Genomic DNA, 57,671 nt, shown 5'->3' with positions numbered 1-57,671 from the left:
GAGCACGCCAGCCGGCAAGGCCTATGACGGCGGCGATTGCGATCCCGGCCAGGATTTCGGTGACAGGCCCCAGCCGTTCCGAGACGCTGGCAATCTTGTTGGAGCGCTCTTCGGCTCTCAAGATAACGCCCGATATCTTCTCCGTCAGGACATTCTCCATCGTGAAGGCCTTGATGATGGAGATGCCCTGGACGGATTCCTGCATGGCGCCGAGCAGCCGCGAATTGATTTCCACCGCCTCGCGATTGATCCGCCGCAAGCGGCGCGCTAGGTAGTTCACGGCATAGATCAGCGGCGGCCCGATCAGGAGCGCGATCAGCGAAAGGGCGGGATTGGTACTCACCATCACGGCAACGAGCGCGATCAGCGTTACGATGTCGCGAGTGGTGGCAACCAGCGTGACATTGAGCAGGTCGCGTATGCCGGTGACGTTCTGCGCAATCTGGGCGGCAAGCTGGCCTGAACGCGTTCCCGTGAAGAACCCGATATCGAGCCGCATGAGATGCTCGAACAAACGCCGCTGGTATCGCGCGACAACATTGTTGCCTACTTTCGCAAGCAGGACGCCCTGGCCGTAGCTCGCGAAGCCCCGGATGGCGAAGATGAGGACCACCTCAATGCAAATCCGGATGACCTTCTCCCACTGGTGGCCGTAGAACACGTCGTCGACGAGGGGCTTCATCAGATAGGCCATGTAGCCGGTGGTCGCGGCAATGGCCAACATGCAAAGCGCAGCCATACGATAGTGCGGGAGGAAATCGCGGGCGTTCTCCGCTATCACACGGCGGATGACCGAAACCATTTCTCCGGACGCGAAGCTGCCCAGCAACCTGCCGAAGAAAGATGCGGGTTTGCGCTGCAGTCTGCCCAAGAATGACTTTCCTATGCTGCCGCCGGCTCTGCACACCGGCATTGCTCGCAGCAGCCTATGCCCGATCAAAGGCACATATGCAATCGCAGCAGGGCAAAAGGCGCCGCTGCCCTCAGCGCAAGCGCCAGCGCCGGCCCGCCGTTTCGACGCCGAAGCGCGCTGGCGTTCGGGCATAGGCCGCAAGCCCGTGCAGCGCGGCCAGCGGATGGGTGATGACATAAACCGGCATGGACGCCATCAGTTCATTGTGCGGCGCCTTGTCTTCAAAGGCGGCGCGGAACAGGCTGTTCTTCAGCGCCGGCACGATCTTCTGGGCGATGCCTCCTGTCAGGAACACTCCGCCCCGGCTCATGAACACAAGACCGAGATCACCCGCGACCCTGCCGAGATAGGTCACGAAGAGGTTCAGGGTCTCAACCGCGATCTCATCGGCCTGCGCCAGCCCGGCCGTCGTAATCTCAGCGGGCGAGGAGAAAGCAGCCTCCTTGGCATCCGCCTTTGCGATCGCACGGTAGAGGTTGACGAGACCGCGCCCGCAAAGCACCTGTTCGCCGGAAACCCTCCCCTCGATCCGCTCCAGATGCGGGAAGATCTGCTCGTCGCGCGCTGTCCTTGGTCCAAGATCCATATGGCCGCCCTCGCCCGGAACGGGGATCCAGGTTCGGCGCGCGTGCACCAGGCCAGCCACGCCGAGGCCGGTCCCCGGCCCCAGGACGACGCGGCTCCCGACGGTTTCGGCGACGTTGCCGCCAATCTTTTCCAGATGCTCTTCCCCAAGCGCCACGACAGCCAGCGCCTGCGCCTCGAAATCGTTGAGTACGACGATATCGCTGAAACCCAGATGGGCCATCATCTCGCGCGGCCGGACCACCCAATTTGAATTGGTGAGATCGATTTCGTCTCCGTTCACGGGTCCCGCAACCGCCAGGACGGCGGAGCGCGGAATGAGATGCGTCTGGTCAAGGATCGCCGTCTGGATGGCGTCCTCTATCGTTGCGAAATCGGCCGTCTGTACGACGGGAAATTCCCGCGGCTCGGCATAGGAGTCCACGACAATGGCGAAGCGCGCATTGGTGCCGCCGATGTCACCGATCAAAATCGGGAAATCGAGCACCACGTCATGGTCGGTGGAATACGCCATCGGGCTAGGAGCCTCCTTGCTCAACTATCGGCTCCGGGCCTGCCGCCTCTTCCAAGGCAAGAATATTTTCGGCCGTGGCCCGGTTCAACGCCATTGGAATGTCGTAAACGATTGCAAGCCGCATAAGTGCCTTTACATCCACGTCATGCGGCATCGGCGTCAGCGGATCAACAAAGAAGATGAGAAGATCGATAGCCCGCTCGGCGATCAGGGCGCCGATCTGCTGATCTCCGCCCAGAGGCCCGCTCTTCAGGCGTCTTATCTGGAGATCCGGGCAAGCCTCGGCGATCCGCCCGCCCGTTGTTCCGGTAGCGACCAGGTCGCATTTTGCGAACCATGCCTGGTGATCGTGTGCAAACGCAACCAGATCGTCCTTCTTTTGATCATGCGCGATCAGCGCTACCTGCCTGCGTGCCATCGATCTTTCAAAGGCTTCAGCTCCTAAATCGATTGAAGCTCTATAGGTGAGCGGAGCGATGCTGAAAAGGCGGTTCCATGCGACCGATGCAAATTAGCGATAAGGCCTCGGCGTAGGACGCGGTATATCGGCCGGCTGCAGCGAATGCAGAAGCGAGGCGGGATCTGCCGCTGGTTGCAACGGCTTTGGCGCCGCAGCCGCGTAGGAAGGCGCATCCGCCGCATCCACCAGCGTCACCGCCGCTTCCGATGGAGGAGACGGCGCAGCCAGAACCACGCGGCAAGCCGCCGGCAGCGCCGACATTGTCATCACATCGCGGGCCTTCGGCTCCTGGGGGCCGGTGGCCGGCCTCCAGGGCTCTTCGGTGAACCACCAGGCGAGTGACTTGTCGCAGCCCTCGCTCTGCGGCACCGCGGCTTGGCTCTTGCAGCCGACAGATCCCTTGGGGCAGCCAATGCGGACATGGAAGTGATAATCGTGGCCCCAGAAAGGGCGGATTTTCCTGAGCCAACTCCGGTCGCCTTGCACGGTATCGCACAGCTTCTTTTTGATGCCGGGATGGACAAGAATGCGTTCCACCTGCGGATAGCTCGCCGCCCGACGCAGCAGATTGGCGTGCGCCGCCGTCCAACGGTTTTCGTCGACATAGAGCGAATCTTTCCTGATCATCGAAATGGCGCTGACCTTCTCGCGCTCCTCGATGCTCAGGCGGCGGTTCGGCATGGGCGTGAACCAGATATCCGCATCCAGCCCGATTTGGTGCGAGGCATGCCCCGTCAGCATCGGCCCGCCGCGGGGCTGCGAAATATCGCCGACCAGAAGGCCAGGCCAGCCATCCGCCGCCGCATCGCGCGAAAAGCGTTCGAGCAGGTGGATCAGATCGGGATGCCCCCAGCGCCGATTGCGCGATAGCCGCATGGCCTGCCAATGGTTGCCGTCGGGGGCAATCGCGATTCCCCCGGCAAAGCAGCCCTTGGAATAGAAGCCATAGGATGCAGGCGCGGTGGCCGCCGGCAGCTTCTGCGCTCCGAACAGATCCTTGGCCAGCGGCTCGGCTTTGGCCGTAACGGCCCATGAAAGACCGAGCAACAGGCCCGCCCCCATCAATCGCATCAAGGAAAATTGCCGCATCTTGCCTCCTTGCGAGCCTCTTTCGAGCAACGAAGGTCCAAACGAATCATAGCATATTTGCGGCAGCTTAGGGCGCCGCGTGTGCTAAAGGCCGCACACAACACGGTGCTCTAGCCTCTCCAAAGACCGGTTTTCCAAAGGGCGGAGAGTCCTTCCCGGTAATTTGGGTAACGCAACGAATAGCCAAGCCCCTTCAGCTTAGCATTCGAAACCCGCTTGCATTCCGAATAGAAGGACCGAGCCATGGGGCTCAGTTTCGCCTCTTCGAACGGGATTTCCGGCGCGGGCTCGACCCCGGTCAAATGCGCGGCAAACGCCACCACGTCCTGTGGCGGTGAAGGCTCGTCATCGCTCACATTGAAGGTGCCGTGGGCCTTCGCATTCAGCAAGTGGCGCGCGGCGCCGGCTATATCGTCGACGTGAATGCGGTTGAAGACCTGCCCCGGTTTGACGATGCGCCGGGCCGCCCCCTCCACAAGATTCACGATCGCGTTACGGCCCGGACCATAAATGCCGGAAAGGCGAAGAATCGCGACGGGAACTCCAATCTCATCGCCGAAACGGGACCACGCCTTCTCGGTTTCGAGCCGCCGGTGCGAGCGGGCGGAAATGGGCTGGCATTCGCTTTCCTCGGTTACCTCTGCGCAATTGTGGTCGCCATAGACGCCGACGGTGGAGAGATAGCAGATCCATTGCAGATTGGGCATCGCACCACGGCCGCGCCTAATCAGCTCTGCCAACACCGCGTCGCCATTTTCGCCGGGCGCTATGGAAAGGATCAGGTGCGTCGTCTCGCGCAGCGTACCGGTCAGTTCCGGGGTGAAACCGCCTTCCGCGTAGATAAGCGGCTTGATTCCCATCCGCGCAAGCGCCTCCGCCTTCTCGGCGCTGCGGGTCGTCCCCGCGATTGAATCCGCCTTATGGGCAAGCACACGCGCAATCGCCCGGCCGCTATAGCCCGCGCCGAAAATGAAGACCCGGCGCATCAGGCAGGCACCTCCACGGCGGCATAGTCCCATTCGGCCTGAACCTGCGGATGGGGTTCAAGCGGCCGCATGCGCCGCCGCAACGCGTCGAACTTTCCTGATGCCATCAGCCGCGACAGCGCCCATATGGCTGCGCCCCGGACCAGCGGCGATCCATCGCCGAGAAGCCGCTCGCAGGCCGGAATGAGCTTTTCCTCGGCGGAATTGCCCGCCGCGATCAGGACGTTGCGGATAAAGCGGTCGCGGCCGATTCGTTTGATGGGCGATCCGGAAAAAAAGGCCCGGAAGCTCGGATCGTCAAATTCGAGAAAATCGGCCAAAGCCGGCGCCTTCAGATCTTCGCGGGCCTTAAGCTTAGACTCGGAGGCCGCCTTCGCGAACTTGTTCCAGGGGCAGACCGCGAGACAATCGTCGCAACCATAGATGCGATTGCCCATCTTTTCGCGAAACTCGCGCGGGATCGGGCCTTTATGCTCGATGGTGAGGTAGGAAATGCAGCGGCGCGCGTCGAGCTGATAGGGCGCCGGAAAAGCATCGGTGGGACAGATATCGAGACAGGCGCGGCAGGAGCCGCAATGGTCAATCTCAGGCAAATCGGGCGCGATTTCGGCCGTGGTGAAGATCGAGCCGAGAAAGAGCCACGAGCCGAGCTGCCGGCTCACCAGATTTGTGTGCTTGCCTTGCCAGCCGAGCCCTGCTGCGGCAGCGAGCGGCTTTTCCATAACGGGAGCGGTGTCGACGAAGACCTTCACATCCGCGCCAGCCTTGCCGGCAAGCTTGCCTGCGATCTGCTTCAGCCGCCCCTTGATCACCTCGTGATAATCGCGATTTCGGGCATAGACGGAAATGGCAGCTCGGTCCTTCCGCTTCAGGATCGGAAGCGGATCTCCTTCCGGCCCGTAATTCATGCCGAGCATGATGATCGAGCGGACCTCAGGCCAGAGCGTGCGGGGGCGGGCACGGCGCATGGCGGTCTCCGCCATCCAGTCCATCGTGCCGTGGCGGCCCTCGCTCAGAAATTCGGCCAGCCGCGCCGGGGCGGCTGGCGCCGCTTCGGGCGTGGTAAAGGCGACCACGTCGAAGCCCGCCGCGTGCGCCTCACGCTCGATATAAGCGCGCAGCCGTTCCGGCTCGGCACGCGCGACACGCATCAGAAATCCAGGTCCGTGTAATGGGAGGCCGGCGACAGGCCCCGCATGCGGTCGTTGAGGAGAGGGCGGAAGGAAGGCCGTGATTTCATGCGGCTGTACCAGTCGCGCGCCGCCTCGAACTCCCGCCACTCGATCTCGCCCAGATAGTCGAGAACCGAAAGGGCAGCGGCCGCGGCCACATCGGCATAGGAAAGGCGCGGTCCTGCCAGCCAGTCACGTGTCGCGGCAAGCCAATTGGTGTATTTTAGGTGCTGGCGAACATTGGCCCGCGCTGCCCGAATGGCCGTGGAATCGGGCGAGCCGCCGCCCTCCCCGCCCATGAAGGGCTTGAGCGCCCGCTCGCGCACGAGATGCTTGGTGACCTCGTTGTCCATCTTGGTGAGGTACCAGTCCACGAGCCTTCGGATCTCCGCGCGCGCCATGGAGTCCTCCGCCATCAGGCGCCGCTGGCGCTGCAAGGCGCCTCGCGTCTCGTCGACATATTCGGCGATGACCGTCGCGCCGACAATGGCGTGATCGCCCTCGGCGAGAAGCACAGGGATCGTGCCTGCCGGATTGAGCGAGAGAAACTCCTTGCGCCTTGCCCAGGGGCGCTCCTCGATTAGGGCCAAATCCTCACCATATTCGCCGAAGGCCAGGCGAACGAAGCGGCAGGAGGCATAAAGCGGATGGTGGAACAGCGTCAGCATTGTCGCACTACTTGGCTCTGGCCATTTGCTGGCCGCAACGGTAAACCCTCGGATAGCCTGATTCCAGGATCTCCTCCCGAGCTATAGGGGGAGACGCCAAGTCTGACAAGCAAGCCGCACAAGGAGAAATCGTGGCGGAACAGACCATTGCGCAAGCGCTCATGCTCGGCGTTCTGGAGGGATTCACCGAATTCATTCCCGTCTCCTCGACCGGCCATATCCTGCTTGCGGGGCATTTCCTCGGCTTTCAATCCACCGGCAAGGCCTTCGAGATCCTGATCCAGCTCGGCGCCATCCTGGCAGTGCTTAGCGTCTATGCCGGGCGGCTATGGAAGATGCTGATTGAGCTGCCTCACGAACCGGCCACTCGGCGCTTTGTGCTGGGGATCCTGATCGCCTTCCTGCCGGCCGCGATCATCGGCGTGGTGGCCTATCAGATTATCAAGACGGTGCTCTTCGAAACTCCATTGCTGATCTGCACCATGCTGATTCTCGGCGGCATCGTGCTTTTATGGGTTGATCGCTGGGCCAAGAAACCGCTTTATCGCGACATCACGCAATTTCCCCTTTCGGTGTACCTCAAGATAGGCCTGTTCCAGTGCCTTTCCATGATTCCAGGCACCTCTCGCTCGGGCTCCACCATTGTGGGCGCGCTGCTTCTGGGAGTCGACAAGCGGGCGGCAGCGGAATTTTCGTTCTTTCTCGCCATGCCGACCATGGCGGGCGCCTTTGCCTATGATCTCTACAAGAATTACCACCTGCTTACGGCAGCCGACCTGCAGATCATCGGTGTAGGCTTCATAGCCGCATTCGTCGCCGCCGTCCTGGTTGTGCGATCGCTGCTCGATTTCGTTTCCCGCCGCGGCTACGCGCTCTTCGGCTGGTGGCGCATCTTCATCGGCGTGCTGGGGCTGATCGGGGTTCTGGTGCTCGGGTAGGCCTCAGAGCAGCCCTGTCACGCCCCGTCGCACGAGATCGAGCGCAACGAGCGTCAATCCCACTCGGAACCAACGGCGGAAGCTTTTCTCGGGAAGCACGTCGAGGAGCCGGCTTCCATAAAGGGTGCCGAGATAGCCCGAGCAGATCATCAAGGCGATGAAGGGCAGCCATTGCGCGAAGGCAAAGCCCGCGATTGAAAAGGCGACGACCTTGAGCCCGTGCTGGATCGTCATGCCGGCGGCCTGCGTGGCGATCAGGGCTTTGCGGTCATTGGTGACGATTTGCGAAAACGCGGCGGCGAGCAGAGGTCCCGTGGCGCCGAAGAGCATGCTCAGAAACGCCAGCACCGCGCTGCCTGCCACAAGCCCCGCGCTGCCGATGCTCGCGGCGCGCGGAAATTTCGCCCAGGTGACGACGATCACGAAGAGACCGAGAGCCAGCTTCATGACCGCATCGGGCAGCTGAATGACGAAGAACGTGCCCACCGCCGCGCCTAAAATGCTTCCGGCGATAAATGGCGCGGCGATTCCGCGCACGATATGCGCCCGCTGGTGCCAGGCGCGCCCGGTATTGGAGCCGAGCTGGATGAGACCATGCACCGGAATGAGTGCGGCCACCGGGATGAACAGCCCGAGAAGCGCCAGCATCGCCAGGCCGCCTCCAAGGCCGAACACTGCGGTCAGCCCGGATGTGAAGAAGCTTGCGACGACAAGCAAGGACGCCGCTGTGACGCTCAGTTCATCCGGCAGGAAAAACGGCACAAGTGCGTCCAAGCAGCACCCGCCTCACATCTGCGGCTGGGTAAACTGGCCGGCCGGCCGGTAAGTCCAAAGATAGGTGGGCAGGATCGCCGCGAGCGTGCGCTGGGGGATCTTCAGGCCTTCGAGCGTCAAGCCGCGCTTCTTTGCTTCTTCGGAAACCACATTGTCCACCGCGAGCATGCGAACCTGATCGAGCGTCAGGAGCGGCTTTGGCAAAAGGCCAAGAATGCGGGCCTGCAGGCGGGCAAGTGGCCATGGAATGGAGATGAAGGCGCGGCGGCGCTCGATCACCTCAAGGATCTCCTCCATGCATTCGCGGAAGGTGAGCACCTGCGGGCCGCCCAATTCATAGGTCGCTCCGGGCTTCAGCACCCCGTCGACGGAGCGGGCATAAACTTCGGCCACGTCGCCCACATAGACTGGCTGAAACCTGGTTTGCCCACCGCCGATCAGCGGCAGGACGGGTGAGAATCGCGCCATATTGGCAAAGCGATTGAAGAACTTGTCTTCGGTGCCGAAGATGATGGACGGGCGGATGATGACGGCGTTCTTCACCGTCTCCAGCACAGCTTGCTCCCCTTCAGCCTTGGTACGGCCATAGGCGCTTGGCGAGTTAAGATCCGCGCCGATGGCGGAGGCCTGGGTAAAACCCGCGCCGACGGACCGGGCGGCCTCCGCGACCGTCCGCGCGCCGATGGCTTGAACGGCGTCAAAGCGCTGGCGGCCGGACTCCTGCAGGATACCTACCAGATTGATGACGTGATCGGCCCCGTGCACCGCGCGATCCACGGACCACCGGTAGCGGATATTCGCCTGGACCGCGTGCACCTGGCCCATAGTGCCAAGGGTGTTCACGAAGATCGCCGTGTGCGGATTGCGGCAGGCGACACGCACGCGATAGCCCCTTCGCGTGAGCGCCAGCACCACATGCCGGCCGACAAAGCCGGAGCCGCCGAACACGGTAACGAGCTTTGGTTTCTCGCTGATGATGGCCATCTACGCCTCGGGTCTGGTTGTGCCTCAGGTGGCGCTTCTTAACGCCTTTCGCTGCAAAGGCAAAGAAGGTGAATGGTGAATAGTAAATGGTGAATGGGGAGCGGCGCAGGCCCGGATTTCGCCCTGCGCCGGCCCACCTTCAAGCCATTCACTATTCACCCCCACTATTCACCGGTTCAGTGCACACCATTTCCCCGCAAAACTTGGAAAAATATGTTGGAACGCCTATATTTTAGCCATATCCGGCTGCTGATTCGCAGTCATCCTGAGATGCCCTTTTGGGCGACCTTTAACGAAAGTATTTGATGAGCGCTACGCCAGAAAGACTCAACGGCGAACCGGCCGAATACGGCGCCGAATCCATCAAAGTTCTCAAGGGCTTGGATGCCGTCCGCAAGCGGCCGGGCATGTATATCGGCGACACTGATGACGGCTCTGGCCTGCATCATATGGTCTATGAGGTGGTGGATAACGCCATTGACGAGGCGCTGGCGGGTTATGCTTCCCTCGTCACCGTGTCGCTTAATCCCGACGGTTCCTGCACCGTGACCGACAATGGCCGCGGTATTCCGACGGATATTCACGCAGGCGAGGGCGTTTCCGCGGCCGAGGTCATCATGACCCAGCTGCATGCCGGCGGCAAGTTTGACCAGAATTCCTATAAGGTTTCCGGCGGCCTGCATGGCGTGGGCGTTTCTGTTGTGAATGCGCTTTCGACCTGGCTCAAGCTGAAGATCCGCCGCAAAGGACAGATCCATGAAATGAGCTTCAGTCACGGGGTGCCCGATGCACCCCTGGCCGTAACGGGCGATGCAGGCGAGGAAACCGGCACGGAGGTGACCTTCCTGCCGTCGCCGGAAACCTTCACGAAAACCGATTTCGATTACGCCACGCTGGAGCATCGCCTGCGCGAGCTCGCCTTCCTCAATTCCGGCGTGCGCATCCTGCTCTCAGACCGCCGCCATGCCGATTTGAAGGAGCAGCAATTCCTTTACGACGGCGGCATCATCGAATTCGTGAAATATCTCGATCGGGCCAAGAAGCCGCTGATCCCCGAGCCGATCTCCATTTCCGGAGAGCGGGATGGAATCACGGTCGAGCTCGCCATGTGGTGGAACGATTCTTACCACGAGAACGTGCTTGCCTTCACCAACAACATTCCCCAGCGCGACGGCGGCACGCATATGGCGGGCTTCCGCGGTGCGCTGACGCGGCAGGTGACCTCTTATGCGGACGTCTCCGGCCTCACGAAGAAAGAAAAGGTGTCGCTCACCGGCGATGATTGCCGTGAAGGGCTTTCGGCGGTGCTTTCCGTGAAGGTGCCGGATCCGAAGTTCTCATCGCAAACCAAGGACAAGCTGGTCTCGTCCGAAGTGCGTCCGGTCGTGGAGAGTCTTGTCAACGAAGCGCTGGGCACATGGCTCGAAGAGCACCCGGCGGAAGCGAAGATCCTGGTCGGCAAGGTGGTCGAAGCCGCTGCGGCGCGCGAGGCGGCGCGCAAAGCGCGCGAACTCACCCGCCGCAAGGGCGTGCTCGACATCACGTCGCTTCCCGGGAAGCTTGCGGACTGTCAGGAAAGGGACCCGGCGAAATCGGAACTCTTCATCGTCGAGGGTGACTCGGCCGGCGGCTCGGCCAAGAGCGGACGTTCGCGCAAGAACCAGGCCATCCTGCCGCTGCGCGGCAAGATCCTGAACGTGGAGCGGGCGCGCTTCGACCGCATGCTCTCCTCCGACATGATCGGCACGCTGATCACCGCGCTCGGCACCGGCATCGGCAAGGACGAGTTCAATGCCGATAAGCTGCGCTACCACAAGATCATCATCATGACGGACGCCGACGTGGACGGCGCCCATATCCGTACGCTCCTGCTCACCTTCTTCTTCCGGCAGATGCCGGAGCTGATCGAGCGCGGGCATCTCTATATCGCCCAGCCGCCACTCTACAAGGTCACGCGTGGCAAATCCGTGCAGTACATCAAGGACGAAGCGGCGTTCGAAGAATTCCTGATCGATACCGGCCTGCAGGAGGCTGCGCTGGAGCTTTCGACCGGCGAGGTCCGCTCCGGCCAGGATTTGAAGCAGGTCATCGAGGATGCGCGCGCCGTCCGTTCGCTCATCAATGGCCTACACACGCGCTACGACCGTACTGTGGTGGAACAGGCGGCGATCGCCGGCGCGCTGAATGCAGCCGTGCTCGCCGATCCGGGGCGGTCCGCGGAAGCCGCTGCTTACGTGGCGCGGCGTCTCGACATGATTTCTGAAGAAACGGAGCGCGGCTGGCAGGGCCGGGTGAACCCCTCCAACGAGGGCGCCGGCGGTTATCTCTTCGAGCGCACGGTGCGCGGCGTGCGCGATGTCGTGATCCTCGACGCCGCGCTGATCGGCTCGGCCGACTCCCGCGCAATCGACCGCTATACCCCGCGCCTGCAAGAGGTTTTCGCAATGCCCCCGGTGCTTCGGCGCAACGACAAGTCGGAGACGGTCTCTGGTCCGATGGCACTGCTCGATGCGGTTTTCGCCACCGGACGCAAGGGCCTCACCATGCAGCGCTACAAAGGTCTTGGCGAGATGAATGCCGAGCAGCTTTGGGAGACCACGCTCGACCCCGACGCCCGGTCGCTGTTGCAGGTGAAGGTTCCAGACGCCACGGATGCCGATGCGCTCTTCGCGCGCCTGATGGGAGACGAAGTGGAGCCGCGCCGCGATTTCATCCAGGAAAACGCGCTGTCGGTCGCCAATCTGGACGTGTAGTGACGCTGCTCCACCGCAAGTAGGGAAGGTGGAAACCGGCTTCCGTTCGGAATTTGCGACGGACGGCCGGTGGTCTACCGGCCGCAGGAGGAAAGCCAAGGCATGGGTCAGGACCGGCTTGAAAAGCTCGAAATCCTCACGTCCGAGCAGGAAAGGACCATCGGAGAGCTTTCCGAACAGGTCGCCCAGCAATGGACGGTGATCGAGCGCATGCAAAAGAAGCTCGACCTCCTGACGGAGCGCTTTTTAGCCCTCGAAGAGCGGACGGCACCGGAGGTCCCGGTTACGAAACCTCCGCATTGGTGACTTGCCGTCAACCGCTTCCTTTACCAGCGGCGGCCTTTCCGAGCGCCATCTCGACAGCCTCATTGATGGGCAGAGCGCGTGCAAACAGAAACCCTTGCGCGGTACAGCAGCCGAGAACCTGTAGGACCCGGCGGTCTTCCTCAGTTTCCACCCCTTCCGCCATGACTTCGATGTCGAAAGCTCGGCCAAGGTCGATCACCGCTTTGACAAGAAGCTGGTCATCCCGGGATTTCGCGATGCCGCAAATGAACTCCTTGTCGATCTTCACCTTGCGGATTCGTATGTCCTTCAGCGAGGCCAGCGTGGAGAAGCCGGTACCGAAATCGTCGAGCGCGATGGATATGCCGAAGCCGGAGAGGCGGCCCAGCCGCTCGTGCACGCGATAGCGATCCAAGGGCGCTTCCTCGGTGATCTCGATTTCAAACATCGAAACGGGAAGGTCTCTTTCCGTCAGCCCGGTCATGATCATTTCATCGACGCTGCTGTTTTCCAGTTCGCGCGGCGAGAAATTCATTGCCACGCGAATGTCGCTGCGCCCTGCCTTTTTCAGCAGCTCCATCATGACACAGCAGTTGCGGAACACCGTCTCGGTAAGTTGGAAGAGCAGGCCCGTCTCCCGCGCGGCATCCACAATCTCGGGCGGGGAAATTTCACCATGGGTGGGATGGCGCCAGCGCAGCAACGCTTCAAAGCCGACAATCTCTGCCGTCTTCAGCGTGACGATTGGCTGAAACCAGATGCCGAGCTCTCCTTGCTCGATCGCGATAATGAGATCCCGTTCGATGCACTGGCGGCGCTCAAGCTCCTGCTGCAGGTTTTCGTCGAACTCGCAAAATTCATTCCGCCCGCGTCCCTTCGCAGCATAAAGCGCGATGTCGGCCCGGAGCAGCATTTCGGTGAGACTCGGCTTCTGCGAACGATAAATGCCTATGCACGCGCCGATGCGAACGGAAGCGACGAGAAAATAGGGGCTCGCGATGGCCGCGATGAGATCCAGCGCAAGCTGGCCAGGGGGATGCGGCGCTGCGCGCTCGGGGTAGAGCAGGACGAATTCATCTCCGCCGATGCGCGACAGGATCGCCCCCGGCGGAGCGCTCTCGCCCACCCGATGCGCGATCCTGACAAGCAGATCGTCTCCAATTTTGTGGCCGTAAGTATCGTTGACGGACTTGAAGCCGTCGAGATCGATAAGCATCGTTACAAACGGACCATCGGTTTCGGCAAGCCCCTCTATCGCGTGTTCGAGGCCACGCCTGTTTAGAAGGCCGCTTAAGGGATCCTCGCGCGAGCTTTGCTCCATCTCGGCCGCGATCTGCCTTGCCTCGTGCTTGAGGCGGCTTCCTTCCAGGAACCGGGCCTGGCCCACCATTGCGCCACGGATCAATCCGGCGATGAAGAGTGCCACTGCAAGAACCATCAGGTAGCTTTCGAAGCCACCTTGGTAGAGGAAGCATGCGATGACGACGAGCAACGGCGGCAGCATGAAGCTGATTGAAATCACCGCGTATGGAGCGCCATACACCACAGCTCCGGCGGATACTCCCGCCAGAATAATCAGATCGAGCTCTGATTTGGGGGTTGTATATCCCTCAGTCAGCAGGGCCAGAAAAGCCCAATTGATGCCGGACAAAAAAGCGAGGAGCTTGAACTGACCAAGATGCGCCATGACCTTGGACAGATCTTCACACCCCTGCTTGGAAATTCGTGATTGCCTGAACGCGCATATAATCCGCGCGCCATTGATGGCGTTAATGGCGAGGAACCACACCAGTACGGCAACAAAGGCATGACCGGCCGCAACATGTGCCGCAAGGATCAGGGCGGAGAGGAGGCTGCTGATCGGGTTCGAAAAGAAAATGCCACGGCGGATGTCGTTGAGTTGGTCGGCTCGGATTCTGAGCTTCAAGACTTCCGGCCGCAAGGGCGCTGGGCTTTGCTTTTTATCCCCCATCCGGAATTTGACCTTGCCCCCAACCAGCGGCCGCGGCACTTGCCTAGCCAGGATTATCCAACAGACAAAGTTAAGCCAGTTTTAACCCAGTCTCTAAACGAAATCCCCCCGCGCGGTCGCGGGGGGATCTGCGATCATTATGAAAACAGCGGAGGAGGCTATTCCTCTTTGCCGCCGCTCTGCTTCTTGAGCGCTGCGCCCAGAATGTCGCCGAGCGAGGCTCCGGAATCGGTCGAGCCGTACTGGGCGACTGCTTCCTTCTCCTCGGCGATCTCCAGTGCCTTGATGGACACGCTGAGCTTGCGTGACTTCTTGTCGAACTGGGTCACGCGGGCGTCCACCTTCTGGCCCACGGCGAAACGCTCGGGGCGCTGCTCGTCGCGATCGCGGGAAAGGTCGGAGCGCTTGATGAAGCTCTCGATGTCATGGTCGACCAGGCGCACGTCGAGACCGGCATCTCTCACGCCGATCACCTCGCAGGTGACCACCGCGTTCTTGCGCAGTTCGCCGGACGCAACAGCCTCGCCGACCACATCACGCCCGAGCTGCTTGATACCGAGGGAGATACGCTCCTTCTCGATATCCACATCGAGGACCTGCGCCTTGACCATGTCGCCGCGGTTGTATTCCTCGATTACCTGCTCGCCGGGGCGCGACCAGTCGAGATCCGAGAGATGGACCATGCCGTCCACGTCGCCTTCGAGGCCGATGAACAGACCGAACTCGGTTTTGTTCTTGACCTCGCCCTCGACCACCGAGCCAACCGGGTGATTGCGGGCAAAGGCTTCCCACGGGTTCTCCAGCGTTTGCTTGAGGCCCAGTGAAATACGGCGCTTGACCGGATCGACCTCGAGCACGACCACCTCGACCTCCTGCGTCGTGGACAGGATCTTGCCGGGATGCACGTTCTTCTTGGTCCAGGACATCTCGGAGACGTGAATGAGGCCCTCGATGCCAGGCTCCAGTTCCACGAAGGCGCCGTAGTCGGTGATGTTCGTGACGCGGCCCTGCACTTTCTTGCCCAGCGGATACTTGCCGCCGATGCCTTCCCACGGGTCGGACTCGAGCTGCTTCATGCCGAGCGAAATGCGGTGCGTCTCCTGGTTGATGCGGATGATCTGCACCTTCACCGTCTGGCCGATATTGAGGATCTCGGTCGGATGGTTGACGCGCCTCCAGGCCATATCGGTGACGTGCAGGAGGCCGTCGATGCCGCCCAGGTCCACGAACGCGCCGTAATCGGTGATGTTCTTGACGACACCCTCGACCACCTGGCCCTCTTCGAGGTTCTGCACGATCTCCGAGCGCTGCTCGGCGCGGCTTTCCTCCAGCACGGTGCGGCGGGAGACGACGATGTTGCCGCGCCGCTTGTCCATCTTGAGGATTTCGAAAGGCTGCGGCGTGTGCATGAGCGGGGAGACGTCGCGGATCGGCCGGATGTCCACTTGGCTGCGCGGCAGGAACGCGACGGCGCCGTCGAGATCGACCGTGAAGCCGCCCTTGACCTGGTTGAAGATGACGCCTTCGACGCGCTCACCCTTGTTGAATTTCTCTTCAAGCTTGGTCCAGCTTTCCTCGCGGCGAGCCTTCTCGCGCGACAGCATGGCCTCGCCCAGCGCATTCTCGATGCGCTCGACATACACCTCGACCTCGTCGCCCGGCTTCAGCTGGCCATCCTTGGCCCTGGCGCCAAATTCCTTGAGCGGGACACGGCCTTCGACCTTCAGGCCGACGTCGATGATTGCCATGTCCTTTTCGATTGCGGTGATGATGCCCTTGACGACCGAACCCTCGACCGCATCGCGCCCGGAAAAGGATTCGTCGAGAAGGCTCGCGAAATCATCGCGAGACGGATTGAATTGTGACATTGATTCTCCTGAAAGCGCCCTTGTGGGGCGAAAGCGCCGGCGGGTTGGTGTTGCATTTGGCCTTGCCCAGCATACGGCCTCTTTTCGAAGGCCAAGACCGCTTCCGCGGTGATCCGACGCATGAAATGCGGGGCAGACCGGTTTATTCTACGTGCATTATAAGTAAGAACTTACTTATAAAACTGCACATGCTGAAAAGCGCTTGCCCTTCCTTTCCGGAAGCAGCCAGCGCCGTCTCACTCAGGCTTATTTCTCTCGGCGAACACCCTTTCAACAAGGGAGCTGGCGTTAAGAAACGCCGTTTCTATATCCATTTCGCTGGTATCTAGCAAGTGCGCGTCTGCAGCCGGCTTGAGCGGGCTGTCGGTGCGGCCCATGTCGCGGGCGTCGCGCCTTTCCACATCGGCGAGGATTTCGCCATATTCGGCATGTCCGCCTGTCGCCAGGATCTCGCGCCAGCGGCGCTCGGCCCGGACAGGAGCGCTGGCCGTGACATATAGTTTCACATCCGCATCGGGACAAACCACCGTGCCGATATCGCGGCCGTCGAGCACCGCGCCGGGGACTTGCAGCGCAAACGCCCGCTGTTTTTCCACGAGCGCACGGCGCACCGGCCCCATGACCGCGATCTTTGACGCGGCTTCGCCGACGGTATGGGCGGAGAGCACTTCGCGATCCAGCCTTGCAAGATCGACGGCGCGGGCCGCCCTTTCGGCCTCGATCTCGTTGTCGAGCGGCAGTCCGGCATCAAGCAGTGCCTTTGCCACGGCCCGATAGGTCAGGCCGGTGTCGAGGTGGCTGAACCCGAAATGCTCCGCCAGACGGCGCCCGAGCGTGCCCTTGCCGGAAGCGGCCGGGCCATCGATGGCGATGACGAAATGCCCCCCCATCATACCGACCGGGTGATCCCGCCATCGATGCGAATGTTCTGGCCGGTGATATAGCTCGACCTTTCGGAGGCCAAGAACAGGATGAGCTCGGCAATCTCCTCCGCCGTGCCGTAGCGACCCATTGGAATGCGCGCGCGTCGTGCCTCTCTTTCCGGCAGGCTTTCGACGAAGCCGGGAAGCACATTGTTCATGCGTATATTGTCGGGCGCATATCTGTCTGCGAACAGCTTGGCGAAGGCTGCGAGACCTGAACGGAAAACACCGGATGTAGGGAAATCCGCCTCCGGTTCGAACGTAGCGTAAGTCGATATATTGACGATTGAACCCGACTTCTGCGCCTGCATTACCGGTGTCACTAGGCGAGCAATGCGCACAACGTTAAGCAGATAGAACTCCATGCCCAGCTGCCAGTCGGCGTCCGAAATTTCGAGCAGTTCCCCTTTTGGTCCGTGGCCGGCACTGTTGACGACGGTATCGATCCGCCCGAAGCTGTTGAGTACGGTGGATGTAAAGCGCTGCAGGTCATCCACAGAGCGGTTGGAACCCGTGAAGCCCAACCCGCCGAGTTCTTTCGCGAGTTCCTCTCCTTTTCCGGAAGAGGAAAGTATGGCCACCGAGTACCCGTCTTCGGCCAGCCGGCGCGCGCCTGCAGCCCCGATGCCGCTGCCGCCGCCGATGACCATCGCCACTTTCGCGTCAGCCATAGTTGTTAATCCCTATCCTCGATTTCTGCCCCCAGCCCGGTCATCAGGTCCATGAATTCCGGAAAACTGGTCGCAATCATCGACTGATCGTCCACGCTAACGGGCCTTTCGCTCGCCAGGCCCAGCACCAGAAAGGCCATCGCAATGCGGTGATCAAGGTGAGTAGTCACGGTCGCCCCGCCAAGACCCTTACCCTCTGGCCTGCCACGCACCGTAAGCGTATCCTTGCCCTCCGTGCAGTCGATGCCATTCACCTTGAGCCCCTCGGCAACCGCGGACAGGCGATCGGATTCCTTAACGCGCAGCTCCTCAAGCCCCAGCATCACCGTCTCGCCTTCCGCCAAACTCGCAGCCACGGCCAAAATTGGGTACTCGTCTATCATGGATGGCGCGCGCGAAGCGGGAACCGTCACGCCCTTCAGCGCCGAGGATCGCACGCGGAGATCCGCCACATCCTCGCCGCCGGCGGAGCGGCGATTCAGAAGTTCGATATCCGCGCCCATCTCCTGCAGCGTCAAGATAAGGCCGGTGCGGGTCGGATTCATCAGTACATTCTCGATAAGGATGTCTGACCCCGGCACAATGAGCGCCGCCACAAGAGGAAACGCGGCGGAAGAAGGGTCGCCCGGCACTGCGATCACCTGCCCTTTGAGCGTGCCCTGCCCCTGAATACTGATGTGGCGCGCGCCCTCTTTATCCGTCTCGATCTGGATGGCAGCACCGAACCCCGAAAGCATCTTCTCCGTATGGTCGCGCGTCATTACCGGTTCGATCACCGTTGTGACGCCCGGCGTGTTGAGGCCGGCAAGCAGCACGGCCGACTTCACCTGGGCGGAGGCCATCGGCACGCGGTAGTTTATCGGCGTGGCATGTTTCGGCCCGCGCAGCGTGATCGGCAGCCGGTCCCCCGGCTCTGCCTGCAGCACCTGGGTGCCCATTTCGCGCAGCGGATTAAGCACCCGGCCCATGGGCCGCTTGGAAAGCGATGCGTCGCCAGTGAAGCGGGTCGTCATGTCATAAGTGCCGACAAGACCCATTGTAAGGCGCGAACCCGTACCCGCATTGCCAAAATCGAGCGGCGCCTCCGGCTCCAGAAGGCAGCCATTGCCGACCCCACGGATGGTCCAGGTCCCGTCCCGGCGGTCGATCTGCGCGCCCATCGCCCTCATCGCTTCGGCCGTCCGCAGCACGTCCTCGCCTTCGAGCAGCCCAGAGATGCGCGTCTCGCCCGAGGCGAGGCCTCCGAACATCAGCGCCCGGTGCGAAATGGACTTGTCACCCGGCACGCGCAGATTACCTTTAAGGCCCTGCGACTGGCGGCTGCGCGCGGGGCGGCTGGGAAGATGATGGTTCATGCGCGTTCTCTCCAGGGCCATTTGTGGTGTGGCTCTAGCACGTCGCAAATTGCCGGTCATCCCCCAGGAAAGCGGGGCTGCGCAAAGCCTTGCAATTAGCGCCTCATTAGGCTTTGACAGTCGCGCGATCTCTAGCTATGGGACCGGAACAACGCGGCAAGCAGCGGCCTTGGTCCGCCTGCCAAATATGCCGGTTCATCGGGCCGGCCAGGAAGACGATGAGGACAGAAGGTGGCTAAACCCGAACTCGGCACCAAACGCATCTGCCCGGAAACGGGCCGCAAATTCTACGATCTGAACAGGGATCCGATCGTATCGCCCTATACGGGCGCCTCCTATCCGCGCAGCTATTTCGAGTCCGGTGCGGAACCGATCGAGGAAGAAGAGGATCTGGAAGAGAAGGAGCTCGATGCTGAGGAGGGCGTCGAAGTCGTCTCACTCGAGGAGGCGGATGAAGATGCGAAGGGCGACGACGCCGATCTGCCGGACATCGACGAGGATGTCGACCTTGGCGATGATGACGACACCTTCCTTGAGGAGGAAGAGGAGGACGACGACGATGTCGCAGGCATCATCGGCGTCGGCGAAGAGGACGAGGAACACTAGCGCACCGACGGCGCTGTAGACGAAAAATGTTCAAGCCTTGGATAGATTGCGGGCTTGATTCTGGCGGCTGTCGGGTTTAGAAGCCGCCAGCAACTTCGGTAGCCCAGACCGGAGTGACCTCTTCCGCCGGAAACGGCGGCGGCTCCTGGGGAGCCAAAGTGTGGGGCCATAGCTCAGTTGGGAGAGCGCTTGAATGGCATTCAAGAGGTCAGGGGTTCGACTCCCCTTGGCTCCACCAATTTATTTTACCTGATGGATTCATATTGACGTAGGGAGCCTTCCCTTCTTCTATCGTTCCGTGATACGCGGCGCGGGCAGCCGCGCCACCAAACTCTCAGCTGCGCCCAATGCGGTAGACGTTGGAAAAGCCTTCCTGACGATTGTCAAAACGGCATAGCCGATCTTCTTCAATCCTGCTCCGATGCCTAAGGAACAGTTCGAGGCAATCGCCGCCTGATTGCGTCCAGCAATAAGCTTCCGTTCGACTCACCGAAAATTTGCAACGAAACCACTAGATCCTAAGCCATGGTCTGCGCTTCCGGATCGGCTTGGCAACTTGGCGCTTGCGGTCAAGGAACGAGCTGCGGTCGCCGAAACGGGTTAGGTTCTGGAGCATTTCGCAGAGGGCCGCGTAAGCTTACCAAGCAGGTCTGGGCTGCACATCCCTGTCCGAGAGAAGAAGTACCGATGTCTAGTGTCAACACATTGGGGTTTCCGTGCAGATCACAGCCCCGTTCATCGGGATCGTACCATGCTCCCGTTGAAATCCTAACGACACCCTGCATGATTTCATCGGTTATGCTGACGGATGCGAGGCACCGACCTCTTCGGTTCCAGACCTCTACCGTATCGTTTTGAGAAAGACCGCGCGTCTCGGCATCGGCAGGATTCATATAGATGCACTCACGTCCGTTCACCTTGCCAGCAGCGCTATAGGGACTGGCATCGAGCTGGCTGTGCAATTTGCGCGCGGGCTGGTCGGTAAGAAGGTGCAACATGCCAGGCCCGGCTGTACCCAGCCACTCTCGCGGCTCGAACCAAGCGGGATGCCCCTTGCAGTCTGGCAAATTGAAGGATGCTATTGTCTCCGAAAAGATCTCGATGCGGCCGGAGGGCGTGGTGAGTGGGTGCGCCTCCGGCGCATTCCGGAAATCCTCAAACATAACGCGCGGTTTGGCCTGTTCCGCGAGATCTATGAGGCCTTGCTCCCAGAAGGTTTCGAAATCGGGGCACTTGATGCCCTCTCGGAGCCAGTGCTCACGCGTTTCCTCATAGATGTGAGATAACCAGGCTTGATCATCACGCCCTTCCGTGAATTGTTCGCCCACACCCATGCGGTTGGCGAGCGAAGCGAAAATTTGATAGTCGGAGCGGGCGTCGCCGAACGGCTCCACTATCTGACGCATCGCAACCAAAAAGCCTTCTTGCGTCGCGTAGCCGATATCGTTCCGTTCCATCGCAGTTGTCACGGGCAGGGCGATGTCAGCGCGCTTGGCGCTCGCTGTCCAGAACGGATCGTGTACGATGATCGTCTGCGGCTTCTGCCAAGCCCGATTGAGCCGATTGAGATCCTGATGATGATGATAGGGATTGCCGCCAGCCCAATAGATCAATTGAATGTCGGGATAGGTCCGCAAGGCCCCGTCATGCTCGAATGTTGCGCCGGGATTGAGCAACATGTCCGCTATTCTGGCGCAAGGGATGTAATCCTGAACGGCATTCCTGCCTTGCGAAAGGGTCGGGCCTGAAAGGCGGCGGTGTGGGGATCCGTTGGCATTCATTGGACCGTACCCGACGCCGAATCCGCCCCCAGGCAATCCGATCTGGCCGATCATCGCCGCGAGCGTTATCGCCATCCAGAATGCCTGTTCGCCGTGATGGGCCCGTTGCAATGACCAAGCAATGTTCACCATCGTACGGGAGCGGGCCATCTGGCGCGCAAGGCTCACGATTCGATCGGCTTGAACTCCCGTGAGCTCAGCCGCCCAAGCGGGGGTCTTCGCCACGCCATCATCATCACCCAAAAGGTAAGGAAGGAACTTCTCAAAACCCACCGTATAGCGGCGGAGAAACGCTTGATCATGAGCGTCATCTTCCACGAGCTGCCAAGCAAGGGCGAGCATGAGAGCCACGTCGGAATTCGGCCGGCAACGAATCCATTCTGCCTTGCATTCCGCCGCGATATTGTCGTTACAGGGCCCGATATTGACAAAACGGACGCCTTTTTCGGCCATAGCCTTCAGGCCTGGGCCGACCCGATGGTGGCCCGCACCGCCCGGTGAGGATTGAGCATTCTTGGTCGGAACGCCACCGAAGGTCACGAACAGTTCCGTGTGCTCGGCAAGAACATCCCAGGTCGTGTGCTCAGCGCTCAGATCCGCCACCGTACCTGCGATATGCGGCAGAATGACGTGAGCTGCGCCTAGAGAATAGGAGCCCGTGTGCCGGACGTAGCCGCCGATGCAGTTCAGAAACCGGTGAACCTGACTCTGCGCGTGATGAAAGCGGCCCGCACTGGCCCATCCGTAGGACCCTCCGAAAATGGCGCTGTTGCCATATTCGCGCTTCACTCGCTTCAGTTCCGCCGAAATAAGATCAAGAGCAAGCTCCCACTCCACCTCCACGAAGGGTTCTTTCCCCCGTAGCTCCGGATGGGCGCCGGGGCCATGTTGAAGCCAACTTCTGCGAATGGAAGGCCGCTTGATACGGCTTTCGAGCAGTTTGGGATCCAATTGGTAAAGACCAATCATCGACGGGTCGGGATCTGACCGCAGAGGGCGCAACCGAGGAGCTTCCTCGGTCTCGTCGTATTCATAGATGCCCCAATGGGATACTGTGTAGCGCGTCATGTAAAGTCCTGTGAATGAGCTTAGTCGCGGTGGAATTGTAGGAAGGCTTCGACGCAGATCAGGACGGGATTCTCGTGTCGGCTTGGACGACCCCGATGGATATTGCCGGCAGCGTCGATCAACGCAATTTCGAGTTCAAGGCGCGGACGGCCCACCCCGTCGGTTCCAATCGATCCTTTGAGGCCGAGAATCTCCGTGGGTACCTCATCTATTGCGGGGCCACCTTCAAATCGCGCCCCGACGGTGCTGCCGATCAGGCTGAGCACCCGCCCTGAGGTGACACCGTGTTCGGCGCAGACGCGCTCCAGCGTATCGACCAGGTCCTCATTCGGTCGAATTTGAGCGACCACTAAGTCGCCGGAGGTTTTGGGATTGACGGCTTGCGGACCGAACAGGGTGAAGTTCGTCTCGGGATCGAACCGCGCCTCCATCGCAATGTCCTGACTGCCCACATATGCGATCTCGCAGTCGCGCCCGATCCGGCAGTCAAAGGGGAGGATATGGCCGCCGCGCTGCGTGCCATCCTCGTCGTGCCAGAGCACGTGGCCGTGGAGGAAGGGGCGGCCATCGCGCGAACCGTAGGTCGCCGTGCCCTCTTCGATCGTCACAGGGCCATCACGAAAATAGGTTTCGCTGTAGTAGGCGACGTGTTCGGCCGTCTTCGAATAGGTCGGCATAACGAACTGCATTGGTCCGAGCACCAGCCCTGAAAGGTCGAGTGCTGCACTTCGAATTTCCAACGGCTCTAGATGGGCAGCAATCGCATCCATCACGATTGCGCCTTCCGGCAAACGGATGGTGCCAGCGCGGCTGCCGGACGAGTAACTCCGCACACGTGTCGGATCGATCGGACCCGGATGGGTCAGGTGGCGTGCTGAGTTCAGAGCTTTACCGTAGGCTGTTGCGTCGTGCATGGCTCAGATCATTCCTGTACCGCGGTAGACGTGCGCATTTGCGCCGCTTGACTTTCAGGGGAAAACTGGGTGCTGAGTGCCGTGAGACGCGTTTCGAGCTTCCGCGCCTCGCTTTTAAGCATAGTGATGATTTCCGGCTGGCGGCTTTCGTTGAGCCGCGACTCGATGGCACCGATCGACAAGGCGCCAGTCACCCGACCGGTATGGTCGCGAATGGCGACTGCGATCGCCCATGCACCGGCGTGGAAAATGCCCCTGTTGATCGCGCAGCCGCGCCTTCGCGTTTCTGCGATCGCCTGCCTCAGGACCGGCTCCGTCAGCATCGGATAATGACTGGCGTAATAGTCGCGGTGAACCGCGACAATCATGTCGATTTCACGGTCCTCCAGGCTCGCCAGGATGGCGATTCCATGAGCGGCCACGCCGAGCGGATGACGCTGGCCGACGTTGAGCACATGGGAACGAATGGGGTGCAACCCCTCTTCGCGCTGCATACAAAGGGTATGCAGGCCCTGCCGTAAACAGAAGAAGGCTGTGTCCTCCGATCGCTCCGCCAAGCGCCGGACTGATTCGTCGGCCATCGTGTGCACGGCAAAGCGATCCGAAGCGATTGTGCCGTAAAGATATGCCGACACACCGAGCTGATAGCGTCTCGTTGTTTCGTTCTGCGAAACCAATCCCGAGCGGATCAATGCGACCAGCAACCGTCTCGTAGTGGGTTGCTTGAAGCCGCTGGCACGGACGAGCTCCGCGAGCGTGGCGCCGTTCTTGTGCCGTTCAGCGACTAGCGCCAGCAGGTGCATGGCACGTTCGACGCTTTGACTTCCCGACGGCTCCTCCATCGACTCCTCCATACGGTCCATATTATGGACTGGTAAAATTTTTAATTCGATGATTTATAACGACTTTTTTTTGACATGTCATGTTTTTTCACAAACTACTCCATGATATGACTTTTGTCATCGGGAGTTTTTAACAACTCGGCGTCGCATATGCCGCGTGCAGATGGCGGGGCCGATCCAAGGAGGAGAAATCAAGAATGGGTATCAATCGTCGTCTCTTCATCGGAGCAGGCATAGGTGCAATTGCGGCGCCGGCCATCATTTCCGGCAAGGCCCAGGCTGCCGAGTTCCGCTACAAGTTCGCCAACAATTTTCCCCTCGGCCATCCGATGAATAACCGGATGGAAGAGGCGCGCGATCGAATCGCGGAAGAAACGGACGGACGCTTCGAGCTGCAGATCTTCCCCAACAATCAGCTGGGGTCGGACACGGATACGCTCAATCAGGTACGCTCCGGCGCAGTCGAGTTTTTCACCCTGTCCGGCATCATCCTGTCGTCGCTCGTTCCTGTGGCATCCATCAACGGCATGGGCTTCGCCTTCAAGAATACGGGCGAAGTCTGGGCGGCTATGGACGGAGATCTGGGCGCCTATGTGCGCGATCAGATCAAAGCTTCCCGTCTTCATGTGATGGACAAGATCTTCAATAACGGCTTTCGCCAGATTACGACCTCGACGGGGCCAATCGAGGGACCTGAGAACCTGCGCGGTTTGAAGATCCGAGTCCCCGTCAGCCCGCTTTGGACGTCGATGTTCCAGGCATTGGGGTGTGCGCCGGCAAGTATCAACTGGAACGAAGTCTATACCGCTTTGCAGACCGGCATAGTTGACGCTCAGGAGAATCCTCTTTCCACAATCGATGTGGGCAAGCTCTATGAAGTGCAGGAATACTGCTCGCTAACCAATCACATGTGGGACGGATTCTGGATGCTGGCAAACCAGCGGTCTTGGGATCGGTTGCCGGATGACATCAAGGAGATCGTCAGCCGGAACATTGAGCGCTCCACGCTCGACCAGCGGGAGGACATCGATCGGTTGAATGCAACGCTCCGTACTTCTTTGGAAGAGAGCGGCATGCAGTTCAACGAGCCCGACCCCGCAGCGATCCGCGACCAACTGCGCGAGGCGAATTTCTATAGCGAATGGAAAAACAACTATGGTGAGGAAGCGTGGTCCCTTCTGGAGAAGGTGACCGGCCCTCTCGCCTGACGATGTTGAGAAACGAATGCGCTCGCGCGAGCGCATTCGTCCATTCCGACTACCTTTCGGCGGAGCCGCAGTCTCGGACGACAAAATCATGACAACAGCAAGCGAAGACTTCGCCCTCGGCGAGGTTAGCGAGAATCTTGAGGCCCGCGCCGGGTCGGCATTTATGCGCCCGGTTGAATTCGTGGCTGCCTTGCTAATGGCGGCCGTAGTTTTGCTGCTTCTAGGCGGCGTGATCTCCAGATACGTGATCGATCTTCCTCTCGTATGGGTGGAGGAGGCGGCGTCCATCTGTTTCATCTGGCTTGCCATGTTGGGCTCGGCGATCGCGCTCGACCGTAACGAGCACCTGCGGCTTACGCTTTTTCTGCGGCTGTTGCCCGAGCGTCTTCAGGGGCCGGTGGAGGCCACCGCGCTGATGGCTGTGGCGGCGTTTCTTGTCGCTATGCTGCCGGTGACATTTGAGTATGCCTATGAGGAGTGGTTCATCACCTCGGCGGCTCTTCATATCCCAAACACGTTCCGCGTTGCCGGTATTCCGGTTGGCTTCACGATGATGCTTGGGCTGCTGCTGGTGCATGCCTTTCGCAGTCACTCCTTGTCGGAAATCCTCACCGGGGTGGTGATTGTCGTGGGCGCCGGCTTCGCGTTCTGGGCGCTTTCCGACTACTTCATCAATATCGGAAATGTTTCGTTGGGCTTCTTCCTTGTCCTGGTTGTTGCCCTAGGACTCGCCGCCGGTGTTCCGATCGCCTTCTGCTTCGGGCTAGGAACACTCTGTTACCTGGCCTTCGCCTCCTATGTTCCGATCTATGTCATGGTCGGCCGGATGGACGAGGGCATGTCCGGTATCATTCTCCTGTCGGTCCCGATTTTTGTCCTTCTGGGATGCGTTCTCGACACGACGGGCATGGGCAAGGCAATCGTCGATTTCCTTGGTTCACTTATCGGTCATGTCAAGGCCGGTATGTCGTACGTGCTGCTGAGCTCACTTTTCATCGTTTCCGGCATATCCGGCTCCAAGGTGTCGGACATGGCGACGGTAGCCCCGGCGCTTTTCCCGGAAATGAAGCGCCGCGGCAACAATCCTCCTGAAATGATCGCGCAGCTCGCAACCGGTGCCGCCATGGCCGATACCGTGCCGCCGTCGATCATACTGATCGTTCTTGGGGCCGTTGCCGGAATCTCCATTGCAGATCTGTTTGCCAGCGGCTTCGTCGTTGCGATGGTCCTCCTGCTGGTGCTAATGGCTCTTGCCCGCTGGCGTGCACGCCATGAATCCATGGAGGGGGTGCGCCGTGCGCCGCTGAGGATGACGATTCAGCTTCTCGTCATCGCCGCACCGGCGCTTGTCTTGCCGTTCCTCATCCGCGGATCAGTTTCGAGCGGCATCGCCACTGCGACGGAAGTTTCCACCATTGCCGTCGTGTACGGTCTTGCAATTGGCGCGATGCTCTATGGCGGTCTCACCCTGAAGAGCATTTACAAGATGCTCGTCGAGACAGCCGCGATGAGCGGTGCGATCCTGCTGATCCTCGGGACTGCGCTTTCCATGGCGTGGGCTATCACGCAGGCGGGCGTCGGCCAGATGATCGCTGATATCGCAGCTGGCCTGCCGGGTGGCGCCGTTTCGTTTATCGCCGTATCGATCGTAACATTTCTCATCCTGGGTTGCGTGCTCGAAGGACTGCCGGCCCTCGTTCTCATGTCGCCGCTGATGTTCCCGATAGCGGCCGATTTCGGGCTGCATCCGGTCCACTATGCCATGATAGTCGTGGTCGCGATGAATATCGGACTGATGGCTCCACCTATCGGCATCGGCTTCTACCTCGCGTGCCGGATCGGCAATGTTGCCCCCGACGACGCGCTTCGTGCGATCTGGCCCTACATCTTAGCTTTGATCGTCGGGCTTGTGTTGATCGCTGTCTTCCCGTGGATCTCGCTGGGGGTGCTGTCATGACGCTTCAAGTGGCGCAAGGTGCCCGTTTCGCAGAGAAAGTCGTTCTCGTCGTCGGGGCGGGGCGGCCCAGAGAGGGCTGGAACAACGGCGGTGCGGCCGCCCGTGCCTATGCCTGCGAAGGGGCGCAGGTCATCTGCGCAGATCGGGACCTCGAAGCGGCCGAACGCAGCCGCGCGATCATCGAGCGGGAAGGCGGGAAAGCTGTCGCAATACGCGTCGATGCCACCGATCTGAAGGAGATGGAGGGGCTGACCGCAACTATCCTCGAACGCTTCGGTCGCATTGATGTGCTTCATAACAATATTGGCGTGACCGTGATGGGCGGGCCGGTGGAGCTAAGCGAACCAGACTATCACAAAGCGCTCGACCTCAATCTGGGCACTGTCTACCGTGCTTGCAAAGCGGTGTTGCCAGCCATGCTCGATGCTGGGCGCGGCGCTATTGTCAATGTGTCCTCACTCGCCTCGCTAAGGTGGACCGGATACGCCTATTTCGCTTACTCGGCGGCTAAGGCTGCCGTGAACCAGGCAACCGTTTCAATCGCGATGGAGTATGCCCGCCACGGGATACGCGCCAACTGCGTGATCCCCGGCGCAATCGAGACGCCTATGCTCCAGCAGGCAATAGCCAATACCTATGGCTCGCCGGAGGAAATGCGCGAAGCACGCATTGCGATGGTGCCGATGCGCCGCAATGGGCAGCCCGAGGACGTTGCCCAGGCTGCGCTTTTCCTCGCCTCCGATGCGGCGCGCTTTATCACCGGCGTCTGCCTGCCCGTCGATGGCGGCCAAAGTTGCTCCGCCCGCGCCTTTCCATGAAGCAGATTTTCGGCCGTCCAACGGTCAGAGTTATGAGAAGGAGTTTCGATGAACCAGCATGCGAATCTGCATAATAGTGCGCTTGCGGATCATGCTTATCGTGTCCGCCGCAACGCGCTCGTGATGGCTGAGACGCAGGGCCAGGGTTATATTGCTCAGGCTCTGGGCGTTGCCGATGTGCTCACGGTTACATACTTCCATGCGATGAAGCACCGTCCCGATCAGCCAGACTGGGAGGGACGCGACCGTTTCCTTCTTTCGGTGGGCCACTACGGTATCGCGCATTATGCGGTTCTCGTTGCTGCTGGCTATCTCCCGGAAGAAGAACTGCCGACCTACGCTCTCGACGATAGCCGCCTGCCGATGTCGGGGATGACTTCCTACACACCGGGTGCGGAAATGTCGGGAGGGTCTATCGGCCTTGGCCTGCCTATGGCTGTCGGCATGGGCATGGGGCTCAAGCGCAAGAAATCCAAATCGTTTATTTACACGCTGATGGGCGACGGCGAACTTGCCGAAGGGCCAACCTGGGAAGCAGCGATCTCCGCCTCGAATTACCGGCTCGACAACATCATCGCCATTGTTGATTTCAATCAGGTGCAGGCGGACGGTCCGTCCATGAAGGTGATGAATACCGAACCGGTCGTCGACAAATTCGAGGCGTTCGGCTTTTACGTGCAGCGCATCGATGGCAACAACCTTTCGGCACTGGTGGCGGCGTTTGACCGGGCACGCGAATATGCGGAGCCGAAGCCGCGGATCATCATCTGTGACACGAAAATGGGTTGCGGCGTCGATTTCCTGGAAGGCCGTGAGAAGAGCCACTTTATCCGGCTTGGCGAGGAAGATTGGAAACGTGCCTACGAAGCACTCGACAAAGGGAGAAGCAAATGAGCGGCACGTCGACAATAGCCAAGAATGCTGCACCCGTGATCGCCGCCTCGTCAATTGACGAGGGGCACCGTACGAAGCCGATACCCTTCGGGAACGCGCTTATTGAACTGGCGCGGACCCGGCCGGAAATCGTCGGCATGAGTGCTGACCTCGCAAAGTATACGGATATGCATATCTTTGCCGAGGCATATCCTGATCGTTTCTACCAGATGGGCATGTCCGAACAGTTGATGGCGACCGCAGCCGGAGGCTTGGCGAAGGAGGGCTTCATTCCCTTCGCCACCACCTACGCAACCTTCGCGTCGCGGCGCTGCTATGATTTCATGTCCCAGGCCGTTGCCGAACAGGACGCCAGCGTTAAGCTGATTGGTGGCCTGCCGGGCTTGACGACAGGTTATGGTCCCAGCCACCAGGCGACCGACGATATTGCTATTTTCCGTGCCATGCCGAACATGGTGGTGATCGATCCATGCGATGCGCACGAGATCGAGCAGATGGTGCCTGCCATCGCCGATTATGATGGCCCGGTCTATTCCCGCATCCTGCGCGGGAACGTTGCCGTGGTCCTCGACGAGTATGACTACCGATTCGAGCTGGGTAAGGCGGCCCTTCTGCGTGGCGGCCGGGACGTGCTGATCATCTCAACGGGCTTCATGACCATGCGAGCGCTCGATAGCGCCAAGGAGCTTCAAGCCGACGGCATCGACGTCGCGGTGCTTCATGTGCCTACGATCAAGCCATTGGACGAGATGACGATCCTGCGGGAAGCGAAGCGGACTGGCCGATTGATTGTCACCGCCGAGAACCATTCCTGCGTCGGCGGTCTTGGCGAAGCAGTTGCAAGCTGTCTGAGCATGAACGGTGTTTCAGCCGAGATGCGGCGCATTGCGCTGCCTGACCGTTTTTTGGCGGCGGGTACTCTGGAAGTGTTGCAGGAGCGCTATGGGATTACGCGCGCTGCGGTTTCAAGAAACATCCGACGTTGGCTTTAGCGGCAAGCTCGTTCATGAAGAAGAAAGTTCTTGTTCTTACAGGCGGTGCGTCGGGTATCGGGCGCGGCATTCTGGACCACGCGGTCAGGGCTGGATGGCATACAGCCGTCTTCGATCTACCCGGCGAGGCCCTGGACGCACTTCGAGATACTTTTTCGATGGATGACGTCACGACCTTCGGCATCGATGTCACAGACGAGAACGCGGTCGACGCAGCGGTGCGAAAGGTTGCCGAACCATTCGAGCGCATTGACGGGGTCGTCAACTGCGCCGGCATCGGACAAAATATTCCTTTTAACGAGACAACACCGGCGCAGTTTCGCAAGGTTCTCGACGTCAATGTCATCGGGTCTTTCATCGTAGCGCAATCAGCTGTGAGACACATGAGCAATGGCTCGGTGGTGAACATCACCTCTGTCTCCGGAATCCAGGGCAGCGTCGGTCGTGTTGCTTATGGTGCCTCGAAAGGTGCGGTAAACACGATGACCCGCATTATGGCGGTGGAACTCGCCCCTCATGGCGTACGTGTCAATGCCATTGCTCCCGGACCCGTTGAAACGCCGATGGCGCAGAAATGGCACGATGAAAAGACGAGGAACGATTGGAAATCGCGCGTTCCGCTCGGCCGGTACGCCTCAGTCGACGAAATTGCGTCGATGGCGATGGTTCTGCTGGACGACAATCTGTCGTCCTATGTCAACGGTCAAGTGATCGCTGTGGACGGAGGCTTTACCGTCTCGGGTTTGATGGCACCGTAGGTTTCAGACATCGACCGTCGATCGTGGTCAGCAGACGCTAGCAGTAATGAACCCAGGCAAACCGAGCTTTCAGGCGATGAGCAAACGCTCACACGCCAGAAGCAGGCTGGCTAAATTTCGAACGCTTCGTCAAGCCATGTCTTCAACTCGGATTTGAGTTCGAGCCCGACGCCTGGCGCATCGGGCAATCGAACTCGTCCGTTTTCCACCTTCGAACAGTCTGCAAAGCCGCCGAGGGGCTGGAAGACCCCCGGATAGCTTTCGTTGCCGCCAAGGCCGAGGCCTGCTGCAAGGTGAAGCGACATTTGGTGTCCGCCATGGGGATGCAGGCGTCTTGGCGACCAGCCGTGCCGACGCATGATGTCCAGCACTTTGAGGTAGTCCGGCAGGCCATAGGCGAGGCCGCAGTCGAATTGCACGAAATCGCGCTCGGCCCGCATCCCACCATAGCGCAGGAGATTGCGCGCGTCCTGCGACGAAAAGAGGTTCTCGCCCGTGGCGAGCGGCCCGTCGTAATGTTCGGCGAGCACTGCCATTAGCCGGAAATCGAGCGGGTCGCCTGGCTCCTCGTACCAGCGAAGACCGTAGTCGCTCATGGCGCGGCCATAGGCAAGGGCGGTTTCCAGGTCGAAGCGTCCGTTGGCATCAACGGCAAGCCGCGCCCCGTCGCCTAAAACCGCGATGGCGGCTTCGATCCGCCTCATGTCCTCGGCGAGCGGTGCGCCGCCGATCTTGATCTTCACCTCGTTGTAGCCGCGATCGATATAGCCCTTGAGTTCGTCTTGGAGCGAACGATAATTGCTGCCGGGTTGGTAGTATCCCCCGGCCGCATAGACCGCGACGTCCTCGTCGGCCTGCCCGTCACGGTATCGGTCCGCCAGGAGGCGGTAAAGCGGAACGCCGTCCGCCTTCGCCCGCAGATCCCACAAGGCCATGTCGAGCGCTCCCAAGGCGGTCGCGCGGTCGCCGTGGCCGCCGGGTTTTTCGTTGCGCATCGCGGCGTTCCAGCAGGCAAACGGATCGATGTTCCCCGTCTCGTCCTGAAGGCTCGCCGGTTCGACTGCCAAGATCCGGGGGATGAAGCGCTCGCGCAGCATGCCGCCGACCGACCACCGGCCAATCGATCCGAAGCCGTATCCGACAAGCGGCTTTCCGTCCCGGAACGCATCGGTCACGATCGCGACCGCCGACGTCGTTAGCCCGGCGAAGTCGACCACCCCATTGGCGCCTGGAGACGTTATCGGCAGGTCTTTCTCCAGGATGCGAACGATCTTCATTCCCTCTCCCCTTCCTTCATGCGGCCGCCATTTGCCATGCGCGCCGGATCGATCAGAGCGTCGTAATCCTGCATGGAGATCACGCCGAAACGGGCGCAGGCCTCCCGCAGGGTGAGGTTTTCGAGGTCGGCCAGGCGTATAACTTCCGCCACACGGTCGTAGCCGAGGCGCGGTGTCAGGGCGGTCGCCAGCATCAGCGAGGAATTGACGTAGTGCGCCATCCGCTCGCCATTGACCTCTAATCCGTTCAACGTTCCCGCGACAAAGGATGCGATGGCGACCTTCAGGGCGGTCGCGCTTTCGAGGAACGCGTGGATCAGCACCGGCTTTGCGACATTGAGCTCGAACAGGCCGGAACCGGCAGCCCACACGACCGTGGTGTGATTGCCAATCACGCGGAAGCAGACCTGCAACAGGGCTTCCGCCAGCGTCGCGTTCCGCTTGCCCGGCATGATTGAGGACGACAGCCCGTCGTCGGGAAGTGTCAGTTCGGCCAGTCCGGCGCGCGGACCGGCCGCAAGAAGCCGGATATCGTTGAGGATATGAATCAATGCCGTGGCGAGCCCTTCGAGAGCGGCCGATGCCGCCACGAGCGCGTCATGCGCGGCCATGCCCTCCACCTTGACGGGATTTGGTGCGAAATCGATCCCGGTCGCGTCGCTGAGCGCTGCGCAAAACGCCTGATCGAACCCTTCGGCGGCATTCAACCCGCTGCCCGCGGCTGTTCCACCCTGCGAAAGCACTTTGAGATCGGCCAGCGTTGCCGCAATCCGTTTTTGAGCCTGGCTCACCTGCCTGCGATACGATGCCAAGGTCTGGCCAAGCGTTACCGGAACGGCATCGTTGAGATGCGTACGCCCCATGCGGACATAGGCGCCGTGATCGGTTTCGAGCCGCGCGAACGCCGTTTCCAATTGATCCAGCGCCGGCAGAACGCCATCTTGAAGCTCCAGTACGGCGGCGACATGCATCACCGTGGGAAAGGTGTCGTTGGACGACTGGCCGAGATTGACGTGGTCGTTGGGATGGATCGGGTCGCGCGTGCCTAGCGGCTGGCCGGACAGTTCGTTGGCTCGGTTGGCCAGCACCTCGTTGGCGTTCATATTCGTCTGCGTGCCGCTTCCCGTCTGCCAAATGGAGAGCGGGAAGTGGTCGTCAAAACGGCCGTCGCGCAATTCCACGGCAGCGGCGAGGATACGTTCGCCGCGTTCTCGATCAAGTACGCCAAGCGCCATGTTCGCTCGGGCAGCGGCGGCCTTCTGGAGGCCGAAGGCACGCAGGAAACTCACAGGCAATCGCGGTCCTTCCTGCGGGAACAGCCTCAGCGCGCGGGCGGTCTGCGCTCCCCAGTAGCGATCCGCTGGAATTTCAATGGGACCGTTTGCGTCCGATTCCGAGCGAATAGTCATCGGCCGCCGAGCACATTGTCGACCATAGCGCCGGCGCTGCCGAGATAGTTGCGGGGATCAGTCAGATCCCTGAGCGCCTCTTCGCCGAGCGGCTTGGCCACTTCCGGCATGGTGCGCAGCACCTCGAAAAGACCGGTCTTGTCCTCCACCGCACGGCGGCAGCCGAGATAGACGATATCGTGCGCTTCCTTACGCCCGGTATGGGGCGCAAGCGCCATCATGACGGCTTCCGCCACGATCAGCCCGCGTGAATGATCAAGATTTTCGCGCATCCGATCCGGGAAGACCTGGAGGCCGCCCAGCATGAATTCGGCCTGATAGAGTATCCCCGATGCGACTGCAAAGCCTTCGGGGACGGCGGACCATTCCAGGTGCCACGGCCCGGTCGCGCGCTCGAAGTCGTGGATCATCGCGTCGAGCATCGACGTGGCGTGATTGCGCACGATCCGCGCACCGGCGAGGATGAGCTCGCAGGAAACGGGGTTCTGTTTTTGCGGCATGGTGCTGCTGGCGCCGCGATGACGCACAAAGGGCTCGGCGACCTCACCGAGTTCCGTCGTCATCATGATAGAAATGTCCATCGCGAGCTTGCCGAGGCTGCCGGAAACGAGAGCCAGGAACTGAACGGTTTCCGCGACCGCGTCGCGCGCGGAATGCCAGGTGATCGAAGGAACGCCGAGATTGAGCTCGCGCGCCAGTTCGCGCTGGACGTCCAGCCCGCGCGTTCCGAGCGAGGCGAGCGTTCCGGACGCACCGGAGAATTCGACCACCAGCACGCGGGGGCTGATTTCCTCAAGGCGCGCGGCATGCCTGTCGAAGGCGGAAAGCCACACGGCTGCCTTGTAGCCAAAAGTGACCGGCAATGCGTGTTGAAGATGTGTGCGGCCGGCCATCGGCGTGTCGCGATGATTACGCGCCAGCGCCGCCAATGCCTTGCGCACGCTTTCGATGCGCCGGCTAATGAGAGCTAACCCATCCCGAATTTGCAGGACGGTGGCGGTGTCCATGATGTCCTGCGTAGTCGCGCCCCAGTGAAGGTATTTTCCGGCTTCGCCCGCATGGGCGGATAGCTGTTCGACCAGCGGCAGGATTGGATAGCCGACGATCTCGGTATCGTCGCGCAGGCGTTCCATCTCAGGCGCGAAGGTTCTGGCAGCGGCGGTGATGCCCGCCGCTGCGTCTTCGGGAATAATGCCGAGGCGCGCCTGCGCCCTGGCGAGGGCGACCTCCGTTTCTACACAGCGAGAAATGAAGCTTTGCGCGGAAAAGAGCTCGCGCATTTTGTCATCGGCGAAGCTACGCCCGTAAAGCGGGGAGTCGAGTGCCGTCACTGATTGAGGAAAGAAGGTCGCCATCGATATTCTCATTCAGCCATTTCAGCGGGGATGACTGCTTCGGGGAGCTCGATCCCCTGCTCGCGGTAGTAGCGTACGGCACCTGGGTGATAGGGCATGAAGTCGTTCGCGGCGGCGACGTTCTCGAGCAGCGTCTCCTTGGCCGACGCGTGCGTGGCGACCAGCTCTTCCTGATTTTCGAATACGGCCTTCACGATCTCGTAGGCGAGCGATTCGGGCATACGTTCGTTGGTGAAAGCCACGTTCCACATCGCCAGCGTTTGGATGTCTTCCGGCTGAGAGCTGTATGTGTTCGCAGGGATTGTGAATTCGACCGCATAGGGGACCGTATCGCGAAGCGTATCGATCTCTTCCTGCGACAGACCGAAGAAGACGGTCGGCGCCAGCGTCTCGAGCTCGGAGAACGCCGCGATAGGCAACCCTGCCGCGGTGGTCACGGCATCAAGCCGGCCGTCGGCGAGCTGCGAGGTTTGGTCGCCCAGCGGGCCGTTCTGGATGGAGGCGTCGACGCCTAGCGTCTCGAGCCAGCGGGCCCAGTACGTGCCGCCGGTGCCGCCTCGCGGACCGGCACCGATGGTGCGACCAGCCAGATCGGAAACTGAGCTAATCCCGCTGCGCTCAAGCGCCGCGGCCTGGAACGGTGTGATATACATGGGAAACAAAGCGCGGACGTCGCTGTATTCGGTGCCTGGATCGAGATCCAGTTCGCCCTGCATGGCCTCATAAGCGGGCCCCATGGTGGTCAGGCCGACATTGATGCGGTCGGAATGGACCAGCACGAGGTTTTGCGTCGGACCCTGCGTCTGCTGCGTGGAAGCCGACACGCCGACATGGTTGGAGATGATGCTGGCCACACCCTGGCCGTAGATCGCATGGGTGCCGCCGGGCGACGCGGTTCCGATCACCACGGTGTTGGGCCAGTCGCTCCGGTCGGCCTCCTGGGCCGAGGCCGGCAGGATCGCCGCCATACCGAGTATGCAGATAATCGATCTGATCATTTTGTCCTCCTCTGATCAAATTCCGGATGGGTGGTGAACTGCGCGCGAACGTGCGCGAAGCGTCCTGTAGGCGACGAATGCCGCGATCAGGACTAGGCCGGCGATGTCGGTGTAAATGTCGCCGGCGATGAGCAGCAGGGCCGCCGCTGCAAGGGCAATCCGCAGGAATGCCGAAAGACGACCGGCAAACCAACCTTCCGAGGCGGTTGCGATGCCCCAGATCCCGATGAGCGCGGTCAACGTCGTCCTGACGATGTCGATGACGCTGCCTTCCAACAGGATGCCCTGATTGTGGATGAACAGAAACGGGACGATGAAGGCGGCGATGCCGTAGCGCACCGACTTGAACGCCGTCTTCCATGGATCGGCGCCCGCCAGCGCAGCACCCGCGAAGGCGGAAAGCGCGATCGGCGGCGTGATCGTCGAAATCACCGCGTAGTAGAAGATAAAGAGATGCACCGGCAGCACTGGCAGCCCCATGCGCTGCAAGGCGGGCGCGACCACGCTGGCTGCGATGGCGTAGGCTGCGGTGGTCGGCATACCCATGCCGAGGATCAGGGCGATGATCATGGCGAAGGCGAGCGCCAGCATTTCGCTCTGGCCGGCAACGCCCAAAAGCAGCGCCGAAAACCGCCCGCCAAGCCCGGTCAGACCGATCACGCCAACGACGATGCCGGCACATGCGCAGACGGCTGCCAATTGAAGCGATTGGCGCGTGCCGATGGAAAGCGCCTCGAGAATATCAACGCCCGTTCCTTTCAGCGCATCGGCCAGTGCGGCATGCCGCCCGACGATCGCGGCCGCCAGGATGGCGATGAGACCGACCGCAAAGGCGATGCCGCCATGCGTGCTGGCAGGCACGCCGGGCAGAAGCACGACCGTCGCCAGCGCACACAGGATCGGCGCGGCGTGAACCCGCGTGTCGATGCCGAGTCGTTGCTGCAGCATCACAAGAACGGAGATCGCAATGCCCCAGGAGCCGGCCGAAATGATCGAGAAACCGGCAAAGAGAAAGATGAGAAGCACTGCGAGAGGAGCAAGCACGAAGGCGTCGCGCATCATCGGCTTCAGCGGCGGCAGGTCTGCGCGGGGCAGGCCCTCGATGCCTTCCTTGCGCGCTTCCAGATCGATGTGCACGTAGACGGCGAAATAATAGAGGAGGCAGGGTATGAGAGCCGCGACGATGATCGTGGTGTAGGGAATACCCGTTACTTCCGCCATGATAAATGCGCCGGCACCCATGATCGGTGGCGTGAGTTGCCCGCCCGTTGAGGCCGCAGCCTCGATCGCGCCTGCGCTCGACGGCTTGTACCCCACCCGCTTCATGACGGGGATGGTGAAGGTTCCGGACGCGACGACGTTGGCCACACCCGAGCCGGAGATCATGCCGAAGAGAATTGAACCGAACAGCGAGACCTTGGCCGGGCCGCCGCGCAGCCAGCCGAAGGCGCCGAAGGCCAGGTTCATGAAAAAGTCGCCGACCTTGGAAACCTGGAGGAAGGCGGCGAACAGCACGAAGAGAACGATATAGAGTGCCGCGGCGGCGGTGGTGATGCCAAAGATGCCTTCCATCGAGTAAACGAAGGTCGTGAACTCGCCGAAGCTGTATCCCCGATGAAACAGGACTCCCGGAAGCCACGGCCCGACGAAGCCGTATAGGATAAAGATTCCGGCGAGGATCGGCAGCGCGAGGCCGGAGGTGCGGCGGGTGAACTCAATGACCACGACGATGCCGGCCGTGGCTACCAGGACGTCGGTGGTGGTCATCAGGACCCCGGTGCGCAGGATCAGCGCGTTGAGGTTCCACCAGATATAGCCCGTGGCTACGATCGCGACGACGGAGAGCAGCATGTCCATCGCGGGGACTTTTTCGCCCGGCCGACCGAAGGGCGCATACATGGCGAAAGCGATGACCGCGGCGATATTGACGTGGACCGCGCGGAAGACCCAGGCATCGAGCTGCACGAAGTTCAGCACCATGAGGTGGAACACCGCATAAAGCACGCACAGCGCGCCGATCGTAGCTTTCTGCCAGCCGTTTAAATTTCTGTGCTTTGAGCCGAAATCGAACTTCTCGGCATCTTCGACCGCAGCGTCGATAAATTTGTGCTCGGTGTCGCCAGACAAGGCTTCCTCCCATTCGCCAAATCAGGTACGTACATATTTTCTAGTACGTACCTAGTCAAGCAATTGCGGCGAGTCAACGACGTTGCTAGGGATAAACTCCAGGGGAGGGTGTCTGAATGCGCAAGCGTCCCATTTATGCGGAGCTATCGGAGAATCTGGTTCAGGCGATCAAGAACGGCGACTACGCGGTCGGTTCACTAATGCCGACTGAACTCGAGATCGCCGCCGAACGTGGGGTGAGCCGCGCTACGGTCCGCTCGGCGCTCGATCGCATTGAGTCGATGGGGTTCGTCACGTGCCAGAAGGGCGTCGGTACCCGGGTCATCGCCGCCAACCCGCGCGGGTACAACGCATCGACAGCATCGATCGAGGAACTCGCGCATTTTGGAGCAGCGACGGAACGGATCATTATCGACCAGCGAGACATCGTTGCCGATGAGGAGCTGGCGCGGCGAATGGGGTGCGCCCCGGGCAAGCGATGGTATCTCGTTAGCGTCATGCGCATTGAGCCGGGCTCGGCCGCGCCGCCCATCTGCTGGACGGACAACTTCATCTCTCCCGAATATGCCGAGGTAGCGAGGTCGTTGCCCGGCCAACGCGGACTCATCGCCGACCTTATAGCAGATCAATACGGCGTGATCGTCGACGAGGTCGTCCAGACGATCCGTCCGATTCTGCTTGACGACAAAAAGGCCGACGCCCTGAAAAGCGTTGCCAAAAGCCCCGCGCTGGAGATCGTAAGGCGCTACCAATCGGCGGGTAGCCCAATCTATATCTCTGTCTCGCAGCACCCCGGAGACCGCTTCAGCTATCGAATGTCACTTAGGCGGCGCTGATCTGTTTTCCGGCCGGTTCCGGACCCGGACCGCAGGCAAGAGCATGGTCCGCCTGTGGACTACGTCCCCCCGAGCCGGGAATAGCGGGAGGTTTCGCCCGAGCACTTGGTGCAGACAGCCCAAGAGCATGCGCGGCTGGCTTCGCCATACCGGGTTAGCTCACGAGCCGTCGGCAGGCCTCCCCAATTCTCCGCAATGCTTCCGTCAATTCTGATTTGGAGGTGGCATAAGAGATGCGGAAGAAGGGTGAGAGCCCAAAGGCGGAGCCCGGGACGACCGCCACTTTGGCGTCTTTGAGAAGGTAGTTCGCCAGATCGCGGTCGCTCACGATTTCACTGCCGTCCGAAGTTCGACGTCCGAGCAGGCCGCCGCAGCCCGCGAAGGCGTAGAATGCACCTTCCGGCACGCGGCATTCGATACCTTCGATGGTATTCAGGCCAGTGACGACGAGGTCACGTCGCTCGCGGAAGCTCTCGCGGCGTTCGGCAAGGAACTCTTGCGGGCCGGTGAGCGCCTCTATGGCGGCAGCCTGACTGATGGAACATGGGTTGGAGGTGCTCTGGCTCTGAATGACCGACATCGCTTTGACGAGCGGCTGCGGTCCTGCGCCATAGCCGATCCGCCAGCCGGTCATGGCATAGGCTTTCGAGACACCGTTGATCGTCAGCGTGCGGCCGCGGAGCCGTGGCTCGAGCGCTAGGGGCGTGACGAATTCGAACCCGTCATAGACGATATGCTCGTAGATATCGTCCGCCATCAGCCAGACATGCGGGTTCCGCATAAGCATATCGAGGATAGGACGATAATCTTCCGCGCCATAGGCCGCGCCGCTGGGATTCGAGGGTGAATTGAGAAGAAGCCATCGGGTGCGCGGCGTGATAGCACGTTCAATCTGCTCAGCGGTCGCACGGAAGCCGTTTTCCGCATCGCACGCGACTACGACCGGCGTTGCGCCGCAGATACGCACGACATCCATATAAGAGGTCCAGTAAGGCGCCGGCAGGATGACCTCGTCGCCGGGATCGAGCGTGGCCATGAAGGCGTTGTAGATGATCTGCTTGGCGCCGGCCGATACGGTGATCTCATCGGTGGTGAAGTCGAGCCTGTTCTCGGAGAGAAATTTGTGCCGCACCGCCTCCTTCATTGCCGGCGAGCCGTCGAGATGGGTGTACTTGGTCTCCCCGCGCGCCATTGCGCGCGTGGCGGCGTCCTTCACATTTTCCGGCGTGTCGAAGTCAGGCTCGCCGGCGCCCAGCACGATGACGTCCTCGCCTGCGCGCTTCATCTGCGCGGCACGTGCGCCGATCTGCAGGATCTCAGATACCCCGAGCGAGGCGACCCGCGTTGCGGGCCGGAACGATGCGTCGGAGATAGCCGTCTGCGTGTCCATCAGCCAGCTCTCACTCGATATCGAAGCTGACGCCCTGCGCCAGCGGCAGCGCGGTCGAATAGTTCACCGTGTTGGTGGCGCGGCGCATATAGGCCTTCCAGGCGTCTGAGCCCGACTCACGGCCGCCGCCCGTCTCCTTCTCGCCGCCGAACGCGCCGCCGATCTCCGCGCCCGAGGTGCCGATATTGACATTGGCGATCCCGCAGTCGGAGCCCTCGACCGAGAGGAACCGCTCCGATTCCTGGATGTCCCGCGTGAAGATCGAGGAGGAGAGGCCTGCGCCGACGGCGTTGTGCAGCCGCAGCGCCTCGTTGAAATCAGAGTATTTCATCACGTAGAGGATGGGCGCGAAGGTTTCCTCCAGCACCGGGCCTGCCTGCTCCGGCATTTCGACCAGTGCCGGTCGCACGTAATAGGCGTCCGCATGGCCGTTCTCGACGCGCTGTCCTCCCACCACTTTGCCGCCCAGCGCCCTTGCGGCTTCAAGGGCCTTCAACATGCCGTCATAGGCCGCCTTGTCGATCAGCGGACCGACAAGGGCGTTCGTCGTGAGCGGGCTGCCGACTGACACGCTCTCATATGCCTTCCGCAGCCGCGGCACGAGCTGCCCATAGACGCTCTCATGCACGAACAACCGCCGCAGCGTGGTGCAGCGCTGGCCGGCGGTGCCCATGGCGCCGAAGGCTATGGCGCGCAGCGCCATGTCGAGATCGGCCGTGGGGCAGACGATGCCGGCATTGTTGCCGCCAAGCTCGAGGATCGCGCGGGCGAAGCGCTTCGCCAGACGCGGGCCGACGTCGCGGCCCATGCGGGTCGAGCCCGTGGCCGACACGAGCGGGACCTTCGGATGGTCGACCAGCGCCTCGCCGACATCGCGGGCGCCGACCAGCACGGCGAGCAGCCCCTCAGGCACGCCTCCCGCCCGCGCAGCCGCTTTCTCGAAGATTGCCCTGCAGGCGAGCGCCGTCAACGGCGTCTTCTCCGACGGCTTCCACACCACGGCGTCGCCGCAGACCAAGGCGAGCGCGGCGTTCCAAGACCAGACCGCGACTGGGAAGTTGAAGGCGGAGATGACGCCCACCACGCCGAGCGGATGCCAGGTCTCCATCATGCGATGGCCAGGCCGCTCGGTGGCGATTGTGAGGCCGTAGAGCTGGCGCGAGAGGCCCACGGCGAAATCGCAGATGTCGATCATTTCCTGCACCTCGCCCAGCCCTTCGGACGGGATCTTGCCCACCTCGATCGAGACCAGCCGCCCCAGGTCTGCCTTGGCGGCGCGCAGCTCTTCGCCCAAAAGCCGCACCAGCTCGCCGCGCTTGGGGGCCGGCACCATGCGCCATTCGCGGAATGCCACGTCGGCCTTTTCGATCGCCGCGTTCGCCTCAGCCGCCGAGACGGTCCGCAGCGCCGCGATCTCCTCGCCCGTCACCGGGCTGCGGACCACGAGATCGCCGCCCGTAAGTAACTCGGCCGCCACGCCTAGCCGGGAAAGGATTTCAAGCGTTTCCTGTTTCAAAGCCATTGTCAGTTCCTTCGAGTCTGATTGTTCCGATAGCTGCCGTGAGGTATGCTTCTTGAACACGCTGGCTCGGGCCGAGCAAGCGGCCCAACGCCTCAAGGTGCAAAGGCGCGATCCGGCTCATGCCGCCGCCGACAACCGCAACAGACAGCGTTCGATCGAACGCCTCTCAAGCTCCGCATAGTGCTCGAACTCGTTGAGCACATTGACGCCGAGCGCTTCCTCGAACGTCCTCTGGTTCGGGCTGGGCGAGAACTCCTGAGCATCGTCGTCGCCAAGATTCGACTGGAAGATGCCTGCCGCGCTGACCGGGAGGAAATCTTCATATACGATCGGATCGCACGCGACGGCTCCGGCTTCTACGAGTTCGTCGAACGATTTTCCGGTAGCATGCAAGGCCGTTCCCAGGACGGGCTCTTCCACACGATAGGTGAAATATCCCAGGCCCTGCCGCCTGATCTCGTCCCAAGTATCGGGGAAGTTCAGGAAGGCGATCTCCAGCGCGCTCCGGTAGTCCGCTGCGTTGGAGCCGTCGGCGGCCGGGCGGGCATTTTTCCGTGCCTCGCCTAGGAGCCGGTCGTAGAGCTTGCGCCCTTTCGGCGTGAGCGCGACGCCGCGCTGCTCGATCTCGCCGAACCGGGCCGTGTGAGAGCCTGCTACCCGTCCGCTACCCTGCTGGAGGAAGGCGACAGGCTCCTCCAGCGCCTTGAAAGACGTCTGGCGCAGCAGGATGGGGCAGGCACGCGACGGCGGCCCTTCGATGACGGCCTTCGGTACGATGCCACGCTCCGGCATAAGCCGCTGAACTTCATCGATGTCGAGGGTGCGGGGCGTCAGGTGGTTGATATGCGGGCCGCGGAAGGAAACCACATCTGCAATCAGCCGATGGGCGGAATGAAGTCGCCTATAGAGTTGATGATCCACGCTGGCTTGGGAGTGCCACTGGAAGGTCTCCAGCAGTTCAGTCACGAAGAGCGTGGCGTCGTCAGCCTCAAGCCCGCCTCCAGCCTCGGCCTTCTCGATCAGCTCCATTGCGCGCGGCGTGAAAATCTGGCGCCGCTCGAGGATCGCCCGCGCATCCTCACGCAGCTCTGCGTCTTCGATCAGGTCGAGCCGCAGCAGCGACGTAAAGACCCGGAACGGATTGATGCTCAGCGCAGCTCCGTCGAAGGGCCGGAACGCCGTGGAATGAACAGGGACGCCCGCTTCGCTGAGATCGTAATACCCAACTGGAAACATTCCCATGACCGCGAATGCCCGTCGCATCATGGAAAGCTCGTCTGCGCGCCCGAGCCGGATGGCGCCGTGCCGCTCCTCTGAGATGCGGTCGAGCGAATCCGTCACCTCGAGTCGCTCGCGCAGCTCTGGATTCTCGGCGAGGGTGCGTTGGTTTACTTCGGCGACGAGCGACAGGAGAGTACCATAGGCAGGCACTTCCGTGCGGTACATCGCGGACATGGCCGCAGAGAATGCGCTGCGGATTTCGTCTGCGGGGAGGAAGCTGTCCTTGCTCACCATGTCCAATGCTTTTCTGGTTCCATCAAAGTCAGACTCGCCTGAAGTTGTCATTCCGCTCTAATAAGGGGATCCCGAAGATTGCGTAGCGCGCCTTTTTCCTCGCAACGGCCGCCCTCTACCGGCTGATTAGCAGCGCGTTGAAAACACGCGAAATCAGGCGATCAGCGGCAGCGCTGCGGCGAGGTCGGCCTTGAGGTCGTCAATTGCTTCCAGCCCGATATGAAAGCGCACGACTGGACCGCCCGTCCACACCGCTACCTTCCGCCTTTCGGGATGGGCGGGAAGCACGAGGCTTTCGAAGCCGCCCCAGCTGAAGCCGATCTTGAAAAGCTTAAGGCTGTCAACGAATCGTGTCATCGCCGCCGGGTCGCGGTTCGCAAGCTCGATCGAAAAGAGGCCGGAGGCGCCGCTGAAGTCGCGCTTCCACAATGTGTGGCCGGGGAAGGAGGGTAGCGCCGGGTGCATCACCCGCGCAACGCCGGGCTGACCTTCCAGCCATGTGGCTATCTCCAGCGCGGCGGCGAAATGGCGCTGCAGCCGCACTTCCATGGTGCGCAACCCGCGCAGGCCCAGATTGGCTTCCTCGGTACCGACGACCGCGCCGAAATCGCGAATCGCCTGACGGATCGGGCCATAGGTCAGTTCGTTGGCAGCGACGACGCCCAGCATCGCATCGGAATGTCCGACGATGTATTTCGTGCCTGCTTCGATGACGGCGTCGACGCCGAGCTCGAGCGGGCGGAAGAAGACGGGTGTCGCCCAGGTGTTGTCGATGGCGGTACGGATGTTGCGCGCCTTCGCAACCGCGACGATAGCAGGAACGTCCTGCACCTCGAAGGTGCCGGAGCCGGGCGATTCCAGATAGATGAGCCGGGTGTTCGGCCGCAGCAGGCTCTCGATGCCCGCGCCTACCACTGGGTCGTAATACTCGTATTCAATACCCATGCGGGCCAGCATGCCGTCGGCCGAACGCCGAACGATGTCATAGACGCTGTCAGGTATCAGCACATGGTCGCCGCTGTTCAGCAGGCCGAGCATGACCCCCATGATGGCGGATACGCCCGAGGCCGTCGCAATCGCGCCGTGGGCGTTGGAGATTTTGGCCATGGCATCCTCGAACGCCACCGATGTTGGCGTGCCGTTGCGGCCGTAGAAGACGCCGCGGAAGGGCGTCTTCGATGCCTGGTCCATCTCAGCGAGAGTGTCGAACAGGAAGGTCGACGCGCGGTGCACGGGCGGGCTGACCGTGTTTCCCCGGTATTGCGGACCTCGCCCCGCATGGACCAGCGTCGTGCGCATGTCCTCGTTGTTCTCAGCCATTCGACGTCTCCTTGGGTAGATCGTCCCGCTGGCCCCACTCGTGCCAGGAGCCGTCATAGATGTGCCAGCCATGCCTGCCGATGCGTTCGAGGTGGAACGCCAGGATAGCGGCCGTGACGCCGGAGCCGCAGGTGGCGATGATCGGCCTGTCCGCGTCAACGCCTCTTTCGGCCAGAAGCGCCTCGAACCGGTCGGGCGCAATGAAGCGCCGCTCGGCATCGGCGGTGAAGAGCTCGGCCCAGGGGATATTCACCGCGCCGGGCATGTGGCCAGGCAAAACGCCGGGATAGCCGGTCGGTTCGGTGCCGTCGAACTTGCCCCTGGGGCGAACGTCGACCACCTGCGCATCGCCTGACCGGAGAGCGTTGAGGACGATCTCTGCTGTTACAATGTCATTCTTGGGCTTTCCGGCGACGAACCGGCGGAGCGGCCGTGGCCGTGCAGGGCCGGTCTCGACGGGGCGTCTCTCCGCCAGCCAGCGCGCCCAGCCGCCGTCGAGGATCGACACCTCCTCGTGGCCGAAATGCCTGAACATCCACCACAGGCGCGCGGAGACGTAGTTGGCGTTGTAGACCACGACATGGGTGTCGCTGCCGATGCCGAGCGCGCTCATGACGCGTTCGAAGGTCTCGGACGTGCACATCATGTTGACATAGGGCGAGGCGGAGTCGGAGATTTCGTCGAGATCGACATAGACCGCGCCGGGGACATGGCCTTCTTCGAAGCGAGCACGGCCCGAAATTCCCACCTCCGGCACGTACCAGGTGCAGTCGAGCGGCACGACCAGCGGATCGTCCAGCCGTGCGGTGAGCCAGGCGGGGTCGACAAGCGGATCAGTCATGATGGCCTCCTTCAGCTGTTTCCGCCAGATATGCCCCCGGTCTATATCTGGCGGGCAACTTTCGCTCCTTCGTAGACGGCTTGTTCCAGCTGCCGCGGCGTGAAGGCGTCGCCGATTGTATAGAGGTGCGGCACCTTGCCTTTGAGGCCGAGATAAAGGTCCTCGGCGGCGCTGCCGCGCGTGCAGGTGACGACGTTGTCGCACGCCACCTCGGTCAGCGCACCGTTGAGCGCGCGCACGACGGCGGCGCCATCACGCACCTCCACCAGCTCGGCAAGGGCGGTAAGCTTCACCCCGAGATTCTGCAGCCGTTCATAGGCCGGGTGCCAGGTCATCAGCTCGGCGTCCTCACCGATATACATGGTGGTCGAGACGATCTCGACCTCGTGGCCGCGTACGGCGAGGTGCTCGGCGATCGACATGCCCATGTTTCGGCCGTCCCAGTCGCCAACCACCACCCTCTTGCCGACATTCGCGCCGTCCAGCAGCTGCCGGGCCGTTATGACACCCGGACGATCCGCGCCCTTGATGCGCGGTAGCGTGTCTTTTGCCCCCGTGGCGATTATGACGACATCCGGCGCAGCTTCGAGCACCTTCTCCGCAGTCATCTCGCTGCCGGTGCGGATCAGCACGCCCGCCTTGCGCGCCTGCCTCTCCAGCCAGTCCGTCAGGATGCGGTAGTCGCGGCGATGGGGCGTCAGCGCCAGCTGGCGAACCTGGCCGCCGAGAACGTCCAGCTTTTCGTGCAGGACGACGTCGTGCCCGCGCTTGGCTGCAACGCGGCCCGCCTCGAGGCCGGCGGGACCGCCGCCGATGATCATCACCGTCTTGTAGTCTTCAACCGGCACTATCGGGTCCCAATCGGCCTCTCGGCCGGTACGGGGATTGAAGACGCAGCCGAGATCGCCACCGCGCTGCTTGCGTGCGAAGCACCCCTCGTTCCAGTGGATGCAGGGCCGGATATCCTCGATCCGGTCATCCATCAGCTTGCGGATGATGGCGGGCTCGGCAATGTGGGCGCGGGTCATGCCGACAATGTCGGCCTCGCCTTGCGCAAGTATGCCCTCCGCCTCGGCGGGATCGGTGATCTTGCCGATGCAGAAGACCGGCACGTCGACGGCCTGCTTCACCCGCTTCGAATAAGGGATGAGCACCTTTTCCGGCATCGAGATGCTCGGATAGTGGATGGAGCGGCTCCACATCGAGCCGTTGGTGCCGGCCGAGACGGATACGTAGTCGAGCTTGCCCCACTCAACCATCATGCGGGCATAGCGCTCGCCATCATCGATCGTGTAGCCGCCGGGAACCAGTTCATCGGCGGAGAAGCGTATGCCGAGCGTGTAATCGTCGCCGAGCGCCGTGCGCACCGCTTCCAGGATCTCGCGCGCCAGGCGCAGGCGGTTCTCCTCCGAGCCGCCATATTCGTCCTCGCGGATGTTGGTCAGCGGTGACAGGAACTGCTGCACCAGATTGCCGTGGGTGTAGGAGAGTTCGACGCCGTCCAGCCCGCCCTCGCGCGCTCGGCACGCGGCGTCGGCGAACGCTTTCACGATACCTTTGATCTCCTCGATTTCGAGCGGGCGCGGAATGTCGCGCGCGCGATCGAAGGGGATCGGCGAGGGAGCGCGGGGCGGTGTGCCGTTAATCCCCATCGTAGTATTGCGGCCGGAGTGCGAGAGCATCGTGTAGACCACGACTCCCTCCTCGTGCAGCGCCTTCGACAGCTTGCGGTAGCCGGGAAGGACGCTGTCGTCCGAATTGCGCAGATAGGAGCCGCCCTTGGCGCCGATTGGCGCGGCGTTGACGCCCGTCGCTTCCAACACGATCAGGCCGATACCGCCCCTGGCCCGGGCCATGTGGTATTCTATCAGCTGGTCCGAGATCTTTCCGTCGACGGCGTAGCCAGTGCCGTGCGCTGTCGACATGGAGCGGTTGCGGACGAGGTTGTTGCCGATCCGGATCGGCGAGAGGAGATGCTTGAATGCGGAGGTCATGGTCTCGCTGGCTCCGTCCTGTTTTCTAGCTCAGCACTCTGCAGAGCCTTGAGTGTGTTGATATCGTGATGGCAGCGCATAGCGTGCCCGCTCGCCTTCGAGCGGGTCGGCGGCGCCTTCTGGCTGCAAATGTCGCCCTTGAGCCGGGGGCAGCGTGTGTGGAAGGAGCATCCCGAGGGCGGATTGGTCGGTCGGGGCACAACGCCTTGCAGCCGCATGCGCGAGGCGCGCGTGGGACGCAGCTCCGGCACGGCCGCGAGCAGGGCCTCCGTGTAGGGGTGCTGAGGCCGGCTGAAGATGTCGCGCGTCGCGCCGAGTTCGACGATCTCGCCCAGGTACATCACCGCGACCCTGTCGGCGATCTGCCGGACGACGCCGAGGTCGTGGGTGATGAACATGTATGCCGTGCGATGGGCGGATTCGCGCTGGAGCGTCTGCAACTCCTGGAGGATCGCAGCCTGAACCGAGATGTCGAGCGCCGAAGTCGGCTCGTCGCAGACGACGAGGCGAGGCTCGGCCGCAAAGGCGCGCGCAATGCAGACGCGCTGCTTCTCGCCGCCTGAGAGCTCGTGCGGCGCCCGGGTCATGTAACGTTCCCCGAGCCGCACAGCGCGAAGGATCTCGACGATCCGACGGCGCAGCTCCGTGCCCTGTAGGCCGAGATAGAGGCGCAGGGGCCGGCCTACGATCTCCTCCACCGTATGGTGCGGGTTGAGTGCCGAATGCGGATTCTGGAAGATAAATTGCACGGCGCGCTGGTCGTCTACAGTGCGCTCGCGCGACAGCGCGGTGACGTCCCGTCCTTCGAAGCGGATCGTGCCACCGGCTGGCCGGTCAAGGCCGGCGACCAGACGCCCGAGGGTGCTTTTACCGGAGCCGCTTTCGCCTACGACGGCTAACGTCTCGCCGGCCCGGATATCGAGCGACACGCCACGCAGCGCTTGGACGGCCGGGCGGGGCTTAAGAAATGGCAGCCGCCGCGCTCCGGGGAAGCTGCGGATTACCGAGTCTATCTCCAGCCGTTTCTCCCCGTCGAGCGGCGCGCGCACAGCCGCAGCCTGTGGCGGGTTCAGCTCGGCCAGGCAGTCGCGCCAACGCAGGCAGCGGCTGGCATGACCTGGACGCACGGTCTCCATCGGGACCGGCGCTTCGCCGCACGCCGCAATGGCGATGCTGCAGCGGGCGCGGAAGATGCAGCCCTTGGGCACCTCGGTGAGATCCGGCAGGCTGCCGGGAATCCCTACCATCTCCAATTCGCCGGCGATGCTGGGCACCGCGCTGATGAGGCCGCGCGTGTAGGGGTGACTCGGCCGTTGCAGAACCTCCGCTGTCGGTCCTTCCTCGATCAGGTCGCCAGCATAGAGCACGCCGACGCGGTCGCACATGCGCGCCACAACGCCGAGATTGTGGCTGATGAAAAGCAACGCCACATTCGAGCGTTGCTTTATCTCGGTGATGAGATCGAGGATCGTCGCTTCGGTGGTGACGTCCAGCCCAGTGGTCGGCTCGTCGAGAATCAGCAAGGCGGGCTCCAGCGCCAGCGCCATTGCGATGACGATACGCTGCTGCTGACCGCCGGACAGCTGGTGCGGGTAGCGCCGAACGATGTCCTCGGGCTCCGGCAGCTTGACTTGGTCGATCAGCTCAATGGCGCGTGCTTCGGCCTCCGCCTTTCCGGCTCCCGTGTGGTAGCGGATTCCCTCGGCGATCTGCTCGCCCACTCGTATCGACGGGTTGAGCGCGTTCATGGGGTCCTGGAAGACCATCGATACGACCGGGCCGCGAAGTCTTCGCAGCTTACGGTCCGGCAGCGTCAGGATATCGTGGCCGGCAATCGTGATGCGCCCGGCGGACGCGGTGCCGCCGTTAAGATATCCCATCACGGAGAATGCGATGGTCGACTTGCCCGACCCGCTTTCACCAATTAGGCCATAAGCCTCGCCGGGGGCGATGCGCAGCGTCACGTCCCTGACGACCTTGGCGGCGCCATAGCTGATGCTGAGCCCGTCCACGCAAAGGGTGGCGTCGGGCAGGGGGATCGGCGTGCCGGTTGGCAGGCGCTGCTGTATCATTGTTCCCCCCGGTGGGCGGGCGCGAGCAGCTCGCGCAAGCGTTCGCCGAGCAGCACGCAAGTCACCGCCACGATCGCGATCGTCGTGCAGGGCACCACCACCAGCCAGCTGGCGAACTGGATGAATTGCTGCCCCTCCTTGACCATGAGGCCCCAGGCCGGTGTCGGGGGATGGACGCCCACACCGAGATAGGACAGCGAAGCCGAGAGCATGGTCGCATAGGTGATGCGCAGGCTGAGATCGATTACCGCAACGTTCATCACGCTCGGCAGAAGCTCCCGAAACAGGATGAACAGATGGCTCTCGCCGCGCACCCAGGCGGCCTCGATGAAAGCGCGCCGCGCGACGTCCATCGCCACCGCCCGTACGATGCGCGCCGAGCGGGGCCAGAATACCACCGCCAGGGCGGCGACCACGTTGACCGGGTTCGAACCGAGCATCACGACGATGAGCGTGGCGAGGATCAGTGTTGGAAACGACATCAACGCATCCATAAAGCGCATCAATGTCTCGTCGACTCGTCCGCCGGCATAGCCCGCGAGCATGCCGGTGAGTGTGCCCAGGATGACGCCGACCACCGCGCCGGCGAAAGCGACGATGAGCGTCGGGCGGGCGCCGTGGACTATGCGCGTGTACACGTCTCGGCCGAACTCGTCGGTGCCGAGGAGGTAATCCCCGCCCGGGGGGATGAGCGATGCCATCGGGTCGAACTCGGTCGGACTGCCGGGGGCGATCCAGCCGGGCACCAGCAGCATCAAGAACACCACCAGGATGACCGGCCCGAGCACAAGGTCAACCGGGCGCAGCCGATAGCGGCGGAGGGGAGGGATCTGGCTGGAAGCGCTGGCAGAAGCGTTTTGCATGATCTGCGTCCTCGGTCAGTATCGCAGTCGCGGGTTGAGCGCGATGGAGACGATGTCGGCCAGAAGGTTGCCGACGGCGTAGGCGGCCGCGACAATCATCACCGTCGACTGAATGATAGGCACGTCGCGCGCCGATATGGCGCTGACCATGAGCTGTCCGATGCCGGGGTAGGAGAAGACCGTCTCGACGACGACGAGCCCTCCAAGTGCGTTGCCCAGCGTCATGCCAATGACGGCGACGGCGGGCAGCACGCCATTGCGCAGTGCGTGCTTGAGCGCCACCACATGTGGCGGCAGGCCCTTGAGCACCGCAGTACGCACATAGTCGCTCCGGAAGGCCTCAATCATGCCCGCGCGGGTGATCTGCACGAAATAGGGTTGCATGCCGATGGCCACGGTGAGCACCGGCAACACCAGGATCAGCGGCTGCGACAAGGGGTGGCGGCCGGCCTCGATCAGGCTCGAGCCGGGCAGCACCTCCAGCCAGATGCCGAAGACCAGAATCAGCGCGAGGCCCTTGACGAATTCCGGCAGCGCGAAGGTGACCGCCGTCAGCGACGAGATGATCCTGTCGATCCAGGAACCGCGCTTCATCGCGGTGACCGTGCCGAGCAGGATTGCGACCGGCACTGAAAGGACCAGGGCCAGGAAGGCGAGTACGAGCGAGTTGTAGAGGCGCGTCGCCAGCATAGGCTTTATGGGCTGGCCGTAGAGCAGCGACACGCCGAAGTCGCCGCGCAGCATGTCGCCCAGCCAACTGACGAAACGGGTAAGCACGGGCTCGTTGAGCCCGAGCTTCTCGCGCAGGAGATGGACCTGTTCCGGACTCGCACCGTCGCCGAGAACGACCGCCGCCACGTCACCAGGCAGCACGTTCACGATCATGAACGTCATGAACGACACGGCAAACAGGATGAGGGCGAGGAGCCCGACCCTGCGGATGATCATCTCCGTCATGACATCGGCCCGGAACAGGATGGCATCGAGTTACGACAGCCAGACTTCGCGGAAGTCGATGATGTCGTAGGTCGGCGGCGTGTAAGCCTGCACCCGCTCGCTGGCGGCTCCGACATACATGGTGAAGTAGGGGATGATCCGCTCACCATGCTTGTGGATCTTGATCAGCGCTTCCTTGATAAGCTCCTTGCGCTTGTCGTCGTCGAGTTCGGAAATGATCTGGTCGAGCAGCGCGTCCAGACCGTCGGCGTCCTCGACGGCGCCGTACTTAAAGTTCGCCCCGCTGCGGTACATGTTGTACAGCCGCTCGTAGATCGTCGGATAGGCGCTCCACTGCGTCGTGTAGAAGGGTTTCTTGCGCGCCACGTTGGCCGCGTATTCGGCATAGGGAACGTCGGTGATGGTGACGTTGACGCCGATCTTGGCCGCTGCCTCCTTGAAGGCGAGCGCGATCTTCGGGGTGGGTGGACGTTCCGAGCTGGTGAAGAGCTCGATGTCCATTGTCTCGTGGCCGGCCTCCTTGAGAAGCGCTTTGGCCTTATCGAGATCCTGCTTGTATTGCGGTACTTCGGGCAGGTATTCGCTGCCGGGCGGGAATGGCATGTCGTTGCCGACGAGACCCTGACCGAGCAGCGCCGAGGCCACCAGCAGGTCGCGGTCCAGCACGTAGCGGAACGCCTCGCGCACCTTCGGGTTATCGAAAGGCGCCATGTTGGACTGCATCATGATCACTTGGTAGGCGCCGGTGACCTTCGAGAAAACCTTGATGCCATCGGCATTGCGCAGCGACAGGAATGTCTCGACCGGGATCTGCGTAAGAACGTCGACGTTGCCGCCGCGGATCGCCGCTTGCTGCGCGATCGATTCCTTGATGCCGACGAGTTCCACACCGTCGAGGTAGGGTTGGCCTTCGATCCAGTAGCTGGGGTTCCGCACGACGTTCACACTGGCGCCCGCTTCGAACGACTTGAAGAGGAACGGCCCGGTGCCCGAGGGCGCGGTCTCCAGCGTATCGATCGCATCCGCGGCGATAATGCGCGACCAGCGCCCGGCCACCACCACCGGAATTTCGCCGAAGGCTTGCGTGAGAACGAAACGGACCTTGTACGGGCCCTCAGCCTTTACCTCCTTGATCGGCCCAAAGGCCCCCTTTGAGCGGAAGGTGGAGTCCGGCGCATAGGCGCGCTCGATGGTCGCTACTACGTCCGCCGACGTGAACTCGGTGCCGTGATGGAACTTGACGCCCTGGCGCAGCTCGAACACCCATTCAACCCCTCCTGCCTCTGGGGTCCAGGCCGTGGCCAGCATGGGCTGGGCGATCCCGTTTTCGTCGAGGCGGGTCAGGTTATCGAAGACGAGGCTCGAGATTTGCTGCCCGGCCGCCGCGAGGGTCCGCTGCGGGTCGAGGCTGTCGGGGGTGGAGGAGAAGGCGACGCGCAGCGTTCCGCCGCGCTTCGGCTCGCTTTGCGCGGCTGCGAACCGGGTTGCGAGTAGAGCTCCAATGAGGCCGCCGGAGCCTGCCAGGACGGCTCGACGTGAAATGTCCCGGCGCCCTCTCATTTTATATAATTCTGTCATCGTCACACCTCTGGATTTGGATGCCGCGACCGGTTTTTACCGGCTTCTTCAGGTGATTGGGGAGCGTACTCCCGGCAGTGCAAATCAGACCTTGACCACCCCCGCGTCGAATTCCTCGGCGTTGTCGACATGAGCGGCCCTGGGGCGTGCGCCATCCTGGAAGCGGCCTATGCCGAAGGGCTCCACCGGCGTCTCCGAGCGGCCGTCCAGCATCAGCTCGGACATGACCGCACCGACGGCAGGCGAAAGCTGCATGCCGCCGCCGGAGAAGCCAAAGGCATGAAAGAGGCCGGGCGTCGTGCCGCTTGCTCCCATCACGGGGATCAGGTCGGGAAGGTAACCCTCGATGCCGGACCAGGTGCGGATGACCGACACGCCCGCGAGGCTGGGGACCATATCGGCAACCTTCTGCAGATTGACCAGTGTCTTCGCCCCGGCCATGCGCGAGCGCATTTTAACCGCATCGGCAGGGCCGCGCGGGTGGCCCGCGACAATGATGTTTCCGCGTTCGACCTGCCGAATGACAATCGAGGCGTCGACCGTCTGCAGGGTCGGCACCATGAAGTAGGGCAGGGGCTCGGTAACCATCTCCGTCGGGCCGGCGACGAAGAGCGGCACCGTTTCGCCGAACCAAGACGCGACTTCTGGCGCCCAGGCGCCCGCGCAATTGAGCAGCAGTTCGGCGTCAATGATCCTGCCCGGCTCGGTCGTAATTCGAAATCCGCTCCCGCACCGCTCGGCCGCGACGACTTTCTCGCCCTCGACGATGGTGACGCCGAAACGTGTGATCGCGGCCGCGACGGCAGGAGTAACGAGGCGCGGGTTGACCGCACCGTCTATGGGAGAGAAGGACGCACCGACCGCTTTCGGCGCGATCCAGGGCCATCGGCGGCGCACCTCCGCGGCGTCGAGGAGTTCCAGATGGTAGTCGTAGGTGGCGGCCTCGCGCGCATAGGCCTCGTTCTTTGCCATATGCTCGGCCGTCATCGCCAGCAGCATATGGCCGGACTGGCGGAACTCGACATCGACGCCGACCAGCTCCTCCGTCTGCTGCCAGATATTCTGCGCGCGCAGCGACAGCGGAAGCTGCGGCAGAAAACGGCCCTGGATGCGCATGTTGCCGTAGTTGACGCCGCTCGCCTGGGCGCCAGGAAAACTTCGCTCGATCACCGTCACCCTCGCGCCGCGCCTGGCCATGTGGAACGCGGTCCATGCGCCCATCGCGCCGGCGCCGATGATGGCGATCTGTGTGCTTTCGCGCCGCGCCATGTCACGCCACCTCTTGCGAGGAAGTCGGAATGGCGACCGGCTTGATCGGGGGCTGGGCGCGGTAGTGGGTGAGGTTCGCGGGCGCCTCGCCACGCGCAGCGGCCGCCACCTCGATCGCCGCCAAGCCGCACATGCGCGACTGGCAGCGCCCCATGCCGCAGCGGCTCAACGCCTTCACCCGATTGATGTCGGGAATGCCGGTCATCGTCTTTGCAATGCCGCGAACTTGCCCTGCAGTCACGTTCTCGCAGCGGCAGAGTACGGTTGCGTCCGGCAGTTCGGCGAAGCCTTTCCTCGGCCAAGCGAACGCCCTCGCCAGCCCGTCCTGAGCTCGCCAGTGCGCATCGCGGCGGCGCTTGAGCTCGGCGACCTCGGCGGCATCTACTGCGTGCCCTAAATCGGCGAGGCACGCGCTGGCTGCGATCCGCCCGGCGAGCTCGGCCGCCACCGCCCCGCCGATGCGCGTGCCGTCGCCGGCGAGATAGACACCGCTGCCGCCACGCCCGTCGGCATCGACAACGGGCTGCCACTGGTCGAAGAGCGCGTTATAGGCAAGGCCGCAGCCCGCCAGCTCAGCAAGCTGGATCTCGGAGCGAAGGCCGTGCCCGATGGCGACGCCGTCGCAGGCCCTGGTCTCCCGCCGACCTTTCCAGCTGTAGGATATGCCTTCGACCCGGCCGTCGCCGTGGATCGCCATGTCGGTCACGCCGTGGCGCATCGTTATGCCTCGCATCCGCAGGCGCGCTATCAGGCCCAAGCCCTGACGCAGCAGCTTTGGGACGGACGCGATCGCTGCGCTAGCCTTCATCTTCGCGGAAAAGGGCGTGGTGTCGAGGACGGTGACTTTGAGGGCCCCCGCCTCGAGATACTGCCAGGCCGCGAGGTAGAGCAGCGGTGACGATCCGTAGAAGACTACATCCTGACCGATGGCGCAGCCCTGGTCCTTCAGCAGAACCTGTGCGCCGCCAAGCGAGTAGACGCCGGGCAGGGTCCAGCCTGGCACCGGCGCCACCTTGTCGGTCGCTCCAGTAGCCAGGATCAGCCTGCCGAACGGGATGCCTTCCGAGGCAACGCTGCCGCGAAAAGCGGTGAACACGCTGCCGGCGTCGACCGACCAGGCAAGCGTCTCGGGCCGGTAGTCGATCTTGTCCCTCAGGCGTTCGAACAACGCGTGTATGGCCTTGTATTCCGGCTCCTGCGCATAGGCGAGATTAAGCCCCAGGGCGGGGTCGCTCTTGCGGTATCCCTGACCGCCTGGCGCACGCCCCTCATCGAGGAGAATGGGGCGCAGACCCGCTGCAACGAGCACAGCCGCCGCGCCAATGCCAGCGGGCCCGGCTCCGACAATGACGACAGGTGTGTTGTTCTGGTCGGTCATGGCGTCAACAGCCCATCACGGTTGCGGTGGTGGAAAGGCGCATGCCCTCCTCGACAAGCGTCGTGCAGGCGCGCACGCGCTGGCGGCCTTCGACCCAGATCCAGCAATCCTGGCACGCACCCATCGCGCAGAAACCGCCGCGCGGGCTGCCATCGAACTCGTTAATACGCAGACGTGCCGCGGCGCTCATGACCGCTGCGAGAAGGCTGTCGCCGGTGCGCGCCTCGATGGGGCTGCCGTCGAGATAGATCGTGACCGGCACCGACTGTCGAACACACAGGCGATGCAGTGTGCCTCCCGCCTCGACGCTCTTGCCCTGTAGCTGTTTCTGTGCCTGCGATCGGTTCATCATGCGGTCCTCGTCAGGAGGGTGCGGGCGTGCGATTCGGCATCCCAGCAATCGTCCGTGGTTTGGGGGAGCAATCCCTTTCGGATGCGCTCGCTGGGTGTTTTCGGAAAACTATCCACGAAGGCGATGTAGCGTGGAGCGCGATAGCGGCCGAGCTGTTCCGTCAGCCAGCCGTGCAGCTGCGGAGCATCGATGGAGTGTCCGTCGGCCGGTCGGACGAACAGCTTTATCTCCTGCTCGCCGATGTCGGCTTTCACGCCGATCATCGCCACCTCTGCTATGGCTGGATGTTTGAGGGCGGCGCTTTCGATCTCCCATGCGGAGATGTTCTCTCCGCGGCGGCGGATCGAGTCGTTCAGCCGCCCCTGGAATGTCAGCCAGCCATCCTCGGAGAAAATGCCGACATCGCCCGTGAAGAGCCGGCCGCCGCGCAGCACGCGCGCGTTTGCCTCGGGCGCGTCGAGATAGCCTTTGAAGAGCGCGCCTTCTTCGAGTTCGCTCACGACAATCTCGCCGCGCTCGCCAGGCGGCACCGGCTGTCCTGCCTCGTCGAGCAGTTCGACCTTGAACCAAGGCACCGGCTTGCCGACCGATCCGACCGGGCCGCCGACATTGATTGTCGTTATGCTCGAAGCCTCGGTCATCCCATAGGCTTCGCGGATGTCGACACCGAAGCGGTGTTCGAACGCCTGCCAATCGTCCCTCGCGCAGCCGCCGCCCCAGGCGACACGCACGCGGTGTCCCCTGTCGTTCGGTGAGGGAGGATTGCGCAGCAGGATCTGCAGAATCCCACCGAGGAAATGAATGTGGGTGGCGCCGCTGGCATGCACGTCGCCCCAGAAGCCGGAAGCGCTGAATCGCCGCACGAGATGAAGGTGCACGCGGTGCATCAGCGGTAGAAGGAGAAGCTGACTGCCGCCGATGTGGTAGAGCGGCTCCCACACGAACATGACGTCGCCGTCCTCGATCCCGCCGGCGATCGAGACTGCCCTGGCGGCGTAGTCGAACATGCGGTGCGTAACCTGTACGCCTTTCGGCGCTCCGGTGGTGCCGGACGTATACATAATCGCGAAGGTCTCGCCGGCTTCCACAGGGGCAGGCAAGGCATCGGCGCGGCCATTATTCGGGAGGTCGAGCGTGTCTGCATCGTCGGCCAGGGAATGGATCGCCAGGTGGCCGTCGTCCGCCCCGCAATCGCGCACTTTCGCCAGTAGCGCCTCGTCAACGATTAGCAATGCGGGTCTGCAATGGCCCAGTTGATAAGCAAGGGAATCGCCTTGCTGGCGCGTGTTGATCGGCACCCAGACCATGCCGGCCCGCGCGATGCCGAAGATCAGTGAGATTGTAAGGGGGCGGTTCTCCATCATCACCGCGACGCGGGCACCGGGCGTGAGTCCAGAAGCAAGCAGGATCCGTGCGACGGCTTCGGAATTTCTCGCAACGTCCCCTATGGTGATGTCGCGTTCTCCGAAGCGTGCATAGAGGCGCTCTGGGTCCATCTGCGCAAGGTCGAAGATTCGGAGAAACGGAGAGGTCATGCAGGGCTGCTCCGCGCTCACGCCGATGCCTTGTTGTTTCGCTTGAGAAAGTTCTCCATCATCACGGCAGGCTCGCCGCTGCCGTAGCTCTGGCGCTGCATGGCAATGCCGGCGTTGAGCCCGTCGAGCAGGCCGTCGACAGTCATCTCGTGCAGCCGCGCTTTGTTCAGCCGCATCGCCAGCGGCGCCTTCAGCGCCAATTCCGCAGCGATCTCAAGAGCCTTGGGCAGAACCTCACTAGCGGGCACGAGATGATGGATGAGGCCGATCTGATGCGCCTCCGCGCCGGACATCATGCGGCCGGTCAGGACCAGTTCCGTCGTGCGCGAAAGGCC

Annotated in this window: 48 protein-coding genes and 1 tRNA gene (2 of these 49 running past the window's edge); 12 read left to right on the top strand and 37 right to left on the bottom strand. The window is 62.1% G+C overall.

The genetic code is table 11. The annotated features are described in order from the left end of the window. The 7 genes from GNP00_RS15775 to GNP00_RS15745 all read right to left on the bottom strand — a co-directional run. On the bottom strand, nucleotides 1-913 hold the start of the coding sequence (locus GNP00_RS15775) for an ABC transporter ATP-binding protein (RefSeq protein ID WP_085953123.1). It extends 1,004 nt beyond the left edge of the window; 913 of the gene's 1,917 nt are visible here — the first part of the coding sequence; its start codon is at nucleotides 911-913; its stop codon lies off the left edge, out of view. A 70-nt stretch (nucleotides 914-983) separates the two neighbouring features. Further along, entirely contained in the window at nucleotides 984-2,012 is a 1,029-nt protein-coding gene (locus GNP00_RS15770) for a glucokinase (protein WP_011582904.1), read from the bottom strand. A gap of 4 nt (nucleotides 2,013-2,016) precedes the next feature. Continuing rightward, nucleotides 2,017-2,430, bottom strand: a complete 414-nt coding sequence (locus tag GNP00_RS15765) for a methylglyoxal synthase (RefSeq protein WP_011582905.1) — start codon at nucleotides 2,428-2,430, stop codon at nucleotides 2,017-2,019. 93 nt (nucleotides 2,431-2,523) lie between these two features. Continuing rightward, on the bottom strand, nucleotides 2,524-3,561 hold the full coding sequence (gene mepA, locus GNP00_RS15760) for a penicillin-insensitive murein endopeptidase (RefSeq protein ID WP_011582906.1): 1,038 nt from the start codon (nucleotides 3,559-3,561) through the stop codon (nucleotides 2,524-2,526). 110 nt (nucleotides 3,562-3,671) lie between these two features. After that, the gene (locus tag GNP00_RS15755) at nucleotides 3,672-4,547 is read right to left on the bottom strand and encodes an SDR family oxidoreductase (protein ID WP_011582907.1); all 876 of its coding nucleotides are present in this window, start codon (nucleotides 4,545-4,547) and stop codon (nucleotides 3,672-3,674) included. Next, nucleotides 4,547-5,698, bottom strand: a complete 1,152-nt coding sequence (gene queG, locus GNP00_RS15750) for a tRNA epoxyqueuosine(34) reductase QueG (RefSeq protein ID WP_011582908.1) — start codon at nucleotides 5,696-5,698, stop codon at nucleotides 4,547-4,549. Before queG ends, GNP00_RS15755 begins: the two co-directional genes overlap by 1 nt. Beyond that, nucleotides 5,698-6,387 (bottom strand): glutathione S-transferase family protein, encoded by a 690-nt coding sequence (locus GNP00_RS15745; protein ID WP_011582909.1) that lies wholly within the window; start codon nucleotides 6,385-6,387, stop codon nucleotides 5,698-5,700. Before GNP00_RS15745 ends, queG begins: the two co-directional genes overlap by 1 nt. Nucleotides 6,388-6,518: 131 nt before the next feature. Here GNP00_RS15745 and GNP00_RS15740 point away from each other — a divergent pair, with 131 nt between their 5' ends. Next, nucleotides 6,519-7,325, top strand: a complete 807-nt coding sequence (locus GNP00_RS15740) for an undecaprenyl-diphosphate phosphatase (protein ID WP_011582910.1) — start codon at nucleotides 6,519-6,521, stop codon at nucleotides 7,323-7,325. A 3-nt stretch (nucleotides 7,326-7,328) separates the two neighbouring features. Here the strand turns inward: GNP00_RS15740 and GNP00_RS15735 are convergent, their stop codons facing one another. Together GNP00_RS15735 and GNP00_RS15730 are read right to left on the bottom strand one after the other, a co-directional pair. Continuing rightward, nucleotides 7,329-8,099 carry a sulfite exporter TauE/SafE family protein gene (locus tag GNP00_RS15735; RefSeq protein WP_011582911.1) on the bottom strand — a complete coding sequence of 257 codons (771 nt, stop codon included), beginning with the start codon at nucleotides 8,097-8,099 and terminating at the stop codon, nucleotides 7,329-7,331. A 12-nt stretch (nucleotides 8,100-8,111) separates the two neighbouring features. After that, entirely contained in the window at nucleotides 8,112-9,083 is a 972-nt protein-coding gene (locus tag GNP00_RS15730; RefSeq protein ID WP_011582912.1) for a complex I NDUFA9 subunit family protein, read from the bottom strand. Between the two features lie 305 nt (nucleotides 9,084-9,388). On the opposite strand from GNP00_RS15730, the gene gyrB reads away from it, so the two are divergent. Further along, the gene (gene gyrB, locus GNP00_RS15725; RefSeq protein WP_011582913.1) at nucleotides 9,389-11,836 is read left to right on the top strand and encodes a DNA topoisomerase (ATP-hydrolyzing) subunit B; all 2,448 of its coding nucleotides are present in this window, start codon (nucleotides 9,389-9,391) and stop codon (nucleotides 11,834-11,836) included. A gap of 102 nt (nucleotides 11,837-11,938) precedes the next feature. Continuing rightward, entirely contained in the window at nucleotides 11,939-12,142 is a 204-nt protein-coding gene (locus GNP00_RS15720; RefSeq protein WP_011582914.1) for a SlyX family protein, read from the top strand. 7 nt (nucleotides 12,143-12,149) lie between these two features. On the opposite strand, the gene GNP00_RS15715 is transcribed toward GNP00_RS15720, so the two are convergent. The 5 genes from GNP00_RS15715 to aroA all read right to left on the bottom strand — a co-directional run bounded on the left by GNP00_RS15715 (nucleotide 12,150) and on the right by aroA (nucleotide 18,910). Then, complete coding sequence (locus GNP00_RS15715; protein WP_246259128.1) at nucleotides 12,150-14,048, bottom strand: putative bifunctional diguanylate cyclase/phosphodiesterase; 1,899 nt, start codon at nucleotides 14,046-14,048, stop codon at nucleotides 12,150-12,152. A 203-nt stretch (nucleotides 14,049-14,251) separates the two neighbouring features. Continuing rightward, on the bottom strand, nucleotides 14,252-15,961 hold the full coding sequence (gene rpsA / locus GNP00_RS15710) for a 30S ribosomal protein S1 (protein ID WP_011582916.1): 1,710 nt from the start codon (nucleotides 15,959-15,961) through the stop codon (nucleotides 14,252-14,254). A gap of 236 nt (nucleotides 15,962-16,197) precedes the next feature. Then, nucleotides 16,198-16,854: a (d)CMP kinase gene (cmk, locus tag GNP00_RS15705; RefSeq protein WP_011582917.1), complete on the bottom strand. Its 657-nt coding sequence runs from the start codon at nucleotides 16,852-16,854 to the stop codon at nucleotides 16,198-16,200. After that, a complete protein-coding gene (locus tag GNP00_RS15700; protein ID WP_011582918.1) occupies nucleotides 16,851-17,555 on the bottom strand; it encodes an SDR family oxidoreductase in 705 nt (234 codons plus the stop codon). Before GNP00_RS15700 ends, cmk begins: the two co-directional genes overlap by 4 nt. Nucleotides 17,556-17,560: 5 nt before the next feature. After that, complete coding sequence (gene aroA, locus GNP00_RS15695; protein ID WP_011582919.1) at nucleotides 17,561-18,910, bottom strand: 3-phosphoshikimate 1-carboxyvinyltransferase; 1,350 nt, start codon at nucleotides 18,908-18,910, stop codon at nucleotides 17,561-17,563. Between the two features lie 231 nt (nucleotides 18,911-19,141). On the opposite strand from aroA, the gene GNP00_RS15690 reads away from it, so the two are divergent. Next, on the top strand, nucleotides 19,142-19,516 hold the full coding sequence (locus GNP00_RS15690; protein WP_011582920.1) for a TIGR02300 family protein: 375 nt from the start codon (nucleotides 19,142-19,144) through the stop codon (nucleotides 19,514-19,516). Nucleotides 19,517-19,678: 162 nt separating this feature from the next. After that, nucleotides 19,679-19,754: transfer RNA gene (locus tag GNP00_RS15685), tRNA-Ala, on the top strand. Between the two features lie 331 nt (nucleotides 19,755-20,085). Here the strand turns inward: GNP00_RS15685 and GNP00_RS15680 are convergent. From GNP00_RS15680 to GNP00_RS15670, 3 genes are read right to left on the bottom strand one after another with little or no spacing between them, the layout of a single operon-like run. Further along, the gene (locus tag GNP00_RS15680) at nucleotides 20,086-22,365 is read right to left on the bottom strand and encodes a molybdopterin guanine dinucleotide-containing S/N-oxide reductase (protein ID WP_011582921.1); all 2,280 of its coding nucleotides are present in this window, start codon (nucleotides 22,363-22,365) and stop codon (nucleotides 20,086-20,088) included. 20 nt (nucleotides 22,366-22,385) lie between these two features. Then, the gene (locus GNP00_RS15675) at nucleotides 22,386-23,279 is read right to left on the bottom strand and encodes a PCC domain-containing protein (protein WP_011582922.1); all 894 of its coding nucleotides are present in this window, start codon (nucleotides 23,277-23,279) and stop codon (nucleotides 22,386-22,388) included. 8 nt (nucleotides 23,280-23,287) lie between these two features. Next, a complete protein-coding gene (locus GNP00_RS15670) occupies nucleotides 23,288-24,121 on the bottom strand; it encodes an IclR family transcriptional regulator (protein ID WP_011582923.1) in 834 nt (277 codons plus the stop codon). A 197-nt stretch (nucleotides 24,122-24,318) separates the two neighbouring features. On the opposite strand from GNP00_RS15670, the gene GNP00_RS15665 reads away from it, so the two are divergent. The 6 genes from GNP00_RS15665 to GNP00_RS15640 all read left to right on the top strand — a co-directional run bounded on the left by GNP00_RS15665 (nucleotide 24,319) and on the right by GNP00_RS15640 (nucleotide 30,748). After that, on the top strand, nucleotides 24,319-25,329 hold the full coding sequence (locus GNP00_RS15665; protein ID WP_011582924.1) for a TRAP transporter substrate-binding protein: 1,011 nt from the start codon (nucleotides 24,319-24,321) through the stop codon (nucleotides 25,327-25,329). Between the two features lie 88 nt (nucleotides 25,330-25,417). Next, nucleotides 25,418-27,286: a TRAP transporter large permease gene (locus tag GNP00_RS15660; RefSeq protein WP_041545688.1), complete on the top strand. Its 1,869-nt coding sequence runs from the start codon at nucleotides 25,418-25,420 to the stop codon at nucleotides 27,284-27,286. Continuing rightward, nucleotides 27,283-28,104, top strand: coding sequence for an SDR family NAD(P)-dependent oxidoreductase (locus GNP00_RS15655; RefSeq protein ID WP_011582926.1), 822 nt, complete (start codon nucleotides 27,283-27,285; stop codon nucleotides 28,102-28,104). The genes GNP00_RS15660 and GNP00_RS15655 overlap by 4 nt, the downstream gene beginning before the upstream one ends. A gap of 48 nt (nucleotides 28,105-28,152) precedes the next feature. Then, nucleotides 28,153-28,998 (top strand): transketolase, encoded by an 846-nt coding sequence (locus GNP00_RS15650; protein ID WP_011582927.1) that lies wholly within the window; start codon nucleotides 28,153-28,155, stop codon nucleotides 28,996-28,998. Next, nucleotides 28,995-29,990, top strand: a complete 996-nt coding sequence (locus tag GNP00_RS15645) for a transketolase family protein (RefSeq protein ID WP_011582928.1) — start codon at nucleotides 28,995-28,997, stop codon at nucleotides 29,988-29,990. Before GNP00_RS15650 ends, GNP00_RS15645 begins: the two co-directional genes overlap by 4 nt. Before the next feature lie 14 nt (nucleotides 29,991-30,004). Then, nucleotides 30,005-30,748 carry an SDR family NAD(P)-dependent oxidoreductase gene (locus GNP00_RS15640; protein WP_011582929.1) on the top strand — a complete coding sequence of 248 codons (744 nt, stop codon included), beginning with the start codon at nucleotides 30,005-30,007 and terminating at the stop codon, nucleotides 30,746-30,748. A 110-nt stretch (nucleotides 30,749-30,858) separates the two neighbouring features. Here GNP00_RS15640 and GNP00_RS15635 read toward each other — a convergent pair whose 3' ends face one another. The 5 genes from GNP00_RS15635 to GNP00_RS15615 are packed head-to-tail and all read right to left on the bottom strand — an operon-like array spanning nucleotide 30,859 to nucleotide 37,914. Beyond that, entirely contained in the window at nucleotides 30,859-32,025 is a 1,167-nt protein-coding gene (locus GNP00_RS15635; protein WP_166016156.1) for a mandelate racemase/muconate lactonizing enzyme family protein, read from the bottom strand. Beyond that, entirely contained in the window at nucleotides 32,022-33,434 is a 1,413-nt protein-coding gene (locus GNP00_RS15630; protein ID WP_011582931.1) for a lyase family protein, read from the bottom strand. The genes GNP00_RS15635 and GNP00_RS15630 overlap by 4 nt, the downstream gene beginning before the upstream one ends. Further along, nucleotides 33,431-34,789 carry a class-II fumarase/aspartase family protein gene (locus tag GNP00_RS15625; RefSeq protein ID WP_198139701.1) on the bottom strand — a complete coding sequence of 453 codons (1,359 nt, stop codon included), beginning with the start codon at nucleotides 34,787-34,789 and terminating at the stop codon, nucleotides 33,431-33,433. The genes GNP00_RS15630 and GNP00_RS15625 overlap by 4 nt, the downstream gene beginning before the upstream one ends. A gap of 8 nt (nucleotides 34,790-34,797) precedes the next feature. Beyond that, entirely contained in the window at nucleotides 34,798-35,787 is a 990-nt protein-coding gene (locus tag GNP00_RS15620; protein WP_011582933.1) for a TAXI family TRAP transporter solute-binding subunit, read from the bottom strand. Between the two features lie 15 nt (nucleotides 35,788-35,802). Then, nucleotides 35,803-37,914: a TRAP transporter permease gene (locus tag GNP00_RS15615; protein ID WP_011582934.1), complete on the bottom strand. Its 2,112-nt coding sequence runs from the start codon at nucleotides 37,912-37,914 to the stop codon at nucleotides 35,803-35,805. Nucleotides 37,915-38,030: 116 nt separating this feature from the next. Here GNP00_RS15615 and GNP00_RS15610 point away from each other — a divergent pair, with 116 nt between their 5' ends. Beyond that, on the top strand, nucleotides 38,031-38,750 hold the full coding sequence (locus GNP00_RS15610) for a GntR family transcriptional regulator (protein ID WP_166016154.1): 720 nt from the start codon (nucleotides 38,031-38,033) through the stop codon (nucleotides 38,748-38,750). A gap of 154 nt (nucleotides 38,751-38,904) precedes the next feature. On the opposite strand, the gene GNP00_RS15605 is transcribed toward GNP00_RS15610, so the two are convergent. The 15 genes from GNP00_RS15605 to GNP00_RS15535 all read right to left on the bottom strand — a co-directional run. After that, on the bottom strand, nucleotides 38,905-40,140 hold the full coding sequence (locus tag GNP00_RS15605) for a pyridoxal phosphate-dependent aminotransferase (protein WP_011582936.1): 1,236 nt from the start codon (nucleotides 40,138-40,140) through the stop codon (nucleotides 38,905-38,907). Between the two features lie 10 nt (nucleotides 40,141-40,150). Continuing rightward, a complete protein-coding gene (gene amaB, locus GNP00_RS15600; RefSeq protein WP_011582937.1) occupies nucleotides 40,151-41,662 on the bottom strand; it encodes an L-piperidine-6-carboxylate dehydrogenase in 1,512 nt (503 codons plus the stop codon). Nucleotides 41,663-41,779: 117 nt separating this feature from the next. Next, nucleotides 41,780-43,174 carry a 2-oxoadipate dioxygenase/decarboxylase HglS gene (gene hglS, locus GNP00_RS15595; protein ID WP_041545691.1) on the bottom strand — a complete coding sequence of 465 codons (1,395 nt, stop codon included), beginning with the start codon at nucleotides 43,172-43,174 and terminating at the stop codon, nucleotides 41,780-41,782. 156 nt (nucleotides 43,175-43,330) lie between these two features. Then, nucleotides 43,331-44,497: a cystathionine beta-lyase gene (gene metC, locus GNP00_RS15590; protein WP_011582939.1), complete on the bottom strand. Its 1,167-nt coding sequence runs from the start codon at nucleotides 44,495-44,497 to the stop codon at nucleotides 43,331-43,333. Beyond that, nucleotides 44,490-45,338: a sulfurtransferase gene (locus GNP00_RS15585; protein WP_011582940.1), complete on the bottom strand. Its 849-nt coding sequence runs from the start codon at nucleotides 45,336-45,338 to the stop codon at nucleotides 44,490-44,492. The genes metC and GNP00_RS15585 overlap by 8 nt, the downstream gene beginning before the upstream one ends. 41 nt (nucleotides 45,339-45,379) lie before the next feature. Continuing rightward, nucleotides 45,380-47,332 carry an oxidoreductase gene (locus GNP00_RS15580; protein WP_011582941.1) on the bottom strand — a complete coding sequence of 651 codons (1,953 nt, stop codon included), beginning with the start codon at nucleotides 47,330-47,332 and terminating at the stop codon, nucleotides 45,380-45,382. Next, the gene (locus GNP00_RS15575) at nucleotides 47,329-49,404 is read right to left on the bottom strand and encodes an ABC transporter ATP-binding protein (RefSeq protein ID WP_011582942.1); all 2,076 of its coding nucleotides are present in this window, start codon (nucleotides 49,402-49,404) and stop codon (nucleotides 47,329-47,331) included. The genes GNP00_RS15580 and GNP00_RS15575 overlap by 4 nt, the downstream gene beginning before the upstream one ends. After that, entirely contained in the window at nucleotides 49,401-50,267 is an 867-nt protein-coding gene (locus GNP00_RS15570) for an ABC transporter permease (protein ID WP_011582943.1), read from the bottom strand. The genes GNP00_RS15575 and GNP00_RS15570 overlap by 4 nt, the downstream gene beginning before the upstream one ends. A gap of 15 nt (nucleotides 50,268-50,282) precedes the next feature. Further along, nucleotides 50,283-51,224, bottom strand: coding sequence for an ABC transporter permease (locus GNP00_RS15565; RefSeq protein ID WP_011582944.1), 942 nt, complete (start codon nucleotides 51,222-51,224; stop codon nucleotides 50,283-50,285). 30 nt (nucleotides 51,225-51,254) lie between these two features. Continuing rightward, complete coding sequence (locus GNP00_RS15560) at nucleotides 51,255-52,784, bottom strand: ABC transporter substrate-binding protein (protein WP_041544877.1); 1,530 nt, start codon at nucleotides 52,782-52,784, stop codon at nucleotides 51,255-51,257. 102 nt (nucleotides 52,785-52,886) lie between these two features. Continuing rightward, nucleotides 52,887-54,071 (bottom strand): NAD(P)/FAD-dependent oxidoreductase, encoded by a 1,185-nt coding sequence (locus tag GNP00_RS15555; protein ID WP_011582946.1) that lies wholly within the window; start codon nucleotides 54,069-54,071, stop codon nucleotides 52,887-52,889. Between the two features lies 1 nt (nucleotide 54,072). Next, entirely contained in the window at nucleotides 54,073-55,449 is a 1,377-nt protein-coding gene (locus GNP00_RS15550) for an FAD/NAD(P)-dependent oxidoreductase (RefSeq protein WP_011582947.1), read from the bottom strand. 4 nt (nucleotides 55,450-55,453) lie between these two features. Beyond that, entirely contained in the window at nucleotides 55,454-55,801 is a 348-nt protein-coding gene (locus GNP00_RS15545; protein ID WP_011582948.1) for a 2Fe-2S iron-sulfur cluster-binding protein, read from the bottom strand. Beyond that, nucleotides 55,798-57,336: a class I adenylate-forming enzyme family protein gene (locus GNP00_RS15540; RefSeq protein ID WP_011582949.1), complete on the bottom strand. Its 1,539-nt coding sequence runs from the start codon at nucleotides 57,334-57,336 to the stop codon at nucleotides 55,798-55,800. The genes GNP00_RS15545 and GNP00_RS15540 overlap by 4 nt, the downstream gene beginning before the upstream one ends. A gap of 17 nt (nucleotides 57,337-57,353) precedes the next feature. Continuing rightward, nucleotides 57,354-57,671, bottom strand: partial view of an enoyl-CoA hydratase/isomerase family protein gene (locus GNP00_RS15535; protein WP_011582950.1) — the final stretch only. The gene runs 453 nt beyond the window's last position; only the last 318 of its 771 coding nucleotides appear in the window; the start codon falls outside the window, past its right edge — the gene reads right to left on this strand; its stop codon occupies nucleotides 57,354-57,356.

This window comes from Chelativorans multitrophicus, assembly GCF_011317445.1.
GTDB lineage: Bacteria > Pseudomonadota > Alphaproteobacteria > Rhizobiales > Rhizobiaceae > Chelativorans > Chelativorans multitrophicus.
Note: the sequence above shows the minus strand (reverse complement) of the source record. Positions and strands in the feature narration are given on the sequence as shown.

Excerpts from the sequence above, each read along its gene's own strand:
- GNP00_RS15770 (WP_011582904.1), bottom strand. The coding sequence starts at position 2,012 with ATGGCGTATTCCACCGACCATGACGTGGTGCTCGATTTCCCGATTTTG.
- GNP00_RS15765 (WP_011582905.1), bottom strand. The coding sequence starts at position 2,430 with ATGGCACGCAGGCAGGTAGCGCTGATCGCGCATGATCAAAAGAAGGAC.
- mepA (WP_011582906.1), bottom strand. The coding sequence starts at position 3,561 with ATGCGGCAATTTTCCTTGATGCGATTGATGGGGGCGGGCCTGTTGCTC.
- GNP00_RS15755 (WP_011582907.1), bottom strand. The coding sequence starts at position 4,547 with ATGCGCCGGGTCTTCATTTTCGGCGCGGGCTATAGCGGCCGGGCGATT.
- queG (WP_011582908.1), bottom strand. The coding sequence starts at position 5,698 with ATGCGTGTCGCGCGTGCCGAGCCGGAACGGCTGCGCGCTTATATCGAG.
- GNP00_RS15745 (WP_011582909.1), bottom strand. The coding sequence starts at position 6,387 with ATGCTGACGCTGTTCCACCATCCGCTTTATGCCTCCTGCCGCTTCGTT.
- GNP00_RS15730 (WP_011582912.1), bottom strand. The coding sequence starts at position 9,083 with ATGGCCATCATCAGCGAGAAACCAAAGCTCGTTACCGTGTTCGGCGGC.
- gyrB (WP_011582913.1), top strand. The coding sequence starts at position 9,389 with ATGAGCGCTACGCCAGAAAGACTCAACGGCGAACCGGCCGAATACGGC.
- GNP00_RS15720 (WP_011582914.1), top strand. The coding sequence starts at position 11,939 with ATGGGTCAGGACCGGCTTGAAAAGCTCGAAATCCTCACGTCCGAGCAG.
- rpsA (WP_011582916.1), bottom strand. The coding sequence starts at position 15,961 with ATGTCACAATTCAATCCGTCTCGCGATGATTTCGCGAGCCTTCTCGAC.
- cmk (WP_011582917.1), bottom strand. The coding sequence starts at position 16,854 with ATGATGGGGGGGCATTTCGTCATCGCCATCGATGGCCCGGCCGCTTCC.
- GNP00_RS15700 (WP_011582918.1), bottom strand. The coding sequence starts at position 17,555 with ATGGCTGACGCGAAAGTGGCGATGGTCATCGGCGGCGGCAGCGGCATC.
- aroA (WP_011582919.1), bottom strand. The coding sequence starts at position 18,910 with ATGAACCATCATCTTCCCAGCCGCCCCGCGCGCAGCCGCCAGTCGCAG.
- GNP00_RS15680 (WP_011582921.1), bottom strand. The coding sequence starts at position 22,365 with ATGACGCGCTACACAGTATCCCATTGGGGCATCTATGAATACGACGAG.
- GNP00_RS15675 (WP_011582922.1), bottom strand. The coding sequence starts at position 23,279 with ATGCACGACGCAACAGCCTACGGTAAAGCTCTGAACTCAGCACGCCAC.
- GNP00_RS15670 (WP_011582923.1), bottom strand. The coding sequence starts at position 24,121 with ATGGAGGAGCCGTCGGGAAGTCAAAGCGTCGAACGTGCCATGCACCTG.
- GNP00_RS15665 (WP_011582924.1), top strand. The coding sequence starts at position 24,319 with ATGGGTATCAATCGTCGTCTCTTCATCGGAGCAGGCATAGGTGCAATT.
- GNP00_RS15660 (WP_041545688.1), top strand. The coding sequence starts at position 25,418 with ATGACAACAGCAAGCGAAGACTTCGCCCTCGGCGAGGTTAGCGAGAAT.
- GNP00_RS15655 (WP_011582926.1), top strand. The coding sequence starts at position 27,283 with ATGACGCTTCAAGTGGCGCAAGGTGCCCGTTTCGCAGAGAAAGTCGTT.
- GNP00_RS15650 (WP_011582927.1), top strand. The coding sequence starts at position 28,153 with ATGAACCAGCATGCGAATCTGCATAATAGTGCGCTTGCGGATCATGCT.
- GNP00_RS15645 (WP_011582928.1), top strand. The coding sequence starts at position 28,995 with ATGAGCGGCACGTCGACAATAGCCAAGAATGCTGCACCCGTGATCGCC.
- GNP00_RS15640 (WP_011582929.1), top strand. The coding sequence starts at position 30,005 with ATGAAGAAGAAAGTTCTTGTTCTTACAGGCGGTGCGTCGGGTATCGGG.
- GNP00_RS15635 (WP_166016156.1), bottom strand. The coding sequence starts at position 32,025 with ATGAAGATCGTTCGCATCCTGGAGAAAGACCTGCCGATAACGTCTCCA.
- GNP00_RS15630 (WP_011582931.1), bottom strand. The coding sequence starts at position 33,434 with ATGACTATTCGCTCGGAATCGGACGCAAACGGTCCCATTGAAATTCCA.
- GNP00_RS15625 (WP_198139701.1), bottom strand. The coding sequence starts at position 34,789 with ATGGCGACCTTCTTTCCTCAATCAGTGACGGCACTCGACTCCCCGCTT.
- GNP00_RS15620 (WP_011582933.1), bottom strand. The coding sequence starts at position 35,787 with ATGATCAGATCGATTATCTGCATACTCGGTATGGCGGCGATCCTGCCG.
- GNP00_RS15610 (WP_166016154.1), top strand. The coding sequence starts at position 38,031 with ATGCGCAAGCGTCCCATTTATGCGGAGCTATCGGAGAATCTGGTTCAG.
- GNP00_RS15605 (WP_011582936.1), bottom strand. The coding sequence starts at position 40,140 with ATGGACACGCAGACGGCTATCTCCGACGCATCGTTCCGGCCCGCAACG.
- amaB (WP_011582937.1), bottom strand. The coding sequence starts at position 41,662 with ATGGCTTTGAAACAGGAAACGCTTGAAATCCTTTCCCGGCTAGGCGTG.
- metC (WP_011582939.1), bottom strand. The coding sequence starts at position 44,497 with ATGGCTGAGAACAACGAGGACATGCGCACGACGCTGGTCCATGCGGGG.
- GNP00_RS15585 (WP_011582940.1), bottom strand. The coding sequence starts at position 45,338 with ATGACTGATCCGCTTGTCGACCCCGCCTGGCTCACCGCACGGCTGGAC.
- GNP00_RS15580 (WP_011582941.1), bottom strand. The coding sequence starts at position 47,332 with ATGACCTCCGCATTCAAGCATCTCCTCTCGCCGATCCGGATCGGCAAC.
- GNP00_RS15575 (WP_011582942.1), bottom strand. The coding sequence starts at position 49,404 with ATGATACAGCAGCGCCTGCCAACCGGCACGCCGATCCCCCTGCCCGAC.
- GNP00_RS15570 (WP_011582943.1), bottom strand. The coding sequence starts at position 50,267 with ATGCAAAACGCTTCTGCCAGCGCTTCCAGCCAGATCCCTCCCCTCCGC.
- GNP00_RS15565 (WP_011582944.1), bottom strand. The coding sequence starts at position 51,224 with ATGACGGAGATGATCATCCGCAGGGTCGGGCTCCTCGCCCTCATCCTG.
- GNP00_RS15560 (WP_041544877.1), bottom strand. The coding sequence starts at position 52,784 with ATGAGAGGGCGCCGGGACATTTCACGTCGAGCCGTCCTGGCAGGCTCC.
- GNP00_RS15555 (WP_011582946.1), bottom strand. The coding sequence starts at position 54,071 with ATGGCGCGGCGCGAAAGCACACAGATCGCCATCATCGGCGCCGGCGCG.
- GNP00_RS15550 (WP_011582947.1), bottom strand. The coding sequence starts at position 55,449 with ATGACCGACCAGAACAACACACCTGTCGTCATTGTCGGAGCCGGGCCC.
- GNP00_RS15545 (WP_011582948.1), bottom strand. The coding sequence starts at position 55,801 with ATGATGAACCGATCGCAGGCACAGAAACAGCTACAGGGCAAGAGCGTC.
- GNP00_RS15540 (WP_011582949.1), bottom strand. The coding sequence starts at position 57,336 with ATGACCTCTCCGTTTCTCCGAATCTTCGACCTTGCGCAGATGGACCCA.